Genomic DNA, 57,671 nt, shown 5'->3' with positions numbered 1-57,671 from the left:
CTGCCGGCCCGGGCGGAGGTGGAGAACAAGACCGCGCGCCCCGGCCAGCGGATCTTCCTCCAGGGCTTCACCTACTACTTCGCCACGCAGGGGTGCCGCTCGCGCGCGGCCACGATCGAGCTCGTCAGGCCGCCGCGCGGCGGGCGCATCGAGCAGCGGCGCGAGTTCCGGATCCTCAGCGGCAAGGTCGACGAGACCGGGGCGCAGATCCGGCAGCCGGACGGCTGCGAGGACGCCAAGAAGGATTCGATGTCGCTCTACTACACGGCACGGCCCGACTTCTCCGGACTCGACACCCTGTCGATCGACGTCACCTTCGGGGATGGGTCCACGGTGCCGTACACGTTCCGGATCACCGTGCCGCCGGGCGAGCCCCGCCGGGCCCCGGCGGTGTCGCAGGCGCCCGTCCCGCGCGCGGGCGGCGCCGGGCAGGCCGCGCCGGCGGCCCGGGCGACGCCGGCTCCGGCCCCCCGGGAGGCCGGCACCAGCACCGGCGACTTCCTGCGCGACACGGTCCGCGGCTCGGTCGCGGCCCCGCGGCCGGCACCGGTCGCGGAGCCTCCGAAGTCCGAGGCGGCCGCGGCGGACGCGCCCGGCGCGCCGCCTCGGACCGAGCCTCCGCCGCCGCGCGCGATGGCGCCGGCGCCGCGCCCCCGGCCAGCGGCCGCGCCGCAGCTATGAGACCCTGCGGGGCCGGCCGGTGCGGCCCGGCCTCGCTCATCCGACGAATCCACGCCTGACCGGCCCCCGCTGCACAGGTCCGGCAGGTCATCGACAGAACCACCAGCAGAGCGAAGTGAGAGGCGCCCCATGGGATCGATGCGGAACGCATTCATCTACGCGACCATCCTGTCGACGCTCCCGCTCCCCGCGGCCGCGGCGGAGACGTGCCGCGACCATTACCGGAGCGAGGGGACGCCGATGCTCCAGGCCATCACCTACAAGACATGGATGATCTTCCCCTCGGTCAGCCCCAGGGCCGCGTTCGACCGGGTGACGCGGGCGGTCCTGGCCGAGGGGTTCGTGGGCGTGCACGTGGAGAAGGCGCTCGGGACCCTGACGGCCCAGCAGGAGACATCCGGTTCGGGGCGACCGCAGACGCTGCGGGTCGTCGTGCGCAAGGCCGGGGCGGGCAGCCGGGTCGACGCCCTGTTCATGGTGCAGGCCGGTCAGATCGGTCAGGATGTCGACCAGAACCTGTGCCGCATCGTCGATGCCGCGGCGCAGTAGGCCCCCGATGTCGACCGGCTCCAGGCACGCGGCCCAGAGGCGAGGTTCCGATGCGCAGTCCGGTGCGAGCTTCGGGGCGATGCTCAGCGCGGGACCGGCCGTGACGCGCCTCCCGGCGGCCACCCTCGCGGCAGCCATCGCCGCCTCCCTCGCCGCAACCCTCCTGGCGCCGTCGTCGGCCCGCGCGATCGACTGCCGCAAGGCGGCCAGCCCGCTCGAGCGCATGATCTGCGCCGACCCGGCGCTCCGGAAGGCGGACGCCGCCCTGGGTGCGGCCTATTCCGGCCTCCTGCACAGCACGGACGACGCCGAGATCCGCGCGATGCTGGTCGCCAGCCAGAAGCGCTGGGTGGCGGCCCGGGACACGTGGCTCGGCGACCCGGACGCGGCCGACGCGCGCGCCGTCGTGCTGGAGGCGATCCGGGCACGAACCGAGGACCTGTCCGGCCGCTCGAAGAGCGATCCGGCCCGACCGCACTGGATCGCGGCGGCGCTGCGGCAGCGGGCCTTCGCGGCGCGGTTCACCGGCGGCCCCTTCGCGGGGTTCGACGCGGCGTGCGACTTCCTGCCCGTCGGGCAGGACCGGGTCTACGGGTGCTTCGGCAGCCGGCGCTACCAGAACGGCGACCGGGTCTGCACGCTGTCCGACGACTGGGCGAGCGGCCACACCTCCGAGACGCGCACGGTCGCGCGGGTCGTCGACGGCGCCGCGCGCACGGTCGCGACCTGCACGATCGGCGGGGGCGACGACGCGGAATGCCCGGGTCCCGACAACGCCGACGGCCGCTGGGCACGGCCTGCCGCCCCGGCCGCCGCCGGCGCGGCAGCGGCACCCGCGGGCCCTCGGCCCGTCCTCGACGTCGAGCTGGCCCCGGACGCCGATGCCGAGACCTGGCTCTCGACCTGCCTGACCGACCCCGCCTATCCGCCGCCCGACCCGGTTCCGGCGGCCCGGACGGCCCCGGGATCGAGCCCGCCCGCGCCGGCGGGCGCCCCGAGCAGCCGGTGACGATGGGACCGCACGCCCCCGCGCCTGATCCGGGCCCTGCGCCGGCCCGGAGCCGCCGGCACGCTCTCGGTGACCACGACGGGCGACGGCGAATTGCCCGAGGTCCACGAATACGGGGTCGCGTGCCGATGAGACGGATCCTGCGGGCGCTGCCGCTGATCGCCGTGACGGGCCTGGCCGCGACCGCCGCGGTCGCGGCCCCCATTCCCCCCTGCGCGGCCGACGCCGAGCGGCAGGCCCTCAAGCTGCTGCGCTTCCACAGCGACGGCGACGCGCGGGCCACGGTCGATCCCGCGTCCGTCCGGTCCGTCGGCACCGTCGCGTCCCTGGTCGGGACGCGACGCTTCCAGGTGATCGAGGTGGAGGGCAGCATCTACAAGGGCGCGTATCGGATCCGGCTGATCTACGCGCCGATGCCCGGTAGCTGCGTGCTGATGGGGCAGGAGATCCTCGAGCGCTCCGATCCCTACTGAGCACCGGCCCTCCGGCCGCCCCTCGGGCGCTGTCCTCAGCGCACGCCGAGGCAGCCGGTCCCGGGCGCCGGCAGGACCAGCCAGGCACCGCCCGCGTAGAGGCGCCGGACCGCGCCCGGCGCGGCGGGCCGGAGCACCAGGTACGCGCGGCCGGACGAGACCAGGGCCCCGTCGTCGGCGGCCGCCAGGGCGGCGGGGTTCCCGAGCGCCACCACGGTCTCCGGCTGGACCGCGAGGGCGGTCAGCGCGGTCACGCCGAGCCCCCCGGCGAGCGCCGCCGCGACGGCGCCGACCGGCAGGCCGCGCCGCGGGCGCCGATCAGTAATCGTAGGCATGCTCGAACCGCCCCCCCGCGGCCTCCACGGCGCGGATCTGCGCGACGAGCTGCTCCACCGCGGTGTCGTAGCCGACGCGCTGCCAGCCCGGCTCGGACTGGATCGGCATCGCGAACAGCGGCTCGGCCCCGGCGAGGGTGACCGTCCGGCCCGGCGGCAGGAGGACGGTGGTGAGGATCCGGTGGTTGCCGGCGATCTCCAGGACGGTCCGGCCCCGCGCGCCGAGGCCCCGGACGATCTCCGTGAAGGCCCGGTAGCGCGGCGTCTCCATCAGGGCGGCCGGGCCGCCGTCGCCGGCCGGGACGGGGCCGAGGAGGGTGATGCGCGGGTCGGCGGCCGCGTCGCCGGCATCGAGCCCCGCCACGACGCTGCGGATCGTCAGGCCGGCCGGGTCCATCCCGGCGAGCCACGCGATCCCCTGGGCGTAGGCCCATTTCACCCCGTATTGCAGCGTGAGCGCGCCGCGCCGCTCGACAGCCCGCAGGGACGGCGTGAACGGGACCTCGTGCCAGAGCCGGGACAGCTCCGCGTCGAACGGGTAGCGGTACCAGGGGGTCTGGCGCAGGAACGCGGCGTAATCCCCGAGCAGCCGGGCGTTGAACCGATCCTCGTCGGTCGGTTCGGGCCCCCGCCACCGCGCGGTCAGGGCCCCGAGGGTGCGCTCGTAGGCCCCCTGGATCAGCATCTCGGCCGTGAAGCTCAGGCCGATCACGTAGTTGGTGACTTTCTGGCCCGCGGTGACGTCGCCGGTGCGCCCGGCCGCCCGGGTCGCCCCGCACAGGCTCGTCCAGAAGCCCGTCGTCGCCGCCCAGTAGTCGAAGGCCGATTCCGAGGCGGAACGCGTCACCCCGGCGAGGTCCGCGTAGGCGTGGACGATGTCCCATTCGGGGAAGGTGAGGTAGCTGTCGCCGGCCGCGCGCTTGTAGCCCTCGGGGGCGATCCCGAAGCGCGAGCCGCCCGCCGAACGCCCCGGCCCGGCGGGATCGGGCCTGACCGTGCAGCCCCCCTCGATCGCCGCGACGGGCAGGGCGCAGGCGAGGGCCAGAACGGCGAGGCCGGCGACCGCCCAGCGGACGACCCGTCGCCGGCGGCGGGGGGGCCGGGGGCTCACGCGGCGACCCCGGCCGCGGTCCGGGCGCGCCACGGCCACCAGCCGAGCACGACGCCGGCGAGGCCGAGGCTCAGGTGCGGGCCGTTGGACAGGAGCGGGCTGTCCTGGAAGCCCTTCAGGAACAGCGACAGGTCGAGGAAGCTCGACCCGGTGAGCACGCCGACGACGCCGTCGAGGAGGTAGATCGCCCCGAAGGCCCGCAGGAAGGTCACGGCGGCGGAGCGCGACCACAGGCCGGCGGCGAGCGCCCACAGGCCGGAGGCGAGGTGGAGCGCGTCCTTGTAGACGTCGAGCCGGAACAGGCCGAAGACGCGGCCCTCCGCGTCCCGGAAGGCCGGGACGTAGTCGGTGGCGGCGGCGAACAGCAGGATGGCCGCGAAGGCGAGGGCGGCCACCTGCGGGGGCGTGGGTCTCATGGGCGTCTCCTGAGTCGGCACGCGCGGCCCGCGCGAGGCGGATCCGTGCCGGGGCGCGGTCAGGCCATGTAGGTCGACCACAGGGCGTTCCGGAACAGCAGCCCCGGATCGTAGCGGCGCTTGGCCGCCACGAAGGCGTCGAGCTTCGGATAGGCCCGGGCCATCTGGTCGCGCCGGGCGTGCAGGCGGTAGGGCAGGTAATAGGCCCCGCCGATCGCCACGACGCGCTCGATCAGGGCCTCGGTCATGCGCATCATCGCGGCCTCGTCGCCGGGGGTGAGGCCCTGCGAGAACGACATCACCGCGCCGATGCGCGGGCCCGGCGCGTAGGCCAGCGCCGAGTCCGGGTCCGCCGCCACGTAGCGCAGGGTGACGTTGAGGCAGTCGCAGCCCGAGCGCGGGATGGTCTCGCGGCAGGCGGCGAGGAACGCGTCGAAGCGCTCGGGCGGGACGAAGTACTCGTGCAGGATGTCGGTGCGGCTGCGGTCGCGCGAGGCGAGGTTGGCCACCGGCTCGTTCATCAGGCTGTTGCGGGTGGCGAGGCCGGGATCGAGCGTCGGGTTGAGCCGGGTCTCGGCGATCCAGCGGGCGCGCTTGCCGAACTCGCTGCCGACCTGGGCGCGGTAGATCTCCCGCGAGACCGCCGAGAACGCCCCCTGGGCGGCCGCCGCGGGCAGGACCTGCGGCGGGTGCTCGGCCTCCGCGTAGGTGACGAGGATCGCCTCGTCGAAGAAGCCGGCCTGCGCGACTGAGAGCCGGCCGTAGGCCATGCGCAGGCGCGCGTCGCGCGCCACCGCCGCCGCGAAGGCCGGCGCGAAATCCGCGGCCGGCATCACCGCGAAGGTCGGCGTGAGGAGGCGGTTCGGCACCATCTCGACCACGAGGTCGACCACGATGCCGAACAGGCCGTAGCCGCCCATCGCCAGCCCGAACAGCTCGGCGTTCTCCTCGCGGGAGCAGGTCACGAGGCTGCCGTCGGCCAGGACGAGGCGGACGGCGCGGACGGTGGAGCCGAACGGGCCGTGCGGCGCGGGCCAGCCGTGAGCGTTGACGCAGAAGGTCGAGCCGACCCCGAAATCGCTGTTCGACTGCATGACCGTCGGCGAGTAGCCGATCCGGTCGAGCTGCCGGATGACCTGCGACCAGCGCGCGCCGGCCCCGACCCGGTAGAGGCCGGCGGCTGTGTCGGGCTCGATCGGGCCGCCCTCCAGGGTCACGGCCGTCCCGTCGCGGGCGAGGCTCTGGGCGCCCATGGAATGCCGGGCGACGCCGACGGCGACAGGCCGGCCGGCGGCGGCGGCATCCCGGATCTCGGCGCGCACGGCCTCGATCAGGGCGTCGGTCGACCCCGTCGGGAGCACGGCGTGGCGCGTCACCGGGGTCGGGTTGAGGCCGCTCGCGTCGTTGAGGATGATCCGCGGCGCGGCCCGGGCCGCCCGCGGCAGCAGCGCGGCGGCCGCCGCGGCGCCGCCGCCCGCGAGGATCCCGCGCCTGCTCGGTCCTGTCCCGGCCATGCCCACCCTCGATTCGCGCCGGCGGGGCGACCGGCTCGCCCCGCCGGCCAACCCTGCGACGGGTTCGGATCCGGCGGCGTGAGATCACGCACGGAGCGCGGCGCACCGCCGGCCGGGACGATGCCACGCCGCCCCCGGCGCGGTCGAGCGCCCGCGCTCCGGCCGTCGGCGCCGCGCGCCGATCCGTCCTCAACCGCGATTCTTCGACGGGTCGCGGATCGCGACGTTGACAGGCGTCCGGGGCCACGGCACGGCGGCGGAGGACCCGCTTGGCCGGAGCCCACGATCGCCGAGGAGGGAGATCCGCCATGCCGTCAGGCGCTTCGAACCGGACGGCAGGGGAGGCCCCGCGGCGGGAGCGGGAGCCGGTCCTGCTGCAGGATCCGCACGCCGTCCGCGAGCCGCGCGAGAACAACCTCGAGCGCGCGATCGGCCACGCGGTGCGCGAGCGCCGGAAGCGGCTCGGCATCACCTCGGCGGACCTCGCCGCGACGACCGGCCTGTCGCCCGGCATGCTGTCGAAGATCGAGAACGGCAACATCTCGCCGTCCCTGACGACGCTGCAGCTGCTCGCCCAGGCGCTCGGCATGCCGATCACCGGCTTCTTCCGCGGCTACGAGGAGGTCCGCAACGCGGTCTTCGTCAAGGCCGGGGAGGGGATCGAGCTGGAGCGGCGCGGCACGCGGGCCGGGCACCAGTACAACCTGCTCGGGCACATCCACGAGAACACCAGCGGCGTGACGGTCGAGCCGTATCTGATCACGCTCACGACCGATTCGGACGTGTTCCCGACCTTCCAGCACCCCGGCCTGGAGTTCCTCTACATGCTGGAGGGCGAAGTGCTGTACCGGCACGGGGACCGGCACTTCCACATGCAGCCCGGCGACAGCCTGTTCTTCGACGCCGATGCCCCGCACGGGCCGGCGGAGCTGCTCGTGCTGCCGGCCCGCTACCTCTCGGTGATCGCGTATCCACAGTCGGGCCGCACCGGCTGACGGGCCGCGTTGTTCTCTGGAAGAAATCTTATTTCTTGAGGGTTGATTTCCGCCGCGCAGGCCGCCTATGCTCCGGGCGAACCCGCGACGGAGGTGGTGCCATGTGCGGCATCGTCGGATTGTTCCTGAAGGACCCCGCCCTGGAGCCGCAGCTCGGCGCGCTGCTCGCCGACATGCTCGTCACCATGACGGATCGGGGGCCGGACTCGGCCGGCCTCGCGATCTACCGGCCGCCGGCCCCCGGCCTGTCGAAGATCACCGTGCAGTCGGCACGCCCGGAGGCGGATTTCCCCGCCCTGGAGCAGCGCCTCGCGGAGGCCTCCGGCGGCTCGGCGCGGGTGGCGGTGACGAGCTCGCACGCGGTCATCACCGTGGCGTCCGACCGCCTCGCCGCGACGCGCGGCGCCCTGAAGGGCCTCGCGCCCGATCTGCGCGTGATGGGCGCGGGCGAGAGCGTGGAGATCTACAAGGAGGTCGGCCTGCCGCGGGAGGTGGTGGCGCGCTTCGGCATCGCCGGGATGTCGGGCACCCACGGGATCGGCCACACCCGGATGGCGACGGAATCGGCCGTGACCACCATGGGCGCGCACCCGTTCTCGACGGGCGCCGACCAGTGCCTCGTCCATAACGGCTCGCTGTCGAACCACAACAACCTGCGCCGGAGCCTCGCCCGCGACGGTATGGCCTTCGAGACGGAGAACGATTCCGAGGTCGCGGCGGCCTATCTCACCACCGCGATGGCGCGGGGCCGGGACCTCGGCGCGGCGCTCGCGGGGGCGCTCACGGATCTCGACGGGTTCTTCACCTTCGTGGTCGGCACCAAGTCCGGCTTCGGGGTGCTGCGCGACCCGATCGCCTGCAAGCCCGCGATCATGGCGGAGACCGAGCGCTACGTCGCCTTCGGCTCGGAATACCGGGCGCTCGTCGGGCTGCCGGGGATCGAATCCGCCCGCGTCTGGGAGCCCGAGCCGGCGACCGTCTACTTCTGGGATCAGCGGCGGGCCGCCTGAGCCGCCCCCGCAGCCTTCTCGTCACGGATCTCGTCCACGGATCTCGCCCATGCCCGTCTTCGATCTGGCGGCGACGCCCCTGCGCGCCCTGAACCAAGCCCTCCACGGCGTCGCTCCGAGCGCCAACGACACCGAATTCGAGGTGCTGAACCCGCGGGGCCAGCACGCGGTGGCGGTCGGGATCGACGGGCCCGTCACCGTCACGGTGCGCGGCCCGGTCGGCTACTACTGCGCCAGCATGAACGACGGCGGCACCGTCACGGTGCAGGGCTCGGCGGGTCCCGGCGTCGCCGAGAACATGATGTCCGGCACCGTCGTGATCGAGGGCGACGCCTCGCAATATGCCGGCGCCACCGGGCGCGGCGGCCTCCTCGTCATCAAGGGCAACGCGGCCTCGCGCTGCGGCATCTCCATGAAGGGCATCGACATCGTCGTGCACGGCTCGATCGGGCACATGTCGGCCTTCATGGGCCAGTCCGGATCCCTCGTGGTCCTGGGCGATGCCGGCGAGGCGCTGGGCGACTCGCTCTACGAGGCGAAGCTGTTCGTCCGCGGCAGCGTGAAGAGCCTCGGGGCCGACTGCGTCGAGAAGCCGATGCGCCCCGAGCACCGCGCGCACCTCGCGGCCCTGCTGGACCGCGCCGGGGTCGCGGACGTCCGGCCGGAAGAGTTCCGGCGCTACGGCTCGGCCCGCAAACTCTACAGCTTCAACATCGACAACGCCGACGCCTACTGAGAGCGCGCCGCCGGAGTGGATACCGGTTCGGCGCAAGCGAGCGCGTCGAATCAAGGACTTAAAGCCGCTCCCGATCGGGAGCGGCTCAAGCGGGAGACCGGGCATGACCTACCAGAACCCGCCGATGCCGCCGCGCAAGTCGGCGACCTTCGACGACCACACCCTGGCGGAGATCCGCCGGGCCGCGGCCACCGGCATCTACGACATCCGCGGCGGCGGCACGAAGCGCAAGCTCCCGCATCTCGACGACCTGCTGTTCCTCGGCGCCTCGATGTCCCGCTATCCCCTGGAGGGCTACCGGGAGGCCTGCGGGACCGGCGTCACCCTCGGCACGCGATTTGCCAAGAAACCGATCGCGTTGAAGATCCCGATCACCATCGCCGGCATGAGCTTCGGATCCCTGTCCGCCAACGCCAAGGAGGCCCTCGGCCGCGGCGCTACGCTGGCCGGCACCTCCACCACCACGGGGGACGGCGGCATGACCGACGAGGAGCGCGGCCATTCCGACATCCTCGTCTACCAGTACCTGCCCTCCCGCTACGGCATGAACCCGCGCGACCTCCGGCGCGCCGACGCCATCGAGGTGGTGGTCGGCCAGGGCGCCAAGCCCGGCGGCGGCGGCATGCTGCTCGGCCAGAAGATCTCCGACCGAGTCGCCGCCATGCGCGACCTGCCCAAGGGCATCGACCAGCGCTCCGCCTGCCGGCATCCGGACTGGACCGGCCCGGACGATCTCGAGATCAAGATCGGCGAACTGCGCGAGATAACCGACTGGGAGAAGCCGATCTACGTGAAGGTCGGCGGCGCCCGGCCCTATTACGACACCGCACTGGCCGCGAAGGCCGGGGCCGACGTCGTCGTCCTCGACGGCATGCAGGGCGGCACGGCGGCGACTCAGGACGTGTTCATCGAGCATGTCGGCCAGCCGACGCTCGCCTGCATCCGCCCCGCCGTGCAGGCGCTGCAGGATCTCGGCCTGCACCGGAGCGTGCAGCTCGTGATCTCGGGCGGCATCCGCTCGGGCGCGGACGTCGCCAAGGCCATCGCGCTCGGGGCGGACGCGGTCTCGATCGGCACCGCGGCGCTCGTCGCCATCGGCGACAACGACCCGGCCTACGAGGAGGAGTACCGCGAGCTCGGCTCGACCGCGGGTGCCTACGACGACTGGCACGAGGGCCGCGACCCGGCGGGCATCACCACGCAGGACCCCGAGCTGGCGGCCCGCCTCGACCCGGTCCGCGCCGGCCGGAAGCTCGCCAACTACCTGAAGGTGATGACCCTGGAGGCGCAGACGATCGCCCGCGCCTGCGGCCACAACCACCTGCACAATCTGGAGCCCGAGGACCTCGTGGCGCTGACGCTCGAGGCCGCCGCCATGGCCCGCGTGCCGCTGGCCGGGACCGACTGGTACCCGGGCAAAGCGGGCTTCTAGGGCCCTTCAACCCCGCCGGTCGCGCCGGAACGGGGCGCGGCCGGCCCCCACCCGATCCGCGCTCAGGGGGCTGCCGTGACGACCGACCTTTCCGCCTACGCCGCCGAGCACGGCGTGAAGTACTTCATGATCTCCTACACGGACCTGTTCGGCTGCCAGCGCGCCAAGCTGGTGCCCGCGCAGGCGATCGGCGCCATGCAGCGCGACGGCGCGGGCTTCGCGGGCTTCGCCACCTGGCTCGACCTGACACCGGCCCATCCCGACCTGTTCGCGATGCCGGATGCCGCCTCGGTGATCCGGCTGCCCTGGAAGCCGGACGTCGCCTGGGTGGCGGCCGACTGCACCATGGCGGACGCGCCCGTCGACCAAGCGCCCCGGGTGGTGCTGAAGCAGCTCGTGGCGCGGGCCGCCGACGAGGGCCTGCGGGTCAAGACCGGCGTCGAGGCCGAGTTCTTCCTGCTGAGCCCGGACGGATCGGCGATCTCGGATCACCACGATCGGGCGGAGAAATCCTGCTACGACCAGCAGGCGCTGATGCGCCGCTACGACGTGATCGCCGAGATCTGCGACCACATGCTGGCTCTGGGCTGGAAGCCCTACCAGAACGACCACGAGGACGCGAACGGCCAGTTCGAGATGAACTGGGAGTACGACGACGCGCTGGCCACCGCCGACAAGCACGCCTTCTTCAAGTTCATGGTCCGCTCGGTCGCCGAGCGGCACGGCCTGCGGGCGACCTTCATGCCGAAGCCGTTCCCGGGGCTGACCGGCAACGGCTGCCACTGCCACGTCTCGGTGTGGAACAATGCCGGCACCGTGAACGCCTTCGCGGATCCCGAGATGCCGTTCGGCCTCTCGACCCGGGGCCGGCACTTCCTCGGCGGGATCATGCGGCACGCGCCCGCGCTCGCCGCGATCACCAACCCGACGGTCAATTCCTACAAGCGCATCAACGCGCCCCGCACGATCTCGGGCGCGACCTGGGCGCCGAACGCCGTGACCTGGACCGGCAACAACCGAACCCACATGGTGCGCGTGCCCGGGCCGGGCCGGTTCGAGCTGCGCCTGCCCGACGGGGCGGCCAATCCGTACCTGCTCCAGGCGGCGATCCTGGCGGCGGGCCTGGACGGCCTGGCGTCGGCGGCCGATCCCGGGCCGCACAGCGACGTCGACATGTACCGCGACGGCCACGCCGTCACCGGCGCGCCGCGCCTGCCGCTCAACCTGCTGGACGCCCTGCGCGCCTTCGAGGCCGACGAGGCCCTGCGGGACAATCTGGGCGGCGCGTTCTCCGTCGCCTACCTCAAGTTGAAGCAGAATGAGTGGGACAGCTACTGCGCCCATTTCACCGCCTGGGAGCGCGAGACCACGCTCGATGTCTGAGCCGGTGCTGCCGGTGACGTGCCGAGCGGCGGACCGGCTCTTGCAAGGCCCAGATCGATCCTGGCCACGGGGAGCGGGACGCGGACCGACATGCGTGTGATCCATCGTATCCTGGGCAGCCGGCAGGACGCCGAGATGGCGCATCGCCTGCACCACCTCGCGCATCGCGGCGCGGTGGACGTGCTCGTCGTGTCGAGCACCGACGTCGCTCGGCGGCGGATCCGCGCGACCACCCAGTCCGGCGAGGAGATCGCCCTCGCCCTGCCGCGGGACGAGCCGCTCTTCGACGGGGCCGTGCTGGCGCTGGACGCGGACCGCGCCCTCGTCGCCCGGGTCGGCTCCGAGCGCTGGCTCCGCCTCGTCCCGGACAGCCAGGCCGCCGCCCTCGAGCTCGGCTACCACGCCGGCAACCTCCACTGGCGGGTCCGCTTCGCCGACGGCGCCCTCCTGGTGGCGATGGACGGACCGGCCGACGCGTACCTCGTCCGCCTCGGCGCCCTCGTCACCGACCGGCAGGTGACCCACACCATCCTCGACGAGGCGGCGCCGTGCTGAGCCGGCTCCTGTCCCTCCAGCAGGCCGACGCCGCCTTCCCGAGCGGGAGCTTCGCCTTCTCCAACGGGATCGAGGGGCTCGTCGCGGGCGACCCGGCCTTCGACACGGGGAGCCTGACGTGGACGCTCACGGCCCTCGTGCGCTTCCGGTGGGCGGAGAGCGACCGCGTCGCCCTGATCCTCGCCCACCGCGCCGGCCCCGATCCGGCCCGGCTCGGCCGCATCGACGCCGCCGTGGAGGCGGCCACCCTCGTCGAGGCGATGCGCACCGGCAGCCGGCGCAACGGCGCCTCCCTGCTGACCACCCACGCGCGGCTCGCGACGCCCGGTGCCGGGGACATCCGCGCCGCGATCCGGTCCGGGCTCATGCTGGGGCACCTCGCCACCGTGCAGGGCGCCCTGTGGCGGGGGCTGGGCCTGTCGGAAGCGGAGGCGGCGGCCGTCGCCGGCTACCAGCTCGTCTCCGGCCTGGTCTCGGCCACGGTCCGGCTCGGTCAGGTGGGCGCCATCCAGGGCCAGCAGGCCCTCCAGACGGTGCTGCCGCTCGTTGCGGAGATCGCCGAGCGGCCCGTGACCGAGGACCCCGACGGCGCGATCGTCCTCACGGGCTTCACGCCGCTGATCGAGGTCGCCGCGATGCGGCACGCGCGCGCCGACCTGCGCCTGTTCGCCAACTAGGGAGCGGGTGATGCTGCTCACGCCCACCGAGCTGGAACGGCTCACGATCTTCACCGCGGCCGAGCTCGCCCGCAAGCGCCGGGCCCGCGGCCTCAGGCTCAACTACCCCGAGGCGGTGGCGCTCATCACCGACGAGATCCTGGAGGGCGCGCGCGACGGGCGCAGCGTCGCCGACCTCATCGGCTGGGGCTCCACGATCCTGTCGACCGAGGACGTGATGCCGGGCATCGCCGCCATGCTGCCGATCCTGCAGGTCGAGGGCGTCTTCCCGGACGGCACCAAGCTCGTCACGGTCCACGAGCCGGTCCGCGCCCGGGCGGGCGCCCCCGCCGACACCCTGGAGCCCGGCGCGATCCTGCCGGCCGACGGCGCGATCGAGCTCGCCGCGGGCCGCCCGCGGGTCACCCTCGACGTCGTCAACACCGGCGACCGCCCGGTCCAGATCGGCTCGCACTACCACTTCTTCGAGGTGAACCGGGCGCTCGACTTCGACCGGGCGGCGGCCCTGGGACACCGCCTCGACATCCCGGCCGGGACGGCGATCCGCTTCGAGCCGGGCCAGCGCAAGACCGTGACGCTGGTCGGCTTCGGCGGCGCCCGGGAGCTGACCGGGCTCAACGACCTGACGCAGGGGACCCTGCCCGACGACGCGGCGCGGGCGGCGGCCCTCGCCCGCGCCAAGGCCCGCGGCTTCAAGGGCGCCTAGGGAGATTGCCATGGTGACGATCCCGCGCCGCGACTACGCCGCCCTCTACGGGCCGACCACCGGGGACGGGGTGCGGCTCGCCGACACCTCCCTGGTGGCGGTCGTCGAGCACGACCACGCCGTCTATGGGGACGAGTGCCTGCACGGCGGCGGCAAGACCCTGCGCGACGGGATCGGGATGGCGCCCGGGGTGACCGCCGCGCAGGGCGCGCTCGACTTCCTCCTCTGCAACGTCGTGGTGATCGACCCCGTCCTCGGCATCCAGAAGGGCGATCTCGGCATCAAGGACGGGCGGATCGTGGCGCTCGGCAAGGCCGGCAACCCGGCGATCATGGACGGCGTCGACCCGCGCCTGATCGTGTCGGCCGGGACGACGGTGCGCGACTGCGAGGGCCTGATCGCGACGCCCGGGGCCATCGACGTGCACGTGCACTTCGATTCCGCCGGCCTGCCGGACCACGCGATCGCCTCCGGCGTTACGACCCTGCTCGGCGGCTCGCTCGGGCCGATCACCGTCGGCATCGATTCCGGCGGCCCGTTCAACACCGGCCGCATGCTCCAGGCCGCCGAGGCTTGGCCGGTCAATTTCGGCTTCCTCGGGCGCGGCAACACCCACCGGCCGGCCGCCCTGAAGGAGCAGCTGGAGACCGGCGTCCTCGGCCTCAAGATCCACGAGGACTGGGGCGCGATGCCGGCCGCGATCGACGCCTGCCTGGGCTTCGCCGACGCGTACGACTTCCAGGTCCAGCTCCACACCGACACGCTGAACGAGTCGGGCTTCGTGGAGGACACGCTGGCGGCGATCGGCGGCCGCACCATCCACATGTACCACACCGAGGGGGCCGGGGGCGGCCACGCGCCGGACATCATCCGGGTCGCCGGGCTGCCGCACTGCCTGCCCTCGTCGACGAACCCGACCAACCCCTACACGGTCAACACCTTCGACGAGCACCTCGACATGACGATGGTGTGCCACCACCTCAACCCGGCCCTGCCGGAGGACGTGGCCTTCGCGGAGAGCCGCATCCGCGCCCAGACCATCGCCGCCGAGGACGTGCTCCACGACATCGGGGCGATCGCGATGCTCGGCTCCGACAGCCAGGGCATGGGCCGGATCCACGAGGTCGTCTGCCGGACGTGGCAGCTCGCCTCGAAGATGAAGGACCAGCGCGGCCCGCTCCCCGAGGAGAGGCCGGGCTTCGGCGACAATGCCCGGATCAGGCGCTACATCGCCAAGTACACGATCAACGCGGCGCGCACCTTCGGCATCCAGGAGCATGTCGGCTCGCTGGAGCCCGGCAAGATGGCCGACATCGTGGTCTGGCGGCCGGCCTTCTTCGGGATCAAGCCGGAGCTCGTGATCAAGGGCGGCTTCATCGCCTGGGGCGCGATGGGCGATTCCGCCGCCTCGCTGATGACCTGCGAGCCGGTGCTGATGCGCCCGCAATGGGGCGCCTTCGGGCGCGCCAAGCAGGCGCTCTCGGCCTGCTTCGTCCACCCCCTGGCGATCGAGGCCGATCTCGGCGGCCGGCTCGGCCTGCGCAAGGCGCTCCTGCCCGCCCGCGGGACCCGCACGCTGACGAAGGCCGACATGCTCTGGAACGACGCCTGCCCGGAGATCCGCGTCGACCCGCAGACCTTCGACGTCTTCGTCGACGGCGTGCTCGCCACCTGCGAGCCGGCCCGGACTCTGCCGCTCGCCCAGCGCTACATGCTGCGCTGAGCGGCGCCGAACCCCGCCACCCCTCTCACGGCCCCGCTCCCCATGACCGACGTGACTCCCGCGAACGCCGCCCGGATCGGGATCGGCGGCCCGGTCGGATCCGGCAAGACCGCGCTGATCGAGCGGCTGATCCCCGTGCTGCGGGCGCGGGGCGTCGATCTCGCGGTGATCACGAACGATCTCGTCACCAAGGAGGATGCCGAGCGGCTGCGCCGCTCCGGGCTGATCGATCCGAGCCGCGTCGAGGCGGTGGAGGCCGGGGCCTGCCCGCACACGGTGATCCGGGAGGACCCGACCCTCAACATCGCCGCGGGCGACGCGCTGGAGGCGCGCTTCCCGGGCCTGCAGCTGCTCGTCTTCGAATCCGGCGGCGACAACCTCGCCTCGACCTTCTCCCTCGACCTCGTGGACTGGTGGATCTTCGTGATCGACGTGGCCGGCGGCGACGACATCCCGCGCAAGCGCGGCCCGGGCGTGCTGCGCTGCGACCTCCTCGTGATCAACAAGGTCGACCTCGCGCCGCATGTCGGCGTCGACCTCGACGGGATGCTCGCGGAGGCCGCGCGGGTCCGGAGCGGCAGGCCGGTCCTCGCCACGAACGCGCGCGCGGGCCTCGGCATCGACGCGGTGGCGGATGCCATCGGCCGGGCCGTCCTGTTCGCGCCCTAGCCGTGCCCGACGACGTCCAGACCGGCCGCCGCGCGACGGCCCGCCTCGGCTTCGTGCGCGGCGGCGGGACCAGCGTGCTCGCCGACCAGCACGTGCCGTACCCGTTCCACATCACGAAGCCGTTCCGCCTGTATCCGCAGCGGCCGGAGCTGATCACGCTGTACCTGCAATCGGCCTCCGGCGGCCTCTACCGCGGCGACCGTCTCGGCCTCGACATCGCGATGGGTCCGGGCTCGGCGGCGCACGTCACCACCCAGGCCGCCACGGTCGTCCATCGCAGCGCCGACCAGCCGGCCCGCCAGGACACGCGGATCCGCGTCGGCGCCGATGCCTTCCTCCACTGCGTGCCCGATCCCCTGATCCTGTTCCCCGGCGCCGCCCTCTCGGCCTCGACCCGGGTCACGCTCGAGCCCGGGGCCCGTGCCGTCGTCTCCGAGAGCATTGCGTGTCACGACCCGGAGGGCCGCGGCAGGCCGTTCGAGCACGTCGAGCTCGCCCTCGGCATCGAGACGGCGGCGGGGGCCGTCCTGGTCCGCGAGCGGGCGCGCATCGCCGGCGCCGAGTTCCGCGATCCGGCCTCGCCGCTCGGCCCGTGGCGGGCCTACGGCGCCCTCGTCATCCTCGGTCCGGCCCCGTGCCTGCCGGATCCCGGGGACGTCCAGGCCGCGGCCGACCGCACCGGCTGCCGGGCCGGGCTCAGCCCGCTGCCGAACGCGGCCGGGCTCGGCCTCCGGCTCCTCGCGCCCGACGGCGGCACCCTGGCGGCGGGGCTGGAGGCGGCCGCTGGTCGCGCCTTCGCGGCGCTGACCGGGCTCGCCCCGGCGCGCCGCCGCAAATAGGAAGCCGGCGCCCGGGATCGCCGCCGCCGATATGGGCAGGCTGCCGATGTTTTCATCTTGCGAAATTTATTTTCTTTTGAAGAAATATGCCGAAGGAGACGATCCGTGCGCGACGGCTGATCCGGTGCGGACGGGGCGGCCCACCTTCTCGAACGATCTGAAGGATTTGCCCCCCATGGCGACAGACGATCCCGCGCACTTCACCCTCCGCCGGCGCCTGCTGCTCGGGCTGGCGGCGGCCCCGCTCGCGGCATCGCTGCCGCGCGTCGCGGCGGCCGCCGAGGCCGGCGCTCTGGCGGTGACCGACAGCGAGGTGACGGTCGGCATCCTGCACTCGATCACCGGCACCATGGCGATCTCGGAGACCGGGCCGAGCCAGGGCGAGAAGCTGGCGATCCAGCAGATCAACGACGCCGGCGGCGTGCTCGGACGCAAGATCAAGATCATCCAGGAGGACGGCGCCTCCGACTGGCCGACCTTCGCCGAGAAGGCCAAGAAGCTCCTCGTCAACGACCACTGCGCCGCCGTGTTCGGCTGCTTCACCTCGGCCTCGCGCAAGGCGGTGCTGCCGGTCTTCGAGCAGTACAACGGCCTGCTGTACTATCCGACCTTCTACGAGGGCCTGGAGCAGTCCAAGAACGTCTTCTACACCGGCCAGGAGGCCACGCAGCAGATCCTCGCCGGCCTCGACTGGGTCCACAAGGAGAAGGGCGGCGACAGCTTCTACTTCATCGGCTCGGACTACATCTGGCCGCGCACCTCTAACAAGATCGCCCGCCGGCACATCGAGACCGTGCTCAAGGGCAAGGTCGTCGGCGAGGAGTACTTCCCCCTCGGCCACACGCAGTTCAACTCGGTCATCAACAAGATCAAGCTCACCAAGCCGAAGGTGATCTTCGCCACGATCGTGGGCGGCTCGAACGTGGCGTTCTACAAGCAGCTGAAGGCGGCGGGCATCGACCTGTCGAAGCAGGTGCTGATGACGCTGTCGGTGACCGAGGACGAGGTTGACGGCATCGGCGGCGAGAACATCGCCGGGGCCTACTCGTGCATGAAGTACTTCGAGTCGATCCAGAACGAGAACAATAAGGCGTTCGTGGCCGCGTTCAAGAAGATGTGGGGCGAGAAGACGGTCATCGGCGACGTGACGCAGGCGGCCTATCTCGGCCCGTTCCTGTGGAAGATGGCCTGCGAGAAGGCCGGCACCTTCGACGTCGACAAGGTCGTGGCGGCCTCGCCCGGCCTGGAATTCAAGGGGGCGCCGGAAGGTTACGTGAAGATCGACGAGAACCACCATCTCTGGTCGAAGACCCGTGTCGGCCGGGCGAAGCCCGACGGCCAGTTCGAGATCGTCTACACCAGCCCCGAGCTGATCAAGCCCGATCCGTTCCCGAAAGGGTACCAGTAGGCCAGGCTGACGGCTGCGAGGATATCGGTGGCCGGCCGGGTCCAGATGACGGGCTCGGCGTGTCGGTTGTGGCCGGCGATGTCGCGTTTGATCGCCGCCTGCGGGTCGACGACGCCGATGACGGGGCCGCGCCGCGTGTCCGTCGTCGGAAGAGCTGAAACGCCTTGAGGCGCCCAGAGACGGAGGCTGTGGTCCAGCCGGGCTGGCCTGCGGCCGCCACGCATCGATCTCGCTCCTCGCGGCGGCCGACGACGAGAACCAGTTCGCGTTCAGGCACTCGTCGCGCAGGCGGCCATTGAACGAGTCGGCCAACGCGCTTGTGCCGGTCCGCGCTCAGGCCGGCGTGACAGCCGTCGTCCCACGTCGGGAGATGTGCACGTTGCGGTAGAGGGTCAGAGCGCCCACGATCGAGAACAGGGCCGCACAAGCGAGCCAGAGGCCTGGCATGGCTCGATTCCCCGTTGCGTGGATCAGATAGGTACAGATCGCCGGGGTGAAGCCGCCGAAAATTGCCTGTGCGAGACTGTAGGCCAGGGAGAAGCCTGTGGCGCGAACCTCGGCCGGCATGATCTCGGTCAGCGTGACGACCATCACCCCCTGGTAGCCGCCATACAGGAACGACATCCACATGAGGGCGGCCAGCAAGCGGCCGAAGGACGGGTCTGTCACGAGCCACGCCATGACCGGGTAAGCCGTGAGACCGATCAACACCGAGAAGGTCAGGAGCACCGGAAGCCGCCCGACCCGGTCCGACACCGCCCCCATAACGGGCACCCAGACGAAGTTCGCCACGCCGACGCAGACGGTGACCACGAAGCTGTCATGCGCACTTAGGCCAAGAACCTGACGCGCGTAGGTCGGGGTATAGGCCGTGATCATGTAGAAGAAGACGCTCGTCAGTGTGACGAGCAGCACCGCCTTGAGCACGATCGCCCAGTTCTGGAGAAGTGACCGGTAGATCTCGCCGAGGGTTACGCGGCGATGCTTCGCCCGCTGCGCAAAATCCTCGCTCTCCTGCATCGAGCGCCGGATCCAGAACAGGACGGGGATGATCAGGCAGCCGATCAGGAACGGAATGCGCCATCCCCAGGCGAGCATCTGCTCCTCCGTCAGGAAGCCGCGCAGGGTCACGCCGATAACGGCGGCGAAGACCACGGCGACCTGCTGGCTCGCCGATTGCCAGCTCACGTAGAAGCCGCGATTCCCCGGCGTCGCGATCTCCGACAGATAGACCGAGACGCCGCCGGATTCGGCGCCGGCGGAGAACCCCTGCAGCAGTCGGCCGATCAGGACGAGAATGGGAGCGGCGATGCCAATCGATGCGTAGGTCGGCGTGAACGTGATGAGCGCGACGCCCACCGACATGATGGCGAGGCTCATGACCAACCCGGCTCGTCGGCCGTGGCGGTCGATATAGGCGCCAAGCACGATGGCGCCGAGCGGACGCATCAGGAAGCCGATCCCGAAGGTGGCCAACGACAGCATCAACGAGACGTACTCGTTGTCGTTGGGAAAGACGGCCTTTGCCACCGCAGCGGCGTAGAAGCCGTAGACCATAAAATCGAACATTTCGAGGAAGTTTCCGCTCACGACGCGGAAGACGTCCTTCTTCGAGGGCGGTCGCTGCACCGAAGCGTCCATGGTTTCTCTCCCGTCAATGAATCGGCCTCCTCTTCGGAAGGCTGTGCCGGCCTGAGAACGACGCAAGTTGTTCTATTATTTGGAACGACGTATCAGGAATTGATAGGCTATGAACGCCCTGGCCTGCAGTCAATGGAGAACCTGCAGAATTCGCGACCGCGCGGCCGGTATTCGAGAAACCGCCATTGTTGTTGCAACTCGTTCAGAGGACTGCACTTGACGAGGCGCCACGGGCAACGCTAGCTTTTACCAGAACGGCGTTTCGAATGTTGGAACGATGGACAGCACCCTCCTCAAGGGATTGATGCTTCTCGAGCACTTGGCCGGCAGCGAGACGCCCCGGGGCGTCAGCGAACTGGCACGCGCGCTCAACCTCACGAAGAGCAATGTGCATCGCACGCTCCAGACACTGGTGGCCGCCGGCTACGTGCGCGCCCAGACGGGTGGCACCTACGCCTGCACCTTGAAGCTCTTCGAGCTCGCCAGTCCCGTTGTGGCGCGGATCGACGTCCGGCAGGTCGCCGAGCCCTTCATGCGGACCCTGGCCGATCAAACCCAGGAGACCATCCACCTGTCGCTGCTCGACCGGGCGGACGTCATCTACCTGCACAAGATCGAGAGCCCCCAGCCGGTTCGCGCCTATTCGTCGATCGGTGGCCGCGCTCCGGCCTATTGCGTGGCGTCCGGCAAGGCGCTGCTCGCTTATCAGGAGGAGGCGCTGGCCCACCTGCCGGAGACGCTCCAGGTCCACACGCCGCGCACGATCGCGACCCTCGACCTCCTGCGGCGGGAACTCGAGCAGGTCCGGATTCAGGGTTTCGCGATCAATCGCGGGGAGTGGCGGGAGGGCGTGTGCGGGCTCGCCGCGATCGTCCACGATGCCATGGGCCGTCCCGTCGCGGCGATCGGTATCTCCGGGCCGGCCGATCGCCTGAATCCCACGGCGCTCCGCCGCTTCAGCGACGTGGTCGTCGACGCGGCGCGCAGCCTGTCGCGGGCCCTCGGCTACAACCCCATCACCGTCTCATCCCCTGCCGCGCCGCGGCATGCCCGAGGCTCAGCGCCCCCGCGCGCGCCGGCGGCGCTTGCCTGATCGAGGAGTAGGCCCATGCGACCGCTGTCCGGTATCCGCGTGATCGAGTTCTGCAGTGTCGCGGCCGGGCCATTCTGCGCCATGCTGCTCGCCGACATGGGAGCCGACGTCATCAAGGTCGAGAATCCGGAGGGCGGCGACTCGATGCGGGCCTGGCCGCCCCTCAACGCGGGCTTCAGCGAGAACTTCGCCTCGCTCAACCGCAACAAGCGCTCTGTGACGCTGGACCTGAAGGATCCGGCCGACAAGGCGCGCGCCCTGGACCTGATCGGCTCTGCCGACGTGGTGCTGGAGAACAACCGCCCCGGCGTGATGAAGCGGCTCGGCCTCGACTACGTGCGCGTCAGCGCCGGGCGGCCCGGCTTGGTCTATTGCTCGATCTCAGCCTTCGGCCAGGAGGGGCCGCGCTCCGCCGAGGCCGGGTTCGACCTGACGCTCCAGGCGATGAGCGGCGTGATGAGCGTCACGGGCGAGCCCGGCGCGCCCCCGGTCAAGTGCGGCGTACCGATCTCGGATTTCGGCACCGGCCTCTACGCGGCCTACGCCATCGCGGCGGCGCTGCTCCAGGTGCGGGCGGGCGGACCCGGCGCACACATCGACGCCTCGATGTTCGGCGCCTCCCTGGCGATGGGGGCGCTCCAGACCAGCGAGTATTTCGGCAGCGGCCGCGACCCGAAGCGCCTGGGCTCGGCCCATCCGCGCAACGCCCCCTATCAGGCCTTCCGCGCCCAGGACGGGTACTTCGCCATGGCGGCGGGCAACGACGCCCTCTACCGCGCCGCCTGCGCGGCGATCGGGCGCGACGACCTCGCCGAGGATCCGCGCTTCGCCTCGACCGCCCTGCGGGCGCAGAACCAGGGCGAACTCCTGGCGATTCTGGAGCGCGACTTCGCCGACCTCACCTGCGCCGACCTGCTGGCCCGGTTCCGCGCCGCGGGCGTGCCCTGCGCACCGATCAACGGCTACGCCGACGCCCTGGCCGACCCGCAGGTCGCGCATATGGGCTGGGTCCAGCCGGTGACCCTGCCGTCCGGCGCTGAGACGCGCACCTTCGTGTCGCCGCTGAAGTTCTCAGGGGAGGGCTTCCCGATCTACCGGGAGCCGCCCGCCCTCGGGCAGCACAACGCCGAACTGTTCGGCGAGGCCGCGCCGGCTCGCGCGCGCACGGCTTGAGGGCGGCGCCATGGACGAACTCCTGAAAGAGCGCAGCGGCGACACGCTGACCCTGACGCTCAACCGCCCCGACAAGATGAACGCCCTGTCGGCCACCCTGGTCGACGCGCTGCTCGACGCCGTCGCGGCTGCGGCCGGCGACGGGACACGGCTCCTCGTGCTGAAGGGCGCGGGGCGCAACTTCAGCGCCGGGTTCGACTTCGGCGGCTACGCGGACCTGTCGGAGGGCGACCTGCTGCTCCGGTTCGTGCGGATCGAGCAGCTCCTCCAGGCGCTGGCCCACGCGCCGTTCGACACGCTGGCGCTCGCGCACGGGCGGAACTTCGGCGCCGGGGTCGACGTGATCTGCGCCTGCGGCCGGCGGGTCAGCGATCCGGCCGCCACCTTCCGCATGCCGGGCCTGTCCTTCGGGCTGGTGCTCGGCACGCGGCGCTACGCCGAGCGGGTCGGCGGCTCCAAGGCCCGGCTCGTCCTCCAGGAGGGGCGGGTCTTCGACGCCCCGGAGGCCCTGTCCGACGGGTTCCTCACCGCCGTCGCGGCGACCGACTCGTGGTTCGACACCGTCGCGGCCGCCTCGGAAGCGGCGACGCGGCTGTCTTCCTGGGCCGGGGCGGCCCTGAACCGCGCCGCCGCCCGCGACACCCGCGCGGACGACCTCGCCGACCTCGTCGCCTCGGCCGCGCGCCCGGGGCTGAAGGACCGGATCCGCGCCTACCGCGCGGCCTGACACACGCCCGATCGGAGGACGCCCCGTGAGCGCCGGAACCCAGAAGATCGTCCCCCTCGCAGACCTCGCAGCCCGCGTGCCGGACGGCAGCTCCCTGGCGCTCGGCGGCAGCTTCCTGCACCGCGGCCCCTTCGCGTTCGTGCGCGAGCTGATCCGCCAGGGCCGCCGCGACCTCGAAGTCGTCAAGCAGTCGCCCGGCTATGACATCGACATTCTCTGCCGCGCCGGCGCCCTGTCGCGGGCGAAGGCGGGGATCGTGGCCATGGAAGGCAATTTCGGCCTCGCGCCCTGGTACCGCCGGGCGATCGAGTCCGGCGAGGTCCGCCTGGAGGAGCACGCCTGCGCCAGCCTGACGGCGGGCCTGCGGGCGGCTGCCTTCGGCGTGCCGTTCATGCCCTGCGGCGGCATCCACGGCTCGGACCTGCCGGCGCTCAACGGCTGGAAGACGATCGAGGACCCCTACGGCAGCGGCGAGGCGGTCTACGCCATCCCGCGCATCCAGCCGGACTTCGCGGTGATCCAGGCCAACGAGGTCAGCGCGTCGGGGGACGTGCGCGTCTTCGGGACCTCGCACTGGGACCGGATCATGAGCCGCTCGGCCAAGCGCGTGCTCGTGGTGGCCGAGCGGGTCGCCCCGGACGCCTCCTTCCGCGACCAGCCCGAACTGACGCTGGTGCCCCACTTCCTCGTCGAGGCGTTGAGCATCGTGCCGAACGGGGCTTGGCCCGGCTCGCTCTGGCCGGATTACGAGATCGATTACCCGGCCGTGGAGGCCTACATGGCCGACGCCCCGGGCGTGCTCGCCGATCACCTCGCCGCCGGCCCCGAGGCCCGGGAGGCTGCCCATGTCTGAGGCGCCGTCCAACGCGATCGAGGCCTGGTCGGGCTTTTCCTACATCGTCACCAATCTCGCCCGATTCGTGCGGCCGAACGAGATCACCTTCAGCGGCGTGAACTCGGCCCTGCCGATGCTGGCCTGCCTCCTGGCCAAGCAGGCCTATCCCTTCGCGTTCACCTACATCAACGTCGCCGGCGGCGTCGACCCGAACCCGTCGAAGGTGCCGATCTCGTCCTCCGACCCGGTCCTCGCCGAGGGCTCGCGGGCGATCTTCGCCAATGAGGATTTCTACGATCTCTGCACCCGCGGCCTGATGGACCTGTGCTTCCTGGGCGCCGCGCAGGTCGACGGGCTGGGCCGCACGAACGTCTCCTGCATCGGCGACTGGCACGCTCCGCGGGTGCGGCTGCCGGGCGGCGGCGGCGGCGCCGTGATGCTGCCCACCGCCCGCCGGGCGGTCACGTGGCGTACGGAACATTCCCGCCGCACCCTCGTCGAGACCCTCGACTTCGTCACCGCGTCCGGCGGCATGCACGGCGTGGTCACGCCGATCGCCGTCTTCACGAAGCGCGAGGGCCGGCTCGTGCTGGCCTCCTGGCATCCGGAGGCGAGCCTCGACGAGGTCCGCGACCGCACCGGTTTCGCGTTCTCGGCGGACGGTGCCGCCCCGACGCCTCCGCCGACCCCAGAGGAGCGGGCGGCGCTGGCGGTCCTCGACCCGGAGGGCCGGTTCGAGGCCGATGCGGGCATCCGCCTGCGCTGAGGCGCGGGGCAGACAGACGGGACAGGAGATCGCCGCCATGAGCGCTGCCATGCCGGACTCGATCAGCGCGCGGCTGCGCGCGGCCATCGCGGATCATGCGGGGACGGGCCGCACGGCGCTCTCGGGCTCCGACGTCGTATCCTATGCCGACCTCGGCGCGCGGATCGACGCCGCCGCGGGCGCAGTCCGGGACTGGGGTGTCGCCAAGGGTGACCGGGTCGGACTGATCGCGCCCAAGAGTGCGGCGGCCATCGCGGCCTACTTCGGCGCCATGCAGGCCGGCGCCTGCGTCTGCTTCCTGGAGCCGGGGCTCGCGCCGGAGGTGGTGGCCGAGCAGGCTGCGCTCGTCGGCATGCGGCATCTCATCGTCGCCCAGGTCGACGCCTCGCCCGTCGCTCTGACCGGCCTGGACGTCCGCGCACTGGACAGCCTCGCCGACAGCGCGGCCTTCGCGGCCGAGGTCAGCCCGCGGGATGAGGCCATGCTGCTTTTCACCTCGGGGAGCACCGGCCGGCCGAAGGGCGTGCTGCTGCGCCACGAAGGCCTGATCTGCAACGCCGCGGGCGTGCTCCGTCACACCGGTACGGGGCCTGCGGACCGGCTTCTCCACGTCATGCCACTTCATCACACGAACGGCATCAACAACCAGTTGATCGTGCCTCTCCTGGCCGGAGCCGAGATCGTGTTGATGGAGCGCTTCCAGGCCGAGGCCGCCCTCGACCGCCTGCGATCTGGCGGCATCACCTACATGACCGGCGTGCCGACGATCTACGCGCGGATGCTGCCCCTGCTGCGCCCCGGGGAGCGCTTCCCGGGCCTGCGCTTCCTGCGCTGCGGCTCGGCGCCGATCACCCCGACCCTGCATCGGCAGATCGAGGAGGCCTTCGGCGTGCCGCTCCTCGTCTCCTACGGCCTGTCGGAGGCGACCTGCACCTCGACCATGAACCCGCCGGGCCGGCGTCGCATCGGCACGATCGGGACCGTGCTCGCGGGCCAGAATGTGGACCTGTTCGATCCGGCCACGGATCGCCCGGTCGAGGCCGGCCGGGAAGGGGAGATCCGCATCTCCGGCCCGGCCCTGATGGCCGGCTATCTCGGCAGCGCGGACCAGCCGATCGTGGACGGCTGGCTGCGCACCGGTGATCTCGGCCGCTTCGACGCCGACGGCTTCCTCGCCATCACGGGGCGCATCAAGGACGTGATCATTCGCGGCGGCGAGAATATCTCGCCCGCGTTGATCGAGCGGCAACTCGCTGCCCATCCGGCCATCTGCGACTGTTGCGTGGTCGGCGCCCCCGACGCGGATCTCGGCGAGGTACCGGTGGCCTTCGTGGTGCTGCGGGAGGGCGAGGGCCTCGACGAGCCGGGGCTCAAGGATTTCGTACGGGGTTCCCTCGCGCGGATCTACGTGCCGGCGCAGATTCGCAGGCTTGACGTGCTGCCGGTCAACGGCGTCGGCAAGACCGACCGCAAGGCGCTGCGTAGCTTGTTGGCCGCTTCCTAGGACACATGTCTACGCGAACGGCAGCGCGTCTCACCGCCCCGCCTCGGTGTGGCGCACGTTCGCGGCCGACCCAGGCCAGAACCGGCTCCGACCTGATTGCATCAAGCCGGCAGCTCTGGATCCTTGTTGTACCACGCGTTTTTGCGACGAACCCGGATCCGCTTCGGCGGCATGCGCACCGGCGCCGGCAGGTCCACGTCGATCAGGACAGGGCGGACCGGCTCTCGAGCCGGAAGGGCGCTCGCGCGAATAGGCTCCCCGCGGTGCTGAGAGCGCGGACAAGACGATCGTGCGGACGGCCCCCCGTCCCAGCCTAGGAGCTCACTGGCGCGCCCTGCAGGTCGGCCGACGTCGTCTCCGCGTGGATCAGCGTGAGCGTACTGACCATCGCCCGGCTCGCCTTTCCGGTCGCGCCCGACGGCAGCGTGTCGCTGAAGACGATCACGTCCGGCACCTTGTAACGTTCGAGATGGGCCGATGCCCAGCGCCTGAGTTCGTCCGCCGACAGCGCGCGGTCAGGCTTCAGCACGACGACCGCGTGGATCGCCTCGCCGAGGCGCGGGTCGGGCACGCCGGCGCACAGGGCCGCCGCGATGTCCGGATGCGCGCACAGGGCGTTCTCGATCTCCAGGGGCGCGATCTTGTTGCCGCCCCGCGCGATGATCTCCTTCGAGCGCCCGACGAGCTCGACGTGACCGTCCTGGCGCAGGCGCGCGAGATCGCCTGTGCGGAAGTGGTCCGCCTCCAGCGCGGAGCGCGTGAGCTCGGCGCCGTCGAGATAGCCGAGCATGCCGCAGGCAGTTCGGATCCGCAGCTCGCCGGTCTCGCCCAGAGCGGCGAGCGCGCCGTCGTCGCGGACGATGCGGAACGACACGCCCTCGGTTGGCATGCCGATCGACCCAGCCTCCGAGACGTCCCGCGGTCGGTGACAGAAGTCGCAGGAGCCAGTCTCGGTCGAGCCATAGAGGTCGACGAGCTCGGCCTTCGGCCATCCGCCGCGGACTGCTTGCGTCAGCGACGGGCTGAGCGCCTCGCCGCCGGTCAGCACCGCCCGCAGACGGGGGGCCGGCGGGACACCGTCGGCCAGCAGGGCTCGCAGCATGGTCGGCACAGCGGCCAACACCGTCCCCTCCGCGGCGAGCAGGCCCTCGAGCGTCGCGGGCGTGAACTTCGGGACGAGGACGAGTCTCGCCTCAGAGCGGATCGCCAGGAGGCTCGCCCAGATCCCGAAGATGAAGGTCAGCTGGAGCGGCACCGCGACGACGTCGTCCGGGCGAAAGCCCAGCAGCCGGTCGAGGATCGCGAGCTTGCGCGCCAGGGCATCGTGTCCGAGAACCACGCCCTTCGGCACGCCGGTGCTGCCCGAGGTGAAGACCACGAGGGCGGCCCCGTCCAGGAGCGGCCGCACCGGCGGCGCATCCTCCGCGATCTTCTCCAAGCTGAGCCCGTCGGCCCGGAAGCGGGCACGCGTCGCCCGCTCGACCGCCGCGCGGGTGAGCGGTGCAGCGGCTCGGTGAACGGGCACCGCGACCGCGCCCGCCCGCCAGAGGCCGAGCAGCGTCCCGAGATCGAGCGCCCGGTTGCCGATGGTGAGGTGCACCGGCTCGTGCGGGCGCATGCCTGCCGCACGCAGCCGACCGGCGACCAGATCCGCGTGTGCACCGAGGTCGCGCCCCGTCATCCCGGGGCCGGAACTCTCGTCCACCCGGCTGCCTGGGCGGCCGAGCCCAGCGCCCAGGAGTTCCGCCAGCGCCCCGGTCACGATCCGGCTCCCGGGAAGCGGCTGTCGCGCCAGGCCAGTGCCGCCTTGAGGCCTTGCGACCGGGCGATGTCCATGAAGGCCCGCTTGTCCGGCGAGCCTTCGCCCTCGATCAGCAGGTCGATGTCGAGGGCCGTCTCCAGGGCCTCCAGCATGCCGCGCGCCTCGATCGACCGGTTGAGGGCCCGTTTCGTCTCCTTGACGAGGTTCGGGTCGATCGCCGCGATGTGCCGGGCAAGGCGCAGCGCGCTCGCGTCGAGCTCGGCAATCGGCACGACTCGGTTGACCATTCCGATCTCGTAGGCGCGCCGCGCCGGAATGCGGTCCTCGCCCGTGAGGATGATCTCCTTGGCGATCTTCGGGCCGACGATCCAGGGCAGGATCATCACCACGATACCGGCCCCGAATTTCAGCTCCGGCTCGCCGAAGAAGGCATCCTCGGCCGCCACGGTCACGTCGCAGGCCAACGCCAACTCGCAGGCGCCCGCGAGGCAGGGACCACGCACCGCCGCGATGGTCGGCTTCGGGCAGTGCCAGAAGCGCATCGGCACATCGAAATCCTTGCGCAGGATCGGGCGCCACTGGCTCACGCCTTCAGGGCGCAGCGCCATCTGATCCTTGAGATCGAAGCCCGACGAGAAGGCCGTGCCGGCCCCGCGCACGATCACGGCGCGCACCGCATCGTCGGCCTCGGCCGCGTCCATCGCCTGCGCGAGTTCGTCGAGCATGGTCGCGCTGATCGCGTTGGTGCGCTCCGGGCGGTTCAGGGTGATGCGTGCCACCGGCGCGAGCGTCTCGTAGGTGATCGTCTTGAAGGCCACGGATGGCTTTCTCCTCGCTGTCACTTGCGTCCTCCCGCCAGCCGCTTGGCCTCGGGTAGGCGCCGCAGCCGCAGCATCGAAGCGAGACCCAGGAACGGCCCCACGGCCAGCAGCGCGAAGGCGAAGCGCCAGCCGAGGAATGTCCCGGCGAAGGCGATGAGCTGGATACTGACGAGCGTCAGGAGAAAGCCGAGGCAGGTCTGCACGGTGAGCATCGTGCCGATCAGCCTGCGGTCGCTCAGCTCGCTCACCGCCGCCGAGAACTGCGCCGAATCGGCGATCACCGCGACGCCCCAGAGCACGCCCACCGCCAGCACCGCCCAGGCAGGGCCGCCGAACAGGAAACCCACCGCGATGGCACAGCAGCCGCTGGCCAGCATCGAGGCGCCGGTGACCAGAGTGCGCCCGAGTCGATCGGCCGCCCAGCCGCCCAGCATCGCGCCGAACGCCCCGGCCGCCACCACCGCGAAGGCGGCCAGTTCCGGCGGGAACGGCGGCGCGTTGCCGTAACGCTCACGGAAGCTCGCCGCCATGAAGGCACCGATCCAGGCCCACATCGCGTAGAGCTCCCACATGTGGCCGAGATAGCCGAGATTGGCCAAGCGCACGCCGCGATTGCGCCACGCCTCCAGGGCGTTCTCCAAGCGCAGGGGCGGGGCCTCCGACCGGATCGGCCCGAGTTGCACGAAGCGGATCAGGGCCGCCGAGAGGAGGGCGCCCAACGCCGCACCGAGCACCGGCAGATGCCAGTCGAGCTGGCCGAGGGCCGCGACGAGGTGGGGCAGCGCCGAGCCGAGGGTGAGCGCGCCCACCAGAAGGCCGATCAGCAGCCCCAGGTCACCCACCGCCCAGGTCGCGGCGATCTTCATGCCGACCGGGTAGACGCCGGCCATGCAGGCCCCCGTCACGAAGCGCAGCAGCGGCACCATCGGCGAGGTCGGCGCGAAGGCCAGCATCAGGAGGTTGGCGAGACCGGCCGCGACGGCGCAGCCGCAGAACAGCCGGCGCAGGTCGAACCGGTCGGCCAGCCCCAGCAGCGCGCTGACCAGGGTGCCGGCGACGAACCCGGCCTGCACGCTGTTGGTGAGCAGGGCCTCCTGGAACGGGCTCAGCGTCCACTGCGTGCGGATCGCGCCGATCGAGGCGGTGGTGGCGAACCACGTCGCCATAGCCGCCACCTCGCTCAGGAGCAGCAGCCCGATCGCCATCCGCTTTGCGCTGATGGTCGCGCTGTCGGCCGCGTCAGGACGTGCCATGGCTAGGCTGCCTCACTTCGCGGCCGTATGGGCTACGAGGGGGCAGCCGCCGTCGGCCATGGGCCGGAACGCCTGGTCGCCGGGGATGGTGTCGACGAGCTTGTAGTAGTCGTACGGCCCCTTCGACTCGGACGGGTCCTTGACCTGGAACAGGTAGAGGTCGTGGATGGTGCGCCCGTCCGCGCGGATCGAGCCGTGGCCGAACAGCGGATCGTTTGTCGGCATCGCCTTCATCTGCGCGACGATGTCGGTGCCGCGATGCGCCTTGTCCTTGTCGAGGGCGGCGATCGCCTTCATCCAGTGGAGCATCGCCGCGTAGGTGCCGGCCTGGTTCATCGTCGGGTAACGGCCACCGTTGCGTGCCGCGAACCGCTTCGCCCAGGTCCGGGTGCCGTCATTGAGGTCCCAGTAGAACGCCTCGGTCAGAGTCAGGCCGTGGGCGACCTTCAGGCCGACTGAGTGGATGTCCGAGATGAAGGCGAGGAGCGCGACGAGCTTCTGGCCGCCGTCGGTGAGGCCGAACTCCGAGGCCTGCTTGATGGCGTTGATCGTGTCGCCGCCGGAATTGGCGAGCGCGACCACCTGCGCACCGCTGCCGTGGGCCTGGAGCAGGTAGGAGGAGAAGTCGGTGCTCTGGAACGGAGCCAGGACGTGTCCGAGGGACTTGCCGCCCGCCTTCGTCACGGCCTCGGTGGCGTCGCGCTCCAGAGCGTGACCGAACGCGTAATCCGTCGTGAGGAAGTACCAGGACTTTCCGCCCTGCTTGATCACGGCGCGCGCCGTGCTGTTGCCGAGAGCCCAGGTGTCGTAGGTCCAATGGACGTTGGTCCGGGTGCAGTTCTTCCCGGTCAGATCCGAGGACCCGGCGCTCGCGATCAGGAATGCCTTGTCCTTCTCGCTCGCGATGTTCGACACGGCCAGGGCGACCGAAGAGGTCGGTACGTCGACGATCGCGTCGACCTGGTCGACGTCGAACCAGCGTCGCACGATGGCCGCGCCGATATCGGGCTTGTTCTGATGGTCGGCCGAGAGAACCTCGACGCGGAAGCCTCTCACGTCCGGCTTGAAGTCCTCGACGGCCATGCGCGCGGCCTCGACGGAGCCCGGCCCCGCGATGTCGGCGTAGAGCCCGGACTGATCATTCAGCACGCCGATACGGAAGGTCGGCAGCGGGTCGGCCTGCACGGCGGACAGGCCGCCAAACAGGATCGCCAGCGCGAATACACCCTTCATGGTCTTTCCTCCATCGGTATGAACGGACTGTGTTTGTTTTTGTCAGTCCGGCGGCAGTGCCGCGTTCAGTATTAAGCCATCACACCCAAGTCTTCCCTGTATGATTTCCGTCTGTTCCGCAGTTGAACGGCGGCGAGAGGCGGCGAGAACGCCTAGCGATGCACGTCAACGACGACGCGGCCGCGCACCCGGCCCGACATCAGGCGTTCCGCGGTGGCCACAGCCTCTGTCAGGCCGATCTCCTCCGTGATCGCCTCGAGCTTGACCGGATCGAGGTCGTGGACCAGCCTGTTCCAGGCCTCGATCCGCTCAGGCCGCGGGCACATCACGCTGTCGATCCCGAGCAGGCTGACGCCGCGCAGGATGAAGGGGGCCACGCTCGCAGGCAGGTCCATCCCCTGAGCCAGACCGCAAGCCGTTACGACGCCCCGGTACTTCATGGCGGCGCAGACGTTCGCCAGCGTGTGGCTACCGACCACATCGACGGCCCCGGCCCAGCGCTCCCGGGCGAGCGGCCTGCCCGGATCCGAGAATGTCGCCCGATCCAGCACCTCCGCTGCGCCGAGGCGGCGCAGGTAATCGGCCTCCTCGGGACGGCCGCTCACCGCCACGACCGTGTAGCCGAGGCGCGACAGGAGAGCGACCGCCGTGCTGCCGACGCCACCGGCCGCGCCGGTGACGACGACCTCGCCCTTGTCGGGGGTGACGCCGTGGCGCTCGAGGGCGATCACGCACAGCATCGCCGTGTAACCGGCAGTGCCGATCGCCATCGCCTGCCGTGGCGTGAGCGCCTCCGGCAATGGCACCAGCCAGTCGCCCTTGAGCCGTGCGACTTGCGCCAGTCCACCCCAATGGGTCTCGCCGACGCTCCAGCCGTTGAGGACGACGCGGTCGCCGGCCTTGTAGTCGTGATGCCGGGATTCGCGGACGGTGCCGGCGATGTCGATGCCCGGCACCATCGGAAATTTGCGCACGACCGGGCCTTTCCCGGTGATCGCGAGCCCGTCCTTGTAGTTCAACGTCGAGTAGGCGACATCCACGGTGACGTCGCCCTCGGGGAGCTGCGCCTCGTCGATCTCACGTAGGCCGGCGCGGTAGCCCGCCTCATCCTTCTCGATCAGGATTGCCTTGAACATTCGGGGCACTCCATGGGGCGCTCAGCGCGTAAGACAGGTCAGGAATAGGGTGGCGAAGAGGTCGAGAGGCTCGGGGCTGCGCTCGAGCTTGGCGCGCAGGACCGCGCCTTCCCAGCCGATCCAGAAAAACGCCGCCAGCGCAGCGCAATCGGCATCCGCGGCGATCTGGCCGGCTGCCTGGGCGTCCCGGAGACAGCGCTCCGTCCGCGCCTGCCAGTCGAGGAGGACGCCATGCAGACGGTCCCGAAAGAGCTCGGGCAGGGCGCTCATCTCCTGCCCGAGATTGCCGACGACACAGCCGCGACGGAACTCGTAGCGTGCCATGCCGGCCTTCGCGTCGGCGACGAAGTTCCTGATGCGCTCGATCGGGGTCGTACTCTCATCGAGCAACCAGCGGTCGAGCTTGCGCGCGAAGTAGGCTGCGTACGCCTCGATCAGTTCGGCGCCGAAGACGTCCTTGCTCGCGAAATAGTGATAGAACGAACCTTTCGGCACACCCGCGGTGCGCAGGACCTCTTCGAGGCCGGTTGCCGAGTAGCCCTTCTCCGATAGCAGCGCGACGCCCACCCGGATCAAGGCCGCCCGCGACGTGCCGTAGGCCGGCTCAGGCCTAGGTGGCCGACCCCTCTTGCGCGCGGTGACAACCGAGACCGAATCGGACTGCATGAATTAGAAATAGACCGGTTGATTATTAAATGCAACGAGCCTGGGCGATCCTGTCAGACCGCGTTCCGCGCGCAGCTCTCAGGAGGACGAGCTGCGTCGCGCCGAGATCCTGTCTTTCTGATCCAGTGGCGAAGGGTCGGTGCCGTCTCCCGATGCCGCAGGGCGAACGCACCGGTGCGCAAGGGGCGGTTGTCGGGGCCGGGCTTAGCTAGAGCTCGCCGGTCGTGGATGAGGCCGTTTGTGCGTGGAATCGAAGAGGCGAGGGCGCTCTACTTTCAAATCCTTGCGCTGGCGAGGCCGAGCTGCCGGCAGGCCGGGCCGGTCAGCGCGGGACCCTCGGGGGCGATGAATAGGCCGGTCGTCGTGCGTCCGATTTCTTGGTGCCGCGGATGAGGCGGCAGCGCGGGGTCGTGGCCGGCTCCACTGTTCTTCGTTTCGATGCAGAAGATGGCACGGGCGCCGGTTGGGGCGGTGCCACGGATGACGACGAAGGCGGTGCGATCGGCAGTGAAGCGCGGGTCGCCGCGGCCGAGACGGAGTTCCCGTGATGGGTTGATGGATGAACAGCCGCCACCACGCGGCACCGGCAGTGCCGCAGAATGGGCATAAGCGGGGGAGCGGCACCGGCTGCACGGCAAGCGAGGCTCGGCGGCGGCGGGGGTGCCGTGGGAGCGGCGGCGGCCCTGTCCGAGGTCCGGGCGTGGGTCGAGTGGGGTTGGGTGCAATGGCGACCGGTGAGACACGCGCTCGACATGCGCAGCCGTGCGTCAAAGCGCCGTTCTGTCACCTGGGTTTGGGACGCGCTGCTGCCGGACCTTGGCCTTGAGCTAGGAAGTTGATCGACGATTTCGCGCCCGTCACGGCCATTCGGTGGCGTCAGCCGGCATCTCCGAAGCAGACATCAGCATAGATCGGCTCACCGGTCGCCATTGCACCTGCAGTGAGCCCCCCACAGCAGGAGCGCAACTGCAGCCATCGGCCAACGCAGTTGCCGTGAACGGAGAGGCGCATCTGACTAGGAGCGAGGTCACCCAATTTGTCTGGGAAGTTCAGCGATTTGTGCAACTGGTGCCGCGAAAATAAGCGTCGAAGCGCTTGCGGGTGATCGAAAAAATTCTCAGACTGTCCGGCAGTGAGAATTTTTGATCGGCTCGAGCGTCGTGGCGTTGGAACCCAAGGAACTTTCTGTCGCGCAACGGATCGCGCACGCGTTTCCGGCGCTCAGCTCCGCTCACCGAGAGGTCGCCCGCTTCGTCCTTGATCATCCGTTGCGCGCCGCGACTCTGCCCGTGAATGAGCTTGCAGACTTGGTTGGCGTCTCCGTCGCCACCGCTAATCGGTTTGCCCGCGCCGTGGGCTACGAGGGCTACGCAAAGTTCCGCGCGGCCCTCGTCCTCGGCTATGAGAAGGCGCTCGCACCGGTCGAGAAGCTGCGCGGCAGCCGAGATCAGCCCGCGACCGCGTCCGGCATCCTCGACGGAGCCTTGGCCGACATCGTCCGCAACATCGAGGCGACGCGGCGTGGGCTCGACGGCCAGACCTGTGCGCAGGCCGTCGAGGCGATCCGCCGGGCCCGACGGGTCTACGTCGTGGGCCTGGGCAGCAGCAGCTGGCCGGCCGGCATCCTGGCGCGCAACCTCGACGTCAACCGCGAGGACGTCCATCTGCTGGCGACACTGGAGGGGCCCGGCTTCGCCGCCCGGAGCCTGCGCCGGCTGACGACCGACGACCTCGTCATCGCGCTCGCAACCCCGCGGTACTTCGCCGACACGGTGCGGCTGGCCGAGATCGCACGGAAGCACGGCGCCGCGGTCCTGGCGCTGACTGACGGACCGCACTCACCCCTCGTCGCCACCGCTACGGTCGCGCTCTACGCGCAGACCGACTGCCACTACTTCGCCGCCTCGGATGCCAGCCTGACGGCCCTCGTGGAGGCCCTGGCGAGCGCCTTCGCCCACGCCACCGAGGATCTCGTCCCGGCCGCGACGCGCGTGACGGAAGCGGTGCTGCCCTGGCTCGACCGCGACTACGCCGCCTGGCCGCCGCAGGGCGGAGCCGACGACCTGCCCGACACCCCGCCTCCGGGAGCCGTTCCATGAGCGACCACCGCCCCGTACTCGTGATCCACGGCGGTGCCGGGACGATCGCGTCGGGCCAGGCCGATCCCGGCGAGGCGCGCTACCACGCGGCCCTCGCCGGAATCCTGGCGGCCGGAGCGGCCTGCCTCGCCGACGGCGGGAGCGCCCTCGACGCCGTGAGTGTCGCCGTCGACCTCCTGGAGGAGTGCCCGCTCTTCAATGCCGGCCACGGCGCCGTCTTCACCAGCGTCGAGACCCACGAACTCGACGCCGCGATCATGGACGGCGCCACCCTGCGGGCCGGCGCTGTCGCGGGCGTCTCGCGGGTGCGCCGGCCTGGCCGCGCCGCCCGCGCGCTGATGGAGGCCGGCGAGCACGTCCTTATGGCTGGTGCCGGCGCCGAGACCTTCGCGCGCCGGCACGGCCTTGAGATGGTCGAGCCCGATTTTTTCTCGACAGAGGCCCGCCGCGACCAGCTTCGCCGGGCGTTGGCCGCCGGGCAAGTCGCCCTCGACCACGACACGGCGTCGGGGCCCCTCGACGAGACCCGCAAGTTCGGCACGGTGGGCGCCGTCGCCCTCGACCGGGACGGCCACCTCGCCGCCCTGACCTCGACCGGCGGCATGACCAACAAGCGTCCCGGCCGGATCGGCGACTCGCCGCTGATCGGCGCGGGCACCTACGCGGACGACAGGACCGCCGCGGTCTCCTGCACCGGCACGGGGGAGGCCTTCATCCGCGTCGCGGCGGCGCACGATGTCTGCGCGCGCATGGCCTACGGGGGCCAGGACCTCGAGGTGGCAGCCCGGGCGGTTGTCGAGGAGCACCTGCCGACTGTCGGCGGCCGCGGCGGGCTGATCGCCGTCGATGCGCGCGGCCGGGTCGCAATGCCGTTCAACACCGAGGGCATGTATCGCGGCCTCGTCCGCTCCGGCGAGGCGCCGGCCACCGCGATCTTCGGCGAGACCCGCCGCGTCCCCGCACCAGCGCGCTGAGATCCGCCATGCCGACCATCGCAGCCGGGACCGCCTCTCCTGCCGCTCTGCCCGACGGACGGGTCGTCTCCGTCACCGGCCTTACCGTCCGCTTTGCGAACTCCGAGCGGGTCGTGGAGGCGGTCCGCGACCTCGCGTTCCACGTCGACGCCGGCGAGACCCTGGCGATCGTCGGCGAGTCCGGGTCCGGCAAGTCCGTGACCTCGCTCAGCCTGATGCGCCTCGTGGAGCACGGCGGCGGCCGGATCGCGGCCGGGCAGATGCTGTTCCGGCGCGGCTCGGGCGAGGTGCTCGATCTCGCCGCCGCCTCGAACGCCAAGATGCGGGCGATCCGTGGCGCCGAGATCGCGATGATCTTCCAGGAGCCGATGACCTCCCTGAACCCCGTCTTCACCGCCGGGGACCAGATCGCGGAATCGATCCGCGTCCACCAGGGGAAGAGCGCCTCAGCCTCCCGGGCCGAGGCCCTGCGGATGCTCGACCTCGTGCGCATCCCCGAGGCGCGCAACGTCCTCACGCGCTACCCGCACCAGCTCTCCGGCGGCATGCGCCAGCGCGTGATGATCGCCATGGCCCTGTCCTGCAAGCCGCAGTTGCTCATCGCCGATGAGCCGACCACGGCCCTCGACGTCACGATCCAGGCGCAGATCCTCGAACTGATCCGCAGCCTCCAGGCCGAGATGAAGATGGGCGTCGTCTTCATCACCCACGACATGGGCGTCGTGGCCGAGATCGCCGACCGCGTGCTGGTCATGTACCGCGGCGACAAGGTGGAGGAGGGGGAGGCGCCCGCGCTCTTCGCCGCGCCGCGCCACGCCTACACCAAGGCGCTGCTGGCCGCCGTGCCCAAGCTCGGCGCCATGGCGGGCAGCGATCTGCCCCGGAAGTTCGACCTGCTGCGGGCCGAGGCCCGGGAAGAGCCGGCAGGGCAGGGGGCGCCCGCCACGGTCGACGTGCCCCACGACACCGTCCGCGCCGGCGCCGGGCCGATCCTGCGGGTGCGGGACCTCATCACCCGGTTCGACATCCGCGGCGGCCTGCTCAATCGCGTGCGCCGCCGCGTCCACGCGGTGGAGCGGGTCAGCTTCGATCTCCACCCCGGCGAGACCCTGGCCCTCGTCGGCGAATCCGGCTGCGGCAAGTCCACGACGGGCCGCTCTCTCCTGCGCCTCGTGGAGAGCGAGAGCGGCCTTATCGAATTCGACGGCGGCAACGTCCGCGACCTGCCCCCCGGGCAGCTCCGCGGCCTGCGGCGCAACATCCAGTTCATCTTCCAGGATCCCTACGCGTCCCTCGATCCCCGCCTGACCGTGGGCTTCTCGATCATGGAGCCGCTGCTGGTCCACGGGATCGCGACGCGCCGGGAGGCCGAGGCGCGGGTGGCGTGGCTGCTCGAGCGCGTCGGGCTGACCCCCGACCAGGCCCAGCGCTACCCGCACGAGTTCTCGGGCGGGCAGCGGCAGCGCATCGCCATCGCCCGGGCCCTCGCCCTGAACCCGAAGGTCATCGTCGCCGACGAGGCGGTCTCGGCCCTCGACGTCTCGATCCAGGCCCAGATCGTGAACCTGATGCTCGACCTCCAGCGGGATTTCGGCCTCGCCTACCTCTTCATCAGCCACGACATGGCGGTGGTCGAGCGCGTCAGCCACCGGGTGGCGGTGATGTATCTCGGCCAGATCGTCGAGATCGGCCCCCGCCGGGCGATCTTCGAGAACCCGCAGCATCCCTACACCCGCAAGCTGATGGCGGCGGTGCCCATCGCCGACCCGGCCCGCCGACACCTGCGCGCCCGCCGACTCCTGACCGACGAGATCCCGAGCCCGGTCCGGGCGCTCGGCGACGAGCCGCAGGTCGCGCCCCTCGTCGAGATCGGTCCCGGCCATCTCGTCGCCCGCCACACGGTCGGCGGTCTCGCCGCCTGACACCGCTTAACCACGCCAGCAGGATCGTCCCATGTCCCGAGGTCTGACCATGTTCGAGCGCTTCCTCCTCGCCGCCGGCCTGCTCGCCGTGGCGGCCGCGCCCGCCGCCGCCGCGGGCGACCCGGTCCTGGCGATCAGCGGCCAGCCCGAGACCCTCGACCCGTACAATACGAACACCACGCTCACGACCGCCGTCACCAAGTCGTTCTACGAGGGCCTCTTCGGCTTCGATAAGGATCTCAAGGTCCGCAACGTCCTGGCTGAGAGCTACGAGACATCGCCCGACGGCCTCGTCTACACGTTCAAGCTGCGCGAGGGCGTGAAATTCCACGACGGCACGACGTTCGACGCCGCTGCGGTGAAGGCCAACCTCGACCGCGTCCTCGACCCGGAGAACCACCTTGCGCGGTACAACCAGTTCAACCGCATCAAGATGATCGAGGTGCTCTCGCCCACGAGCCTGCGCATCACCCTGAAGGAGCCCTTCGGGCCGTTCATCAACTCGCTGGCCCACGCCTCGGCGGCGATCATCTCGCCCACGGCCCTGAAGAAATACGGGAAGGACATCGCCTTCCACCCGGTCGGCACCGGGCCGTTCACCTTCGTCGACTGGAAGCAGACTGACTACGTCAAGGGCGCGAAGTTCGCCGATTACTGGCAGACCGGCTTCCCGAAGGTCGACACCATCACCTGGAAGCCGGTGCCCGAGAACGGCACCCGCGCCGCCATGCTGCAGACCGGCGAGGCCGACTTCGCCTTCCCGCTGCCTTACGAGCAGGCCAAGATGCTCGAAGCCAGCAAGAAGCTGAAGATCGAGGTCCACGCCTCGATCATCGAGCGGTATCTCAGCATGAACGTGCTGCAGAAGCCGTTCGACGACTTGCGCGTCCGCCAAGCGATCAACTACGCGATCAACAAGGAGGCGTTGGCCAAGGTCGCCTTCTCGGGCTACGCCTTCCCGGCGCAGGGCATCGTCCCGCAGGGCGTGCGCTACGCCCACAAGATGGATCCCTGGCCCTACGACCCGGCCAAGGCGCGCCAGCTCCTCAAGGAGGCCGGCTACGCCAACGGCTTCGAGGCGACCCTCTGGAGCGCCTACACCACCACCACCGCCCAGAAGGCGATCCAGTTCCTCCAGCAGCAGCTCGGCCAGGTCGGCATCAAGGTGCAGACCCTGGCGCTGGAGCCCGGCCAGCGCACCGAGTGGGTGCAGACCGCCCCCGATCCGAAGACCGCCCGCGTCCGCCTCTACTATGCCGGCTGGTCGTCCTCGACCGGTGAGGCAGACTGGGGCCTGCGGCCGCTGCTCGCGACGGAGGCGTGGCCGCCCAAGCTCAACAACACTGCCTACTACAGCAACGCCGAGTTCGACGCCCTCCTCGCCAAGGCGCTGGTCTCGACGAACGACGCGGAGCGCGCCGAGCTCTACGCCAAGGCGCAGGAGATCGTGATGAAGGACGCCCCCTGGGCGCCGCTCGTCACCGAGCAGAACCTCTACGCGACCTCCGCGCGGCTCTCCGGCGTCTACGTCATGCCCGACGGCAACATCGATTCCGGCGAGATCGCCGTCGCTCCCTAGCCGCCGCCAGCGGACCCCGCGCCGGGCGGCCCGGACGATGGCCGGCCCGGCGCGGACGTCCCGCGCGATCGCTTCACGCAAACCCCGGATCGCGGGCGCGAGCCTATGCTGACCTTCCTGCTCAAGCGGCTCCTCGGGCTGCTGCCGACGCTGCTGATCGTCTCGGTCCTCGTCTTCCTGTTCGTCCACCTGCTTCCCGGCGATCCGGCGCGGCTGGCGGCCGGGCAGGATGCCGACGCCCAGACGGTGGCCCTGGTGCGCACAGAGCTCGGCCTCGACCGGCCCCTGCCGGAACAGTTCGTGCGCTACTTCGCCAACCTCGCCCGCGGCGATCTCGGCGTCTCGATCCGCACCCGCCGCCCGGTCTCGACCGAGATCGGCGAGCGCTTCCTGCCGACCCTCCTGCTCACCCTCACCAGCATGGCCTGGGCGGTCGCCTTCGGGCTGATCATCGGCATCGTCTCGGCGGTCTACCGCAACGAATGGCCCGACCGGTTCGGGATGACGCTCGCCGTGTCTGGCATCTCGTTCCCCGCCTTCGCACTCGGCATCCTCCTGATGCAGATCTTCTCGGTCGAGCTCGGCTGGCTGCCGACCGTCGGCGCCGACACGTGGCGGCACTACGTGCTGCCGTCGCTGACGCTCGGCGCGGCCGTGGCCGCCGTGATGGCCCGCTTCACCCGCGCGGCCTTCGTGGAGGTCATCGGCGAGGATTTCGTGCGCACCGCCCGCGCCAAGGGGCTCAAGGAGCGCGTCGTGATCGCCAAGCACTGCCTGCGCAACGCCCTGATCCCGGTCGTGACCATGATGGGCCTGCAGTTCGGCTTCCTGCTCGGCGGCTCGATCGTCGTCGAGGCGGTGTTCAACTGGCCCGGCATGGGCCGCCTGCTCGTCGATGCCGTGAACCAGCGCGACTACCCGGTGATCCAGGCCCTGGTCCTGCTGTTCTCGCTGGAGTTCATCCTGATCAACCTGGTCGTGGACGTGCTCTACGGCCTCATCAACCCGACCATCCGCTACAGGTGAGCCGGCCGTGACCGATATCCTCGTCCCCGCCGCCCCCACCGTCGCGCCCGTCCCCACCGGCATCCGGACGCCGTGGTCGGAATTCTGGCGCAAGTTCCGGCGCCAGCGCGTAGCCGTCCTCGCCCTGGGCTTCATCGGCCTGCTGGTCGTGGTCGCCGTGCTGGCGCCGTGGATCGTGCCCTACGACCCGGTCAACGACTTCGACTACGACCGGATCAACGAGGGCCCGTCGCTCGCGCACTGGCTCGGCGTCGATCCCCTCGGGCGCGACATCCTGAGCCGCATCGTCGAGGGCGCGCGGATCTCCCTGGCGACCGGCTTCCTCTCGGTCGCCGTCGGCGGGCTCGTCGGGACCGTGCTCGGTCTCCTGGCGGGCTACTACGGCGGCTGGTGGGACCGGATCGTCATGCGCATGTCCGACGTGCTGTTCGCCTTCCCGGGCATCCTGCTGGCGCTCGGCGTCGTCGCCATCCTGGGCTCGGGGCTCGTCAACGTCGTGGTGGCGGTGTCGGTCTTCAGCGTCCCGGCCTTCGCGCGCCTCGTGCGCGGCACGACCCTGGTCCTGAAGAACAGCACCTACATCGAGGCCGCGCGGAGCATCGGCGCTCCGGACCGGACGATCATCCTGCGCCACATCCTGCCGGGCACGATCTCGGGCATCGTGGTCTACTTCACCATGCGGTTGGGCACCTCGATCATCACGGCCGCGAGCCTGTCCTTCCTCGGCATGGGCGCGCAGCCGCCGACGCCCGAATGGGGCGCCATGCTGAACGAGGCCCGCGCCGACATGGTCTCGGCGCCGCACGTCGCGCTGTTCCCGAGCCTCGCGATCTTCTTCACGGTGCTGGCCTTCAATCTCCTCGGGGACGGCCTCCGGGACGCCCTCGACCCGAAGATCGACCGCCTGTGACGCCGGCCGCCCCCCCGCGCCCCGCGCCCCGCGTCGGCCGCCTGCCGCGGGGTCCGCGCGACGCCATCACCGACGTCCCGGGCGTGACGGTCGGCCATTGCACGCTGGCCGAGGGCGACGTTCAGACTGGCGTTACAGTCGTGCGGCCGCACGGCGGCGATACATACCGGGACCGCGTTCCGGCGGCCGGCGTCGTGCTGAACGGCTTCGGCAAGTCCGTCGGCCTGATGCAGGTCGAGGAACTCGGTGTGCTGGAGACGCCGATCGCCCTGACCAACACCTTCGCGGTGCCGGCGGTGGTCGCCGCCCAGATCCGCGCCGCGATCGCCGACAATCCGGAAATCGGGCGCGCGCTGCCGACGCTCAACCCGCTCGTCTTCGAGTGCAACGACGGCTACCTCAACGACCTTCAGCGGATGGCGGTTGAGGCGTCCCATTATCGCGACGCCCTGGACGCGGCGGGCGCCGCCGTCGCGGAAGGGTCGGTCGGGGCCGGGCGCGGGATGTCGAGCTTCGGGCTCAAGGGCGGCATCGGCACCGCCTCCCGGCGGGTCCGCGCGCGCGCGCGGGGCCGGTTCACGCTGGGCTCGCTCGTCCTGTCGAATTTCGGCAAGCCATCCCAGATTCGGGTCCGCGGCGTGCCGCTCGCCGCTCAGCTCCGGGCGGCCGCCGGGGAGCCGGAATCCGGCACCGAACCGCCGGAGAAGGGCTCGATCATCATGATCGTCGCCACCGACGCGCCCCTCGACGCGCGTCAGCTCCGCCGCCTCGCCCTGCGGGCCGGGGCAGGCCTCGCCCGGACCGGCTCGGTGTTCGGCCACGGCAGCGGCGATATCGCGCTCGCCTTCTCGACCGCCTACACGGTGCCGCAGGATCCCGGCCGCCCGATGCCGGCGCCCGCCCTGCTGCACGACGCGGAGCTCGACCCGCTGTTCGAGGCCGCCGCGGACGGGATCGAGCAAGCGATCGTCCACGCCCTTTGGCGGGCCGAGGCGGTCACGGGCCGCGACGGCCACCGGCGGGACGCCCTGACCGATCTCCTGCCCGGCTGGGCCGATATCCTCGGAGCCTGAGCGATGCGCGTCCCGATCTCGACGAATATCGAGGGCGTCGCCGGGATCTATCACCGCGTCTAGACAACACCGGGCAAACCCGAATACGAGCGCGCGGCTGCTGATGACCGCTCTCGAGGCCGACGTGAACGTTGCGAGGCAACCGGGTTGGGCCGGTATTAGCCCGTCCGCGTGTCCGGGCCCGCTTCTTCGAAGCGGACTTAATAGCAGCTCAACTTGCGCATTCCAGTTTCACCACAACCTGCACCCGGTCATTAGCCAAGAAGCAGACCTTCGGTGCTGCGCGCTGCCCCATCAGAGAGCCGGCGCCTTGTCGAATTTAACCTTTTTTTACCTGCACATCGCTCGCGACATTAGTATAGCTCTGGGCTGAGAGCCTCGAGCTGGTGTATCGTTATGAACCATCAAAGCAACGACGGGCATGGCGGACACATTCGCCGTGAAGTCCTTCAGGTTGCCGGTGCCGCTGCAGCCGCGAGTCTTCTCGGAGCAACTACTGCCTCCGCGCAGACTGGGCGACTGGGCGGACGTGACGATGGTCCACTCGGCGCGCGCCTGCAAGGCGTGCAGCATTTCGGCGTCACGGTCCAGAACATGGACCGGGCTTTCGCCTTCTACACCGAGGTACTCGGCGGCACCGAGGTCATGCGGGACGGCGATTTCAAGGGGGAGCCGGTCCATTTCACGCTGATGGCCGATCAAGAGATCGTTGCCCGCGAGCGCCGCGTCGATCCTCGCACCATCGGCGTCCCGGACCTGAAGGGTGGCTCCCAGCGGCTCGATGTCCGCTTCGTCCAATTCGAGAACGTCGTCATCGAACTCCTGCAGTATCGCGACGCCACGCAGCCGATGGGCGGCGGCGACAGCTGGGCCGAGCCGCGCGACCACATGAGCCCGGCCTACCCGCGCTCGATGCACATTTGCTTCTACGTCCGCGATGACGTGAACTTCGACAAGTTCATCGCCGATCTCGAGGCCGAGTGCGCCCGCCGTGGCATGACGCAGGTCAGGGCGAACCGCACCGTACCCGTGCACTCCGAGGAGCAGCGCCGCGCGGCGCCGAGGGATACCAATACGATCAAGATCCACGAGGGTCCGTCGAACGGCTGGTCGATCATTTACTGCAAGGGGCCCGAGGGCGAGCAGCTCGAGTTCGTCCAAGTGCTCGGTCCCGTAAAAAAGACGTTCGCTGACGCTGCCGAGGCGCGCCGGGCGGCGACGAACCGGGGCTGAGGTGAGGTAGCCGAAGAGGGGAGAAGAGAGCCTGATTTCGGCGCTTCGGCCGTGCGGATCGGCCATCGCGCCAGGTTGGATCGACGAGGAAGGGATACCCGATGAGTCCTCCCAGCCCACATGAGGTCGATCAACGGGCGGTCGATGAGCACGCTCCGGAGGCATCCGGTTCGCTTTCCCTCTCGCTCACGGTCAACGGCGAATGTCGGCGTCTCGATCTCGACAGCCGCGTGACGCTGCTCGACGCCCTGCGCGAGCACCTGCACCTCACGGGCACCAAGAAGGGGTGCGACCACGGCCATTGCGGTGCCTGCACGGTGCTGGTGAACGGGATTCGCATCAACGCATGCCTCAGCCTCGCGGCTATGCACGACGGGGACGAGGTGACGACGATCGAGGGATTGGGCCGGCCGGACCGGCTTCATCCCATGCAGGCGGCGTTCATCGCGCACGACGCCTTCCAATGCGGCTACTGCACGCCGGGCCAGATCTGCTCCGCGGTGGCTGTCCTCGCCGAGATCAGGGCGGGCGTGCCGAGCCACGCCACCGGCGACCTCATGGCACCGATGACGCTGGACAATGGCGAACTGCGCGAGCGCATGAGCGGCAACATCTGCCGATGCGGCGCCTACTCCAACATCGCCGATGCCGTGGCGGACGTCGCGGGGAGGCCCTGATGCGGCCCTTCAGCTACGAGCGCGCCGCGAGCGCCGAAGCGGCCGTGGCGGCCGTCGCCGCCCGGCCAGGCGCCCGGTTCATCGCGGGCGGTACGAACCTGCTCGACCTGATGAAGTTCCAGATCGAGGCGCCGGCCCATCTCGTCGACATCCGGCATCTGCCGCTGCAGGCAATCGAGGATCTGCCGGACGGCGGTCTGCGCATCGGTGCGCTCGCCACCAACACCGAGGTTGCCGCCCACCCGCGCGTGAAGCGCGATTACGGTGTCCTCGCGCGGGCGATCGTGGCCGGCGCCACGGGGCAGCTGCGCAACAAGGCGACGACCGCCGGCAACCTCCTGCAGCGCAATCGCTGCCCGTACTTCTACGAGACGTCCCTGCCATGCAACAAGCGCCAGCCGGGCTCTGGCTGCTCGGCCCTCGGTGGCGTCACCCGCTCGCTCGCCGTCGTGGGCACGAGCCCGCATTGCATCGCTCAGAACCCGGGCGACATGGCCGTGGCGCTGCGTGTCCTCGACGCCACCGTCGAGACCGTCAGGCCCGACGGGTCGCAGCGCCGGATCGCGATCGGCGATTTTCACCTGCTGCCGGGCGACCGGCCGGAGATCGAGCACCCACTCGAACCGAGCGAGCTCGTCACCGCCGTGACGCTCCCGCGACCGCCGGGCGGGACGCACCACTATCACAAGGTCCGCGACCGGGCCTCCTACGCCTTCGCGATCGTGTCAGTCGCAGTCGTCCTGCACAAGGACGGGACGGGGCGGGTCGCATTCGGCGGCGTCGCACCGCGACCGTGGCGGGTGGAGGATGCGGAGGCGCTCCTGCCGGGTGGACCGGCAGCCGTTGTCACGGCGGCCTTCCAGGGCGCGACGCCCACGGCCGGGAACGCCTTCAAGATCCCGCTCGCCGAGCGCGCGCTCGCACTGGTGCTGAGCGAAGGGAGGGTGTGACATGCGGTTCGACACGCCTGCCGGGCAGAACTCCATCGACGGTCAGACCATCGTCGGGCAGCCCCATCGGCGCGTCGACGGCGCCCTGAAGGTCACCGGGACGGCGCCTTACGCCTACGAGCGGCACGATGCGGCGACGGATCCTGCCTATGGCTGGATCGTCGGCGCCACGATCGCCCGCGGTCGGGTGACGCGGATCGACGCCACGGCCGCACGAAGGGCTTCGCGTGTCCTCGCGATCCTGACGACGCTCGAGTACGACGCCGCCCCGCCGGGGTTCCGGACGACCCTCCACCTGTTCGGCGGTGCCGAGGTACGCCACTATCATCAAGCCGTCGCGCTCGTCGTGGCAGAGACCTTCGAGGAGGCGCGCGCGGCGGCCCACCTCGTCCGCGTCGACTACGAAGCCGAGCCGGCGCGCTGCGATTTGGCGGCGGAGGCTGCCAAGGCCGAGCCGATCGCGGATCGCGACAATCCGGACTACCCCGTGGTCGATCGGATCGGGGCGTTCGAGGAAGCGCTCGCCACCGCTCCCGTGATCCTGGACGAGATCTACACCACCCCCGACCAGACTCATGCGATGATGGAGCCGCACGCCACCACGGCCGCGTGGCGCGACGGCAAGCTGACGATCTGGACCTCGGCGCAGGTCGTCTCCTGGCACCGCAATAGCCTCGCGCAGGCGCTTGGCATCGCGAAGGAGGATCTGCGGCTGGACGCGCCGTTCATCGGCGGCGGGTTCGGATCGAAGCTGATCATGCGCAGCGACGCGCTCCTCTCGGCCCTCGGCGCCAGAGCCGTCGGACGCCCGTGCAAGGTCGCGCTGCAGCGTCCGCTGATCGCGAATAACGGCACGCGCCGCGCCGGCACGATCCAGCGCATCCGTCTCGGTGCGACTCATGACGGGCGGCTCACAGCGATCGGCCACCACAGCCTCAACGGAAATCTGTCCGGCGCCTACGCGGAGGCGGCGATCGCGCCGACACGGCTCATCTACGCGGCCCCGAACCGCGAGCTGTCCATGAGGCTCGCGACCCTCGATCTCGCCGAGGGCAACGACATGCGGGCTCCGGGTGAGGCCCCCGGCCTGATGGCGCTCGAGATCGCGATGGACGAGATGGCCGAGAAGCTAGGCATCGATCCCGTCGCGTTCCGGATTCGGAACGACACGCAGGTCGATCCGCGCAAGCCGCACCGGCATTTCTCGGAGCGGCACCTGATCGAGTGCCTCCAACTCGGCGCGGACCGCTTCGGCTGGGCCCGCCGCAACCCGGTGCCCGGCGCTGTGGGCGATGGGTGCTGGCTCGTCGGCATGGGCATGGCGGCGGGCTTTCGCCAGAACCTCCTGATGCCGTCCGGTGCCCGCGTCCGGCTCGAGCAGGATGGCCGGCTGTCGGTCGAGACCGACATGACCGATATCGGGACCGGCAGCTACACCATCCTCGCCCAGACAGCTGCCGAGATGATGGGTGTGCCGATCGAGGCCGTGACGGTGCGGCTCGGCGACTCGGACTACCCCGAAGCCGCCGGGTCCGGCGGACAGTTCGGCGCGAACAACGCCACGTCCGGGCTCTACGCCGCTTGCGTGGCGCTGCGGGCGAGCGTCGCGGCGCGGCTCGGCTTCAATGCCGAGGACGTGGCGTTCGCGGACGGGAGGGTCACGGCGGGCAGTCGGAGCGTACCTCTCCGCGACGCCGTTGAGACCGGACCACTGACCGCCGAGGACCGGATCACCTACGGCGACCTCGACAAGGAGTTCGTCCAGGCCACCTTCGGGGCGCAGTTCGCCGAAGTCGCCGTGAACCGGTTCACCGGGGAGATGCGCGTCCGCCGCATGCTCGCGGTCATCGATGCCGGCCGGGTGCTCAATCCGCTCACGGCGCGAAGCCAGGTGATCGGCGCCATGACGATGGGGGTGGGGTCGGCGCTCATGGAGGCGCTCGTCGTCGACACGCGCCACGGCTTCTTCATCAACCACGACCTCGGCGGCTACGAGGTGCCGGTCCATGCCGACATCCCGCACCTCGACGTCGTCTTCCTCGACCATCCGGACCCGGTCTCGTCCCCGATGAAGGCCAAGGGCATCGGCGAGATCGGCTTGTGCGGGGCGGCCGCGGCGGTGGCGAACGCCGTCTACAACGCCACCGGCATCCGCGTCCGCGACTATCCCATCACCCTCGACAAGCTGCTCGACCGGCTGCCGCGCGCGGCCTGATTCTTCACCTGCGGAGAGAGAGATGGCCTATCATCCCGTTCCCGTGACGCATGTCGGCCTGACCGTCACCGACATCCGGGCAGCGACCGAGTGGTACACCAAGGCCTTCAGCTGCCGGCACATCATCGGGCCCCTGCACGTCAGGCACGACGGCTCGCATATCGGCGAGGTGTTCAAGGGGATCTTCGGTGATCGGTTCGAGGAGGGATACGTGTCCCACCTCGCCACCGCGAACGGGGTGGGGATCGAACTCTTCGAGTTCGTCACACCGAAGTCGGAAGCCGTCGACGACAACTTCCGCTACTGGAAGACCGGCGTCTTCCACTTCTGCTTGGTCGACCCCGACGTCGAGGGCCTCGCGCGGCGGATCGCCGAGATGGGCGGCAAGCAGCGCTCGAAGGTCTGGACACTGTTCGAGGGAGAGCCGTTCAAGGCAGTCTACTGCGAGGATCCCTGGGGCAACCTGATCGAGATCTACTCGCACTCGACGGAGCTCATGTACGCCAACCGGAGCGCGACGGCCGCCCGGGCGGAGTGAGAGGCGAGACTTGCAAACGCAGCGGTCGGATTCCCAATGCCGGGCAACGCGCGCGTCTGCAACCTGTGAGGCAAGGAGAGATCCCGCACATGCCGACGACCGCAGATCGTGATCTGTTTTCTCCAACGAAGATCGGTGCCATCGACGTCGCCAACCGCATCGCCATGGCACCGCTCACGCGCTCGCGTGCCGACATGCAGGGCGTTCATTCGGATCTCGCCGTCGCGTATTACCGGCAGCGCGCATCGGCCGGCCTCATCATCACCGAGGCGACCAACATCTCACGGCAGGGCCGGGGCTATGCCTTCACGCCAGGCATCTACACGGAGGTGCAGGCCGAGGCATGGTCGCGTGTGACCTCGGCCGTGCACGAGGCAGGCGGCCGGATCGTCTGCCAGCTCTGGCATGTCGGGCGCATGTCGCATGTCAGCCTCCAGGAGAATGGCGAGGCGCCCGTGTCGGCCTCGGCCATCCAGGCCGGTGAGCTCGTCTTCCTCGAGAGCCGCACGCAGGCACCTCCATCCATGCCGCGCGCGCTGCGGACCGACGAGATTCCCGATCTGATCAGCGACTATCGGCGCGCCGCGTTCCTCGCCAAGCAGGCGGGCTTCGACGGGATCGAGGTGCATTCCGCGAACTGCTACCTGCTCGATCAATTCATCCGCGACAGCACGAACCGGAGGACAGATCGCTACGGCGGCTCGGTCGAGAACCGCACGCGGCTTGCCGTTGAAGTCGTAGAGGCGGTCGCGGAGGTGTGGGGTGCCGACCGCGTCGGCCTGAGGCTCTCGCCGATGACGCGGGCTGTCGGTGATACTCCGCTCGACAGCGACCCGCAGGCAACCTACGGCTATCTCGCTCGGAGGCTTGGGGAGCTGGGACTGGCCTATCTCCACTGCGTCGAGGGGCAGACGCGCGGGCCGAACGGGTCATCCGCGTTCGACTACAAGGCGCTGCACGCCGCTTTCGGTGGGGCCTACATCGCCAATAACGGCTACGACCGGCAGCTCGCCATCGAGGCGATCGCCTCCGGCTACGCCGACATGATCGCCTTCGGTCGCTCCTTCATCGGGAATCCCGACCTGGTCGAGCGGCTGCGCCGCAACGCCCCTCTCGCGGAGGCCGATCAGGCGACGTTCTATGGCGGCGGAGCCGAGGGTTATACCGATTATCCGACCTTGGACGTTTCAGGGAACGCATAAAGGAGGGAGTCTGTTGAGCGCCGATCCGCTGCCCTCGCCGCATATCGGCTCATGGGCGGCGGCGTCAGGCCAGGGAGACCGGCCGGCCCGCATCGCTGCCAAGTCCTCCCCGACCAGCACGGCGCGCCCGCGCTGCCCTGAGATCGGGCGTGTCGAGCCCTTCGTTGAATCCGTCGAGGGTGGCGGCGAGGGCTGCCGGGCCACCGTACCGGTCATCCAGCGCAGCGAGGCTCGTCGCAGCCCGTAGGCGCCACATCGCCGCTCCCTGGCTACCGGCCAGATCGATCGCTTGCAGGAAGTGCCGCGCCGCGTCCGCCTCGCCGGCGATGCCAGTGGAGGCGAGGAGGATCTCGCCCTTGATGCGCAGCAGTTCCGGCTGGCACCAGAGTTCACCGCCGCACGCGGAGGCGGCGAGCGCGTCGTCGATGCGAGCGAGCGCGTTGGGAAGGCGGCCATGCGCCGCGAGGCCGGACGCCAGCGAGCCGAGATAGGCCGGACGCCGCATCCGGAAGCCGATCTCCCCCATCTCGACGAGGGCATCCTCGAGGCGGTGCAGCCCGCCCGCATCGCCCCGGCGGAGGCTCACGATCGCTTCGAGGCAATCGGCGATCACCTGCCAGATCCGCATGGCGTGACGTGCGACGTGGTCCCCGAGGCGGACGAGGCCGCGCTCGGCCTCGTCGAGATCGCCGCCATGGAGCGCGATCGGGATCACCGTGTGTGCCAGGGCATTCGTGAGGGCGAAGGCCTGGCCGCTGGCTTCGGCCTCGACGAGCGCGCGCCGCGCCGCCGCGACGGCGTGATCCGGCCGTCCCTGGAGCCACAGGACGTTCGCGAGGGTGCCGCGTGCCGCGATCAAGCCGTGATCCTCCAGCCGTCGGCCGGGACTGTCACGGCGGGCCGCACGGGCCAGCAGGCGCTCCGCTGCCTCGCGAGCCTCGTCGAGACGGCCGAGATAGCGGAGCGCGGTGGCGGCGGGCCTGTCGACGGCCGCGCTGGCCGCGCGATCGCCGCTGGCGGCCGCCAGCGTCCTGATGCGCTCCGTCAGGTCGAATGAGGCGCCGTGGTCCCCGACCCAGGTCTGGAAGTCGCACAAGCCCCAGAGCGCCCGCAACTGGCCATCGCGGTCGGACAACCGTTCGGCGCGGGCGAGCGCCCCGCTCCACAACTCCGCGATCCGCGCCGTCGGACCCTCGACCTGAAGCAGGGCCGCAGCGAGCGACGCCCGCAGTGTGATCTCGTACCGGTCTTCCGGACCGTCGGCGGGGGCGGCCGACGCGAGCGCCCACTCGCTCGCCTCGATCCGTTCCTGGAGCAGCGCGAGCGTGTCCCACACCACGAGCGCCTCGGCTGCCAGCGTTCGACCGAGGACGGGATCGCGCCGGTCGGTCAGGCACCAGTCGAGTGCCACGCGGACGTTTTGGACGAGCGCGACCAACTCCTCGCGCGGGTCGGATTCCGCCTTCGCGCTCCTGCGCGCCGAGACGTCGCGACATTGCGCGGCACAAAACTCCGCGTGCCGCCGACGGACCGCATCATCCTCGCCACTCTCGGCGAGGCGCTGCAATCCGTAGGCCCGCGTCGTGTCGAGAAGCTGGTACCGGGCCGACCACCCAGGAATAGCGACAATCAGCGACTTGGCGACGAGATCGGCCAATTGGCTGATGCATGCACGCTCGGCCTCCCCAGCAGAACGGCCGACCGCGAGCGCGGCGTCGAGCGGGAAGACGCCGTGAAAGACGGACAGCCGTCGAAACAGGGCCTGCTCTCCCTGCGACAGCAGCCCGTAGCTCCAGTCCAACGTCGCGGTCAGGCCACGCTGCCGGGGATGACCTGCCCGTCGGTCGTCGTCCAGAAGGTCCAGGCATTCGTTCAGCAGGCGAAGGAGGCCGCGAAGTCCAAACGCCCCGACCCGCGTCGCGGCAAGTTCCAGCGCCAGCGGCAACCCGTCGAGGCGGCGACAGATCTCGACGACGGTCCACGCGTCGTCGTCCTGGAGGCCGAAGCCTGGAGCGGCGGCCGAAGCGCGCGCGACGAACAGCGCCACGGCCGGGAAGGTCAGAACATCCTTCGCGTCGAGCGTCCCGAACGCCGTCGGAGCCGGCAGGGGTTGGAGGCGATGCACGGTCTCGTGCGCCATCCGGAGCGGCTCCCGGCTCGTGGCCAATACGTGAATTCCGGGCGCGGCGGTCGCGAGCATGGTGGCCAGCCGGGCCGCCTGATCGAGGGCGTTCTCACAACAATCCAGAACGAGCAGGCACTGCCGATCCGCCAGGGCAGTCGCGAGTGCAGCCTGAGGATCGTCCGCATGGATTGCGATGCGCATCTCCTGAGCGAACGCGCTCGCGAGATAGCGGTCGCTGTCGATGATGCACAGGTCGACCATCCAGACCCCGTCCGGGAACTGCTCGACGAGGGCATGTCCCACTGCCACGGCCAAGCTGGTTTTGCCGACGCCGCCGGGACCCGTGATCGTAACCAGCGGTCGCTGCAGCACCTTCGTGGCGATCGCCGCTAGATCCTCGGATCGACCGAGCAGGTCCGTCGATCTCGGAAGGTTATGGCGCCGCGCTGCTGCCGAAATCGGCCAGGACATGACGTCGACGGGCGCGACGAAGCGGTACCCTTGTCCGCTCACCGTCGCGATGAAGCGCTTCTCCGGTTCCGCTCCTTCGAGTGCGCGCCGGATCGCCGCGATGTTGACCTTCAAATTGGACTCATCAACCGTCGTTCGCGGCCATGCGCGCTTGTGGAGATCCGCCTTGCTTACGACCTGACCTGCGCGTTCGACGAGCGCGGTCAGAATTTCCAAAGGTCGTCCCCCAAGCCTTACGACTTTTTCGGCTCGCCAAAGCCGCTGCTCGGACGGGCTCAATACGAAATCGTCGAAGATGTAGTGAACGGCTCTGCCTTCCCGCGTATCCATGCAGCTGTCGCTATCGCACTCCTGTTCGATCCCGGAGAGATGGCCTTGCTACGCTGTCGGTTGCAGCACCGCTAGCATGTCGTGGAGGCCTCAGCCATTCGTCCGGTCTGCTCATGCGGAAGCGTCGGGGTGGATGCCTCCGGCAATGGTCTTGCAAAATCTTCACTCCGGCTGATCGATGCCGGCAGGTGGCATCCACATCGACGTATCAGGAAAGAGCTTTCGGCGATCAGGGTGACTGGCATGGATCGCCAGGAGCCCGTCCGATTTCCCGGCGAATGAGTTCAGAAGCGGCCGTTCCGCTTACGGCCATACGTCGTCACGCCGAATTGCCTGCGCGCGCAGGACCTGACATTCGGCTGCGCGCCCATCCCAGCCCTTCAGCTGATGATTGCTGTTTCCTGGAAGCGGACATTGTGCTCACTGGGGCGCCGGTCCAACCCGGCAGATGCGTCTCCTTGAAGAGCCGCACTTCAAGTGTGGGCTACGGTCCGATCGTTGAGCCACCTTTGAGTCGGGGTCGCGCCTATGCCATTCGCCTGCGCTGATCGCCCCGGGACTGTCGAGTCTGCGCGATCGCCTACAGCAGCTTCTTTCGAGGTAATCAGTAGCCCTTGCGTCGTTTCCCGTTGCATCCTTTCATGAGCCAGACATCGGACTGCGCGCGATCACGATCAGCGCGTGTCTCCCCGCGAGATCGCGCTACCTAAACAGTGTGCCGCGTTTTACTGGGTGGATGAAGGACAGTTAGGCAATGTTACAGCGGCCCCTCCGGATCCTGGCCCCGACGCGCTATCCCTGGCGCTTCAACGGGCCGCGGCAGTCGCGACACAGGATCGAGAACCGGAACTTCCTTCCGCTTAATTGGGTGCATCAAGGCATCGAGGGGATTACGGCCTTCAATCCTTGGCCGCTGCGGCGCTTTGACCTTGTTCACGCCTTCAACCGAATCCCGCTCGGCAACGCGCCTTTCCTCATCGGCTTCGAATCTCATATGCCCCGAGGATTCGGCTTAGAGACCAGCCGCTATTACAGTCTGCTCTCTCGAATGCTCGCATCCTCGCGCTGTCGGGGCATCATCGCGATCTCCGAATATGCGAGAAAAATTTTTGAGGAGACGCACAAGAATAGTCCGCTACGCGATATACTCTACGGAAAGCTGTCCGTCCGGTACCCGAATATCGAGTTGCCTGCAGAGCCGGCTCAACCTGAGCCGGTGGGGCCGGCTCCGTTCGTCGTCTCATTCGTCGGCAATCATTTCGCGCGAAAGGGGGGATGCGTTGCGGTCAGGCTGGCCGAATTGGCACTTCAAAAGAAGCTGCCGGTGCAGGTTGAGATCGTCAGTTCGCTGCAGGTAGGCCGCGGCGTCTGGACCGATCCTTTGAACGACCACTTCTATGATCGCTTCCGCGCCGCGCTAAAGCTTCCGAACGTTCGCTGGCACGCCACACTGTCGAACGTCGAGGTCCACGATCTGTTTCGCCGCTCGCATGTTTCGCTCCTCGCCACGTTCTGCGACACGTTCGGCTACAGTGCTATCGAGTCGATGATCCACGGCACCCCGGTCGTTGGCACGCGACAGGGTGCATTACCCGAATTCATCGCGCACCGCCATAACGGTCTTCTACTTGATCTCGACACGACGCCGAATGGCGAGTGGGCCCATATTGCTCATCCCGACCGTGGCAGCCGAGCTTACGAGGGTCTGGTTGAAGGGGAAATTGAACGGATGGCAAGGGCGGCGATCAGGGAGATCGAGCGGCTGATCGAACAGCCTGACGAACTCTACGACATGAGGCGTCGCGCCCGATCCGACGCGGAGCGTCTCTTCGGCGCCCAGGAAGCGAATGCGTATTGGGACAACCTCTACGAGTTTGCGCTTACGGCGGCGAGGTCAATGAAAAGCGACTCAGGCTCGACCTCAGCTAACCGCAGCGCGCGCGACGGTGGCCTAGCAGACGCGGGAGCAGAGCAGGCGTCCCGCGGCCGGTGTCCCTCGCCGTAGCTACCGCCGTCAGAGCGGCATGGCGTAATGCGCCATGTGCTCGACGAGCATGGCCGGCGCGCCCGGAACCCAGGCGCTGGGAGCCATGGGATAGAAGCCGTTCTCAGTATTGCCGCCCGCTCCCCCCAGAGCGATCTGAAGCATCATGAAGACCCGGTTCGGATCCTTCAAATCCGCAGGGTTGACAAGAAAAAATCGGTTGGGAACCGAGAAGGTGAGGATTTCGTCGATTCCGAAGGCCATGTATTTTGGGGTCCATTCGGACCAATACGTGTGGGGCTCGTCATACCGAAAATTGGGCAGAAGTCGCTCGATATCGACGAACTGCCCTTCCTTGGAACCACCTGTTCCGGCCACGCCCCACCAGTTGGTCTGGTAGGGAAGGACGGATGCAGGATCAGGCTGGTTAAACGAAATCTCGACCGTGTCTTGCTCGCAGTTTGGCCAGCGATAATGCGGAAGGCACAATTGCCAGCCTGCCGGCCAGCAGCCCTGCTGCATGTTCAGGAGTGCAAAGCGATAGGCGAACCGCCCATATCCCAGCCGTCCATTGTGTTCGGTCGAGACGAGTGGTGTGGAATGAGTGCACAGTTTTGTATGACCTCCTTGCGCGACCACGGTGGGACGCCGAAGGCGCTCTGGGACGAGAAGGCGCCGGCCGTTGAGCATCTGGAGCGGCGCGGTGCCATGCAGGCCTGGATCCGAATAGAGGCCCACTTCGAGATTAGTAAACTGCGCCCGGCCGCTCGGAAGGCTGTTCGTGAAGCATGGACGTCCGTCTCGATCGAAGCCGGTGGCCGTGCAGGCGAAATCTGTGACGAGATCGCTATAGAAATCGCGTATCCAATTCTTGGCAACGGGTCTCGGCTTTGGCGCGTCCCAGGCCCGGGTGACCGCTCCGAGCGCCAACGGTGAGGGGTCAGAGACCTCTGGTCCAATACGGGCTTCCGCCTCAGCAATAGTGGGACGGAAGTCATAGGTCACGAAGGGTCGGATCCGGATGCTTGCGGACGCGCTCGGACTCGGCAGGATTACCGGGACAAGGACTTCATCGACATCGTGCTCGAACACGAAGGCGCCGGACCGAGGCGACGCGCCACCGTCGATCTCGAACCGAATGCAGCACGAATACGCAGTCGGTCCACCCCGACGGATCGCCACCGTCGCTGTCCGCCCGTTCGGAGCGACGCGCGCGTCATGGATCGAGTAAGACGGCAAGTCGCTGGGCGCCGAATTGGCAGCGGCGTGAGCGGCCGGAACCCGAGACACCGTAGCACCAGTTGCCAGTAGGGCGAGTATCGCGCGACGATTCGGAGATGCAAGCGTCGATCTGGAAAATAGCGGGCCTTTGCTCATGGCCTGTCCTGTGTGCTGGTGAAGATCTCGGCTTATCGCGGGCCTTGCTCCGCGACGCGATTGATAGCGCGCAGGACACGTCGCGCGGCCGTCACGCGGTTTGCGTGCGGGTGAACCGCTTCAGGATAAAACTCTGCGCAGGTCGTTCGACCAGACGATGCAGAAGCACCGCGATGGCGATTGCCAAGCTGACCGCAATGACAACAGCCAGCAGAGTGAGATCCCCACCGACGCGTGGGGCGGCGATCTTAATCGACGCCTGAATGAAATAAGGATGACTCAAATAGAGCGCGTACGACGCATCCCCGAGAAGAACCAGGATTCCAACCAAGCGCCCTTTAAAAGGGGGCAGTGACAGGAAGGATGCTACGATGAGTGTCGCGACAAAACCGTGCTTGATCACCGAGTGTAGGTCTAGATCTAGCAGGTAAAGCACTAGGGCACCGGTCGCGAGGAGCGCGGCGAGCGCGGTCCCCCTAGGTTCGAACGGCAGCCTACTCGCATAGATCTGCGACAGGATGAGGCCGAAAGCGAACTCGAGGATCAACGGGCTCGTGTAGAAACGCCAGAGCGTGCTTCCTTCGGGCCGTATCCAGCCGACGAGGACGATCAGTGAGAGAAGTGCACAGGAACACCAGACGGTATATCGACCGGTGCTCAAACACAGGCAAAACAAGGCATAGAAATACATCTCAAAACAGAGCGTCCATCCCAAAAAAAGCAGCGGTTGGATGAACCCATTGTCTTTCTGATAGGGAATAAAGAGATAAGATCGGACAATCTTTTCGGCCGACACAGTGGTACCGTTGACGAGGGTCGGAGCCACAAGGGCGACGAACACCACGCCGCTCGTGAGCAGCCAGTAGAGCGGCACGACCCGGGCTGCACGACGGACCGCGAAGTGGCCCATCCCACGCGCCGGTTCGGCCGTGTAGGCGATAATAAAGCCGCTCAGGACAAAGAAAATGTCAACACCGATGACCCCGTCATGAAACGGATTATACGCATGGCCCGCCTCAACCGAAAGTCCGCTGCCAACGTGGAATAACACTACTAGGAAGGCCGCGATGAACCGGAGGATCTGAAGAGCTGGCAGGCGCGCGGGGCGCGGACTAGCCATCGGCGTGGCTGCCGAAGCTGAAATGGGTTTCGTTCCGTGCACCGAGACGAAGCTGTGAAACATGTCGGCGGCGCTCTCCAGGCTCACCTTGCAGATTGTCGTGTTTGGTTCCGGCATCACCTTGGCCGAATGATTTAGAGAATGTGAGGCGCATTCATCCGAAAGTGCATCTGGACTCAAGCCCGCCGGCTAAATTCGACTTTGGTAATCTGCGGCGCGTCGAGAGGGCGGAGGTGACGAAGCTGGCGTGACAGATAGGCTAACGGCGTCCCCACCAGGAGACATTCCTATGCTCCCTTTGCCCACCCGCTTCGCCGGGATCATCCCGGCGTTCGCACCGCTGTTCGTCCACAGCTCCTGGCTGTCCGCCGGCTTGGCCTTCGACCACTTGATCGTCCAGCGCGCATCCCGCTCCTTCTGGGCGAGCTTGGCGGGCTGAGCCCTCCAGACGTCAGACACGCGTCCGGCCTTCAGTTCCACCTTCTCGGCTTCCGTGTCGCGCTGCTTAGGTGCGGTCACCACGGTCGCGTCGACGATCTGCCCGCCCATCGCCAGGAAACCGGCTTGCCGCAGGGCCGTGTCGTAGGCCGATAACAGCACTGCGATGGCCGGCTTCCCCGCGATTTCGGCCCGTGTGAGTGCCTCGCGGAAGGTCCAGATCGTGTTGGCGTCGAGCACCGTGGACTTGCTCCGGTTTAGAGCGCCTAACAGAACCGCCTGATCTGGTTGAGTGTGATGAGGCTGGCAGCGAGGCTGGTGAAGGCTTCGTAGATGTCTGCACGTCGCTCGTAGCGCACGGGCAGCCGACGGAAGCGGTTGAACCAAGCGTGCGTGCGCTCCACCACCCATCGGTGCCGGCCCAGCCGTTCGCTGCTGTCGATGCCGCGGCGTGCGATGCGCGGTACAATCCCACGCGCCCGGCACTCGTGTCGGCGCGGTTGAGCGTCGTAGGCTTTGTCAGCGTGCAGTTTGTCCGGGCGGTGTCGCGGCCGGCCCCGCCGACCGTTGCGCACGGGTGGGATGGCATCGAGGGTC

General features: G+C 69.6%; 53 protein-coding genes and 2 pseudogenes (1 of these 55 running past the window's edge). 36 read left to right on the top strand and 19 right to left on the bottom strand.

What is annotated here, in order from left to right:
* From C4T42_RS20695 to C4T42_RS20680, 4 genes are all read left to right on the top strand, one after another.
* Positions 1-681: the 3' portion of a hypothetical protein gene (locus C4T42_RS20695; protein WP_091926780.1), read on the top strand. The gene continues 123 nt to the left of window position 1, outside the view; only the last 681 of its 804 coding nucleotides appear in the window; the start codon falls outside the window, past its left edge; it ends in the stop codon at positions 679-681.
* 138 nt (positions 682-819) lie between these two features.
* Positions 820-1,230, top strand: coding sequence for a hypothetical protein (locus tag C4T42_RS20690; protein WP_244603248.1), 411 nt, complete (start codon positions 820-822; stop codon positions 1,228-1,230).
* Between the two features lie 100 nt (positions 1,231-1,330).
* Complete coding sequence (locus C4T42_RS20685) at positions 1,331-2,239, top strand: lysozyme inhibitor LprI family protein (protein ID WP_244540769.1); 909 nt, start codon at positions 1,331-1,333, stop codon at positions 2,237-2,239.
* Between the two features lie 128 nt (positions 2,240-2,367).
* Positions 2,368-2,712: a hypothetical protein gene (locus C4T42_RS20680; protein WP_020095162.1), complete on the top strand. Its 345-nt coding sequence runs from the start codon at positions 2,368-2,370 to the stop codon at positions 2,710-2,712.
* A gap of 35 nt (positions 2,713-2,747) precedes the next feature.
* On the opposite strand, the gene C4T42_RS20675 is transcribed toward C4T42_RS20680, so the two are convergent.
* The 4 genes from C4T42_RS20675 to C4T42_RS20660 are packed head-to-tail and all read right to left on the bottom strand — an operon-like array spanning position 2,748 to position 6,088.
* Complete coding sequence (locus C4T42_RS20675; protein ID WP_056530802.1) at positions 2,748-3,047, bottom strand: hypothetical protein; 300 nt, start codon at positions 3,045-3,047, stop codon at positions 2,748-2,750.
* Entirely contained in the window at positions 3,031-4,158 is a 1,128-nt protein-coding gene (locus C4T42_RS20670) for a hypothetical protein (protein ID WP_244540768.1), read from the bottom strand. Before C4T42_RS20670 ends, C4T42_RS20675 begins: the two co-directional genes overlap by 17 nt.
* Complete coding sequence (locus C4T42_RS20665) at positions 4,155-4,574, bottom strand: DUF4383 domain-containing protein (RefSeq protein WP_026605246.1); 420 nt, start codon at positions 4,572-4,574, stop codon at positions 4,155-4,157. The genes C4T42_RS20670 and C4T42_RS20665 overlap by 4 nt, the downstream gene beginning before the upstream one ends.
* Before the next feature lie 59 nt (positions 4,575-4,633).
* Positions 4,634-6,088 (bottom strand): FAD-binding oxidoreductase, encoded by a 1,455-nt coding sequence (locus C4T42_RS20660; protein ID WP_020095166.1) that lies wholly within the window; start codon positions 6,086-6,088, stop codon positions 4,634-4,636.
* Positions 6,089-6,396: 308 nt separating this feature from the next.
* Here C4T42_RS20660 and C4T42_RS20655 point away from each other — a divergent pair, with 308 nt between their 5' ends.
* From C4T42_RS20655 to urtA, 12 genes are all read left to right on the top strand, one after another.
* Positions 6,397-7,083, top strand: coding sequence for an XRE family transcriptional regulator (locus C4T42_RS20655; RefSeq protein WP_091926776.1), 687 nt, complete (start codon positions 6,397-6,399; stop codon positions 7,081-7,083).
* Positions 7,084-7,184: 101 nt separating this feature from the next.
* Positions 7,185-8,093: a glutamine amidotransferase family protein gene (locus C4T42_RS20650; RefSeq protein WP_091926775.1), complete on the top strand. Its 909-nt coding sequence runs from the start codon at positions 7,185-7,187 to the stop codon at positions 8,091-8,093.
* A 49-nt stretch (positions 8,094-8,142) separates the two neighbouring features.
* Positions 8,143-8,829, top strand: a complete 687-nt coding sequence (locus tag C4T42_RS20645; protein ID WP_091926774.1) for a GXGXG domain-containing protein — start codon at positions 8,143-8,145, stop codon at positions 8,827-8,829.
* A 103-nt stretch (positions 8,830-8,932) separates the two neighbouring features.
* Positions 8,933-10,261 carry an FMN-binding glutamate synthase family protein gene (locus C4T42_RS20640; RefSeq protein ID WP_091926773.1) on the top strand — a complete coding sequence of 443 codons (1,329 nt, stop codon included), beginning with the start codon at positions 8,933-8,935 and terminating at the stop codon, positions 10,259-10,261.
* A gap of 75 nt (positions 10,262-10,336) precedes the next feature.
* A complete protein-coding gene (gene glnT, locus C4T42_RS20635) occupies positions 10,337-11,644 on the top strand; it encodes a type III glutamate--ammonia ligase (RefSeq protein ID WP_056530819.1) in 1,308 nt (435 codons plus the stop codon).
* A 90-nt stretch (positions 11,645-11,734) separates the two neighbouring features.
* Entirely contained in the window at positions 11,735-12,199 is a 465-nt protein-coding gene (gene ureE, locus C4T42_RS20630; RefSeq protein WP_056530822.1) for an urease accessory protein UreE, read from the top strand.
* On the top strand, positions 12,193-12,876 hold the full coding sequence (locus C4T42_RS20625; protein ID WP_103985794.1) for an urease accessory UreF family protein: 684 nt from the start codon (positions 12,193-12,195) through the stop codon (positions 12,874-12,876). The genes ureE and C4T42_RS20625 overlap by 7 nt, the downstream gene beginning before the upstream one ends.
* A gap of 10 nt (positions 12,877-12,886) precedes the next feature.
* The gene (locus C4T42_RS20620) at positions 12,887-13,582 is read left to right on the top strand and encodes an urease subunit beta (protein WP_056530829.1); all 696 of its coding nucleotides are present in this window, start codon (positions 12,887-12,889) and stop codon (positions 13,580-13,582) included.
* A 10-nt stretch (positions 13,583-13,592) separates the two neighbouring features.
* A complete protein-coding gene (gene ureC, locus C4T42_RS20615) occupies positions 13,593-15,305 on the top strand; it encodes an urease subunit alpha (protein WP_020095175.1) in 1,713 nt (570 codons plus the stop codon).
* Positions 15,306-15,347: 42 nt separating this feature from the next.
* The gene (ureG, locus tag C4T42_RS20610; protein ID WP_020095176.1) at positions 15,348-15,974 is read left to right on the top strand and encodes an urease accessory protein UreG; all 627 of its coding nucleotides are present in this window, start codon (positions 15,348-15,350) and stop codon (positions 15,972-15,974) included.
* A 2-nt stretch (positions 15,975-15,976) separates the two neighbouring features.
* On the top strand, positions 15,977-16,813 hold the full coding sequence (locus tag C4T42_RS20605; RefSeq protein ID WP_103985793.1) for an urease accessory protein UreD: 837 nt from the start codon (positions 15,977-15,979) through the stop codon (positions 16,811-16,813).
* A gap of 175 nt (positions 16,814-16,988) precedes the next feature.
* Complete coding sequence (urtA, locus tag C4T42_RS20600; protein WP_091681517.1) at positions 16,989-18,221, top strand: urea ABC transporter substrate-binding protein; 1,233 nt, start codon at positions 16,989-16,991, stop codon at positions 18,219-18,221.
* Positions 18,222-18,434: 213 nt separating this feature from the next.
* On the opposite strand, the pseudogene C4T42_RS20595 reads toward urtA, so the two are convergent.
* Both C4T42_RS20595 and C4T42_RS20590 read right to left on the bottom strand, forming a co-directional pair.
* A pseudogene (locus C4T42_RS20595) lies at positions 18,435-18,539 on the bottom strand (integrase core domain-containing protein); the annotation flags it as partial.
* 15 nt (positions 18,540-18,554) lie between these two features.
* The gene (locus tag C4T42_RS20590) at positions 18,555-19,862 is read right to left on the bottom strand and encodes an MFS transporter (RefSeq protein WP_020096109.1); all 1,308 of its coding nucleotides are present in this window, start codon (positions 19,860-19,862) and stop codon (positions 18,555-18,557) included.
* A 277-nt stretch (positions 19,863-20,139) separates the two neighbouring features.
* Here C4T42_RS20590 and C4T42_RS20585 point away from each other — a divergent pair, with 277 nt between their 5' ends.
* Genes C4T42_RS20585 through C4T42_RS20560 form a run of 6 tightly spaced genes read left to right on the top strand, consistent with a single transcriptional unit; the run spans position 20,140 to position 25,960 of the window.
* Entirely contained in the window at positions 20,140-20,955 is an 816-nt protein-coding gene (locus tag C4T42_RS20585) for an IclR family transcriptional regulator (protein ID WP_020096110.1), read from the top strand.
* A gap of 15 nt (positions 20,956-20,970) precedes the next feature.
* Positions 20,971-22,128: a CoA transferase gene (locus C4T42_RS20580; RefSeq protein WP_020096111.1), complete on the top strand. Its 1,158-nt coding sequence runs from the start codon at positions 20,971-20,973 to the stop codon at positions 22,126-22,128.
* Positions 22,129-22,138: 10 nt separating this feature from the next.
* The gene (locus C4T42_RS20575; RefSeq protein WP_103985792.1) at positions 22,139-22,855 is read left to right on the top strand and encodes an enoyl-CoA hydratase/isomerase family protein; all 717 of its coding nucleotides are present in this window, start codon (positions 22,139-22,141) and stop codon (positions 22,853-22,855) included.
* 25 nt (positions 22,856-22,880) lie between these two features.
* On the top strand, positions 22,881-23,708 hold the full coding sequence (locus C4T42_RS20570; protein WP_020096113.1) for a CoA transferase: 828 nt from the start codon (positions 22,881-22,883) through the stop codon (positions 23,706-23,708).
* Complete coding sequence (locus C4T42_RS20565; protein ID WP_103985791.1) at positions 23,701-24,456, top strand: CoA-transferase; 756 nt, start codon at positions 23,701-23,703, stop codon at positions 24,454-24,456. The genes C4T42_RS20570 and C4T42_RS20565 overlap by 8 nt, the downstream gene beginning before the upstream one ends.
* Positions 24,457-24,493: 37 nt before the next feature.
* Positions 24,494-25,960, top strand: coding sequence for a class I adenylate-forming enzyme family protein (locus tag C4T42_RS20560; protein WP_244603247.1), 1,467 nt, complete (start codon positions 24,494-24,496; stop codon positions 25,958-25,960).
* A gap of 313 nt (positions 25,961-26,273) precedes the next feature.
* On the opposite strand, the gene C4T42_RS20555 is transcribed toward C4T42_RS20560, so the two are convergent.
* The 8 genes from C4T42_RS20555 to C4T42_RS32010 all read right to left on the bottom strand — a co-directional run bounded on the left by C4T42_RS20555 (position 26,274) and on the right by C4T42_RS32010 (position 34,096).
* Complete coding sequence (locus C4T42_RS20555) at positions 26,274-27,722, bottom strand: fatty acid--CoA ligase family protein (RefSeq protein ID WP_244492111.1); 1,449 nt, start codon at positions 27,720-27,722, stop codon at positions 26,274-26,276.
* A complete protein-coding gene (locus tag C4T42_RS20550) occupies positions 27,719-28,540 on the bottom strand; it encodes an enoyl-CoA hydratase-related protein (protein ID WP_020096117.1) in 822 nt (273 codons plus the stop codon). Before C4T42_RS20550 ends, C4T42_RS20555 begins: the two co-directional genes overlap by 4 nt.
* 20 nt (positions 28,541-28,560) lie before the next feature.
* Positions 28,561-29,796, bottom strand: coding sequence for an MFS transporter (locus tag C4T42_RS20545; RefSeq protein ID WP_103985789.1), 1,236 nt, complete (start codon positions 29,794-29,796; stop codon positions 28,561-28,563).
* Positions 29,797-29,808: 12 nt separating this feature from the next.
* Positions 29,809-31,029 (bottom strand): ABC transporter substrate-binding protein, encoded by a 1,221-nt coding sequence (locus C4T42_RS20540; RefSeq protein WP_103985788.1) that lies wholly within the window; start codon positions 31,027-31,029, stop codon positions 29,809-29,811.
* 152 nt (positions 31,030-31,181) lie between these two features.
* Complete coding sequence (locus tag C4T42_RS20535) at positions 31,182-32,165, bottom strand: MDR family oxidoreductase (RefSeq protein ID WP_103985787.1); 984 nt, start codon at positions 32,163-32,165, stop codon at positions 31,182-31,184.
* Positions 32,166-32,186: 21 nt separating this feature from the next.
* The gene (locus tag C4T42_RS20530; protein WP_026605400.1) at positions 32,187-32,831 is read right to left on the bottom strand and encodes a TetR/AcrR family transcriptional regulator; all 645 of its coding nucleotides are present in this window, start codon (positions 32,829-32,831) and stop codon (positions 32,187-32,189) included.
* Positions 32,832-33,106: 275 nt separating this feature from the next.
* Positions 33,107-33,415 carry a hypothetical protein gene (locus C4T42_RS32870; protein ID WP_326491888.1) on the bottom strand — a complete coding sequence of 103 codons (309 nt, stop codon included), beginning with the start codon at positions 33,413-33,415 and terminating at the stop codon, positions 33,107-33,109.
* Between the two features lie 465 nt (positions 33,416-33,880).
* Positions 33,881-34,096 carry a hypothetical protein gene (locus C4T42_RS32010; RefSeq protein WP_170868042.1) on the bottom strand — a complete coding sequence of 72 codons (216 nt, stop codon included), beginning with the start codon at positions 34,094-34,096 and terminating at the stop codon, positions 33,881-33,883.
* Between C4T42_RS32010 and C4T42_RS20525 the strand changes: the two genes are divergently transcribed.
* From C4T42_RS20525 to C4T42_RS20465, 13 genes are all read left to right on the top strand, one after another.
* A complete protein-coding gene (locus C4T42_RS20525; RefSeq protein ID WP_026605401.1) occupies positions 33,992-34,930 on the top strand; it encodes a MurR/RpiR family transcriptional regulator in 939 nt (312 codons plus the stop codon). The two genes, C4T42_RS32010 and C4T42_RS20525, sit on opposite strands and share 105 nt — an antisense overlap.
* On the top strand, positions 34,927-35,904 hold the full coding sequence (locus C4T42_RS20520; protein WP_103985786.1) for an isoaspartyl peptidase/L-asparaginase: 978 nt from the start codon (positions 34,927-34,929) through the stop codon (positions 35,902-35,904). The genes C4T42_RS20525 and C4T42_RS20520 overlap by 4 nt, the downstream gene beginning before the upstream one ends.
* 8 nt (positions 35,905-35,912) lie before the next feature.
* Positions 35,913-37,826, top strand: a complete 1,914-nt coding sequence (locus C4T42_RS20515; RefSeq protein WP_103985785.1) for a dipeptide ABC transporter ATP-binding protein — start codon at positions 35,913-35,915, stop codon at positions 37,824-37,826.
* A 31-nt stretch (positions 37,827-37,857) separates the two neighbouring features.
* Positions 37,858-39,405, top strand: a complete 1,548-nt coding sequence (gene gsiB / locus C4T42_RS20510) for a glutathione ABC transporter substrate-binding protein GsiB (RefSeq protein WP_244603246.1) — start codon at positions 37,858-37,860, stop codon at positions 39,403-39,405.
* A gap of 105 nt (positions 39,406-39,510) precedes the next feature.
* On the top strand, positions 39,511-40,431 hold the full coding sequence (gene gsiC, locus C4T42_RS20505) for a glutathione ABC transporter permease GsiC (RefSeq protein WP_056530854.1): 921 nt from the start codon (positions 39,511-39,513) through the stop codon (positions 40,429-40,431).
* Between the two features lie 7 nt (positions 40,432-40,438).
* Positions 40,439-41,341, top strand: coding sequence for a glutathione ABC transporter permease GsiD (gene gsiD / locus C4T42_RS20500; protein WP_020096127.1), 903 nt, complete (start codon positions 40,439-40,441; stop codon positions 41,339-41,341).
* Entirely contained in the window at positions 41,338-42,414 is a 1,077-nt protein-coding gene (locus C4T42_RS20495; protein WP_103985783.1) for a P1 family peptidase, read from the top strand. Before gsiD ends, C4T42_RS20495 begins: the two co-directional genes overlap by 4 nt.
* A 396-nt stretch (positions 42,415-42,810) precedes the next feature.
* A complete protein-coding gene (locus C4T42_RS20490) occupies positions 42,811-43,647 on the top strand; it encodes a VOC family protein (protein WP_103985782.1) in 837 nt (278 codons plus the stop codon).
* A 101-nt stretch (positions 43,648-43,748) separates the two neighbouring features.
* Positions 43,749-44,324 (top strand): aldehyde dehydrogenase iron-sulfur subunit PaoA, encoded by a 576-nt coding sequence (paoA, locus tag C4T42_RS20485; RefSeq protein WP_107491589.1) that lies wholly within the window; start codon positions 43,749-43,751, stop codon positions 44,322-44,324.
* Positions 44,324-45,274, top strand: coding sequence for a xanthine dehydrogenase family protein subunit M (locus C4T42_RS20480; protein ID WP_103985780.1), 951 nt, complete (start codon positions 44,324-44,326; stop codon positions 45,272-45,274). Before paoA ends, C4T42_RS20480 begins: the two co-directional genes overlap by 1 nt.
* Position 45,275: 1 nt before the next feature.
* Positions 45,276-47,489: an aldehyde oxidoreductase molybdenum-binding subunit PaoC gene (gene paoC, locus C4T42_RS20475; protein ID WP_103985779.1), complete on the top strand. Its 2,214-nt coding sequence runs from the start codon at positions 45,276-45,278 to the stop codon at positions 47,487-47,489.
* Positions 47,490-47,511: 22 nt separating this feature from the next.
* Complete coding sequence (locus tag C4T42_RS20470; RefSeq protein ID WP_020096133.1) at positions 47,512-48,027, top strand: VOC family protein; 516 nt, start codon at positions 47,512-47,514, stop codon at positions 48,025-48,027.
* 89 nt (positions 48,028-48,116) lie between these two features.
* On the top strand, positions 48,117-49,229 hold the full coding sequence (locus C4T42_RS20465) for an alkene reductase (protein WP_042674963.1): 1,113 nt from the start codon (positions 48,117-48,119) through the stop codon (positions 49,227-49,229).
* A gap of 64 nt (positions 49,230-49,293) precedes the next feature.
* Here C4T42_RS20465 and C4T42_RS20460 read toward each other — a convergent pair whose 3' ends face one another.
* Positions 49,294-52,155: a winged helix-turn-helix domain-containing protein gene (locus C4T42_RS20460; protein ID WP_103985778.1), complete on the bottom strand. Its 2,862-nt coding sequence runs from the start codon at positions 52,153-52,155 to the stop codon at positions 49,294-49,296.
* Between the two features lie 754 nt (positions 52,156-52,909).
* On the opposite strand from C4T42_RS20460, the gene C4T42_RS20455 reads away from it, so the two are divergent.
* Positions 52,910-54,160: a glycosyltransferase family 4 protein gene (locus C4T42_RS20455; RefSeq protein ID WP_083916304.1), complete on the top strand. Its 1,251-nt coding sequence runs from the start codon at positions 52,910-52,912 to the stop codon at positions 54,158-54,160.
* Positions 54,161-54,169: 9 nt separating this feature from the next.
* Here C4T42_RS20455 and C4T42_RS20450 read toward each other — a convergent pair whose 3' ends face one another.
* From C4T42_RS20450 to C4T42_RS20435, 4 genes and pseudogenes are all read right to left on the bottom strand, one after another.
* Positions 54,170-55,144 (bottom strand): family 16 glycosylhydrolase, encoded by a 975-nt coding sequence (locus tag C4T42_RS20450; protein WP_181049197.1) that lies wholly within the window; start codon positions 55,142-55,144, stop codon positions 54,170-54,172.
* Between the two features lie 463 nt (positions 55,145-55,607).
* The gene (locus C4T42_RS20445) at positions 55,608-56,723 is read right to left on the bottom strand and encodes an acyltransferase (RefSeq protein WP_181049196.1); all 1,116 of its coding nucleotides are present in this window, start codon (positions 56,721-56,723) and stop codon (positions 55,608-55,610) included.
* A 276-nt stretch (positions 56,724-56,999) separates the two neighbouring features.
* Positions 57,000-57,308: pseudogene (locus C4T42_RS20440) on the bottom strand (IS5/IS1182 family transposase); the annotation flags it as partial.
* 32 nt (positions 57,309-57,340) lie between these two features.
* On the bottom strand, positions 57,341-57,671 hold a 331-nt coding region (locus C4T42_RS20435), incomplete at its 5' end, for a transposase (protein WP_146074017.1).

The organism is Methylobacterium sp. 190mf (genome assembly GCF_900107945.1).
GTDB lineage: Bacteria > Pseudomonadota > Alphaproteobacteria > Rhizobiales > Beijerinckiaceae > Methylobacterium.
Note: the sequence above shows the minus strand (reverse complement) of the source record. Positions and strands in the feature narration are given on the sequence as shown.

Bases quoted from the DNA above. Each gene is read 5' to 3' on its own strand.
- C4T42_RS20690 (WP_244603248.1), top strand. From the start codon at position 820: ATGCGGAACGCATTCATCTACGCGACCATCCTGTCGACGCTCCCGCTC.
- C4T42_RS20680 (WP_020095162.1), top strand. From the start codon at position 2,368: ATGAGACGGATCCTGCGGGCGCTGCCGCTGATCGCCGTGACGGGCCTG.
- C4T42_RS20675 (WP_056530802.1), bottom strand. From the start codon at position 3,047: ATGCCTACGATTACTGATCGGCGCCCGCGGCGCGGCCTGCCGGTCGGC.
- C4T42_RS20665 (WP_026605246.1), bottom strand. From the start codon at position 4,574: ATGAGACCCACGCCCCCGCAGGTGGCCGCCCTCGCCTTCGCGGCCATC.
- C4T42_RS20660 (WP_020095166.1), bottom strand. From the start codon at position 6,088: ATGGCCGGGACAGGACCGAGCAGGCGCGGGATCCTCGCGGGCGGCGGC.
- C4T42_RS20655 (WP_091926776.1), top strand. From the start codon at position 6,397: ATGCCGTCAGGCGCTTCGAACCGGACGGCAGGGGAGGCCCCGCGGCGG.
- C4T42_RS20650 (WP_091926775.1), top strand. From the start codon at position 7,185: ATGTGCGGCATCGTCGGATTGTTCCTGAAGGACCCCGCCCTGGAGCCG.
- C4T42_RS20645 (WP_091926774.1), top strand. From the start codon at position 8,143: ATGCCCGTCTTCGATCTGGCGGCGACGCCCCTGCGCGCCCTGAACCAA.
- C4T42_RS20640 (WP_091926773.1), top strand. From the start codon at position 8,933: ATGACCTACCAGAACCCGCCGATGCCGCCGCGCAAGTCGGCGACCTTC.
- ureE (WP_056530822.1), top strand. From the start codon at position 11,735: ATGCGTGTGATCCATCGTATCCTGGGCAGCCGGCAGGACGCCGAGATG.
- C4T42_RS20620 (WP_056530829.1), top strand. From the start codon at position 12,887: ATGCTGCTCACGCCCACCGAGCTGGAACGGCTCACGATCTTCACCGCG.
- ureC (WP_020095175.1), top strand. From the start codon at position 13,593: ATGGTGACGATCCCGCGCCGCGACTACGCCGCCCTCTACGGGCCGACC.
- ureG (WP_020095176.1), top strand. From the start codon at position 15,348: ATGACCGACGTGACTCCCGCGAACGCCGCCCGGATCGGGATCGGCGGC.
- urtA (WP_091681517.1), top strand. From the start codon at position 16,989: ATGGCGACAGACGATCCCGCGCACTTCACCCTCCGCCGGCGCCTGCTG.
- C4T42_RS20590 (WP_020096109.1), bottom strand. From the start codon at position 19,862: ATGGACGCTTCGGTGCAGCGACCGCCCTCGAAGAAGGACGTCTTCCGC.
- C4T42_RS20585 (WP_020096110.1), top strand. From the start codon at position 20,140: ATGGACAGCACCCTCCTCAAGGGATTGATGCTTCTCGAGCACTTGGCC.
- C4T42_RS20580 (WP_020096111.1), top strand. From the start codon at position 20,971: ATGCGACCGCTGTCCGGTATCCGCGTGATCGAGTTCTGCAGTGTCGCG.
- C4T42_RS20575 (WP_103985792.1), top strand. From the start codon at position 22,139: ATGGACGAACTCCTGAAAGAGCGCAGCGGCGACACGCTGACCCTGACG.
- C4T42_RS20565 (WP_103985791.1), top strand. From the start codon at position 23,701: ATGTCTGAGGCGCCGTCCAACGCGATCGAGGCCTGGTCGGGCTTTTCC.
- C4T42_RS20560 (WP_244603247.1), top strand. From the start codon at position 24,494: ATGAGCGCTGCCATGCCGGACTCGATCAGCGCGCGGCTGCGCGCGGCC.
- C4T42_RS20545 (WP_103985789.1), bottom strand. From the start codon at position 29,796: ATGGCACGTCCTGACGCGGCCGACAGCGCGACCATCAGCGCAAAGCGG.
- C4T42_RS20540 (WP_103985788.1), bottom strand. From the start codon at position 31,029: ATGAAGGGTGTATTCGCGCTGGCGATCCTGTTTGGCGGCCTGTCCGCC.
- C4T42_RS20535 (WP_103985787.1), bottom strand. From the start codon at position 32,165: ATGTTCAAGGCAATCCTGATCGAGAAGGATGAGGCGGGCTACCGCGCC.
- C4T42_RS20530 (WP_026605400.1), bottom strand. From the start codon at position 32,831: ATGCAGTCCGATTCGGTCTCGGTTGTCACCGCGCGCAAGAGGGGTCGG.
- C4T42_RS32010 (WP_170868042.1), bottom strand. From the start codon at position 34,096: ATGATCAAGGACGAAGCGGGCGACCTCTCGGTGAGCGGAGCTGAGCGC.
- C4T42_RS20520 (WP_103985786.1), top strand. From the start codon at position 34,927: ATGAGCGACCACCGCCCCGTACTCGTGATCCACGGCGGTGCCGGGACG.
- C4T42_RS20515 (WP_103985785.1), top strand. From the start codon at position 35,913: ATGCCGACCATCGCAGCCGGGACCGCCTCTCCTGCCGCTCTGCCCGAC.
- gsiB (WP_244603246.1), top strand. From the start codon at position 37,858: ATGTCCCGAGGTCTGACCATGTTCGAGCGCTTCCTCCTCGCCGCCGGC.
- gsiC (WP_056530854.1), top strand. From the start codon at position 39,511: ATGCTGACCTTCCTGCTCAAGCGGCTCCTCGGGCTGCTGCCGACGCTG.
- C4T42_RS20490 (WP_103985782.1), top strand. From the start codon at position 42,811: ATGAACCATCAAAGCAACGACGGGCATGGCGGACACATTCGCCGTGAA.
- paoA (WP_107491589.1), top strand. From the start codon at position 43,749: ATGAGTCCTCCCAGCCCACATGAGGTCGATCAACGGGCGGTCGATGAG.
- C4T42_RS20480 (WP_103985780.1), top strand. From the start codon at position 44,324: ATGCGGCCCTTCAGCTACGAGCGCGCCGCGAGCGCCGAAGCGGCCGTG.
- paoC (WP_103985779.1), top strand. From the start codon at position 45,276: ATGCGGTTCGACACGCCTGCCGGGCAGAACTCCATCGACGGTCAGACC.
- C4T42_RS20470 (WP_020096133.1), top strand. From the start codon at position 47,512: ATGGCCTATCATCCCGTTCCCGTGACGCATGTCGGCCTGACCGTCACC.
- C4T42_RS20465 (WP_042674963.1), top strand. From the start codon at position 48,117: ATGCCGACGACCGCAGATCGTGATCTGTTTTCTCCAACGAAGATCGGT.
- C4T42_RS20460 (WP_103985778.1), bottom strand. From the start codon at position 52,155: ATGGATACGCGGGAAGGCAGAGCCGTTCACTACATCTTCGACGATTTC.
- C4T42_RS20455 (WP_083916304.1), top strand. From the start codon at position 52,910: ATGTTACAGCGGCCCCTCCGGATCCTGGCCCCGACGCGCTATCCCTGG.